We start from the raw sequence: 57176 nt of genomic DNA, 5'->3' as shown, positions 1-57176 counted from the left end.
GGAGCTGGTCGAGCAGGGCGGCGAGGTCGAGCTTGGCCATGGGCGCCCAGTAGTGGTTGCCGGAGTCGATGGCCCGCCGGTACGCCACCTCCGCGCCCGCTGTCTCCCCCAGGCCGCTGAGCAGGTCGCCGAGGAGGTCGGCGGCGCGGGGCGCGTGGTCGGGATGCTCCTCGGCCATCACCTCTTCGAGCAGCAGCCGCGAGCGCGGGGCCTGCTCGGCGTCCTGCTGCGCGAGCAGGACGGCCAGCTCGATCTTGGCCATCGGCGACCAGTAGGCGTTGCCCGCGTCGACGGCCGCCTGGTAGGCGTCCCGCGCGCCGGCGAAGTCCCCTTGCAGGGCGAGCAGGTTGCCGAGCAGGCTGCTCGCGCGCGGGGCGAAGTCGGGGTGGCCCTCGGCCACGATCGCGTCCAGCAGCTCCCGCGTGGTCTCGGCGTCGCCCTCCCGGTAGGCGAGGTCGGCGAGGTCCAGCCGGGCGGCGGGGGCCGCGCCAGGATGGCCGGAGGCGGCCGCCTGCCCGAGCAGCTCCCTGGCGGTGTCGAAGTCCTGCTCCACCAGGGCCAGCCCGCCCATGGCCGCGTGCAGCAGCGGCAGCACGCGCGGGTCCTGCGACTCGGCGACCGACTCCAGCAGCCGGCGCGCGTCGGTCATCTCGCCCCTGCCGACGAGCAGGCCGCTGAGCAGCGTGCGCGCCAGCAGCGGGGCCAGCGACTCCCCCGCGCCGCGCAGCGCCTGGAACATCTCCTGCCGCTCCCCGGAGAGCAGTCCGGGCCCGTCGGGACGGCCCGCGCCGGCGTGTTCGTCGCGCAGCCGCTGGAATCTGCGCTCGCGCTCGTTGCCGGGGCCGTGCTGACGCCCGGGCTCGACGGCCGACTTGCGCACGCCGGTCTCGGCCGGTCGCGGATCGTCCGCCGCGGCGGCCTCCGTCAGCAGCTCGATCGCCTCGTCCTGCCGGCCCTGCCTGATGCGCACCATGGCGAGCTGGACCTCGGCCAGCAGCCCCGGCGGCGCGTCCGGGTCGTCGAAGAGCGGTTCGAGCACCTCGGCCGCGCGGGTCATGTCGCCGATGTTGAGCAGCAGCGGCCCCAGCTCGTACGCGGCCAGCGTCACGACCTCGGCGATCCCCGAGACCTGCGCCTCCTCCAGCAGCTCACGCGCCCGCGCGAAGTCGCCCTCCAGCCCCTCGACCGAGCCGAGCAGCACGGTGGCCCACGCCCTGATCTCCGGCTCGCCCGCCAGCTCCCGCGCCCTGGCGGCCGCCTGCCTGACCACGCCGGACTGCCCCTGGACGAACGCCGTGTACGTGAGCGTCAGCAGGTCCTCGGCCGGCGCGTCCGCCACGGCCCGCTCCCAGGCGGCCTGGGCGATCGGCCGCGCGGCGACCACGTCGCGGTCGCCCGAGGCCAGCGCGACGAGGTAGTTGTGCGGCCGGTACGCGGCCCCGCCGCCGGGCGCCCATACCCGCAGCATGGGGTGGACGTTGCCGTCGAGCTGTTCGAGCGCCCACGCGAGCCCGGCGGCGAAGGCGGCGTCAGGGTCGGCGTTGGGCAGTTCCTCGGCGAGGCGGGCGGCCGACAGCTCGCGCAGCGCCGGCTCGCCGATCGGCGTGCGCACGCCGGTCCTGCTCCAGTCGATCGCGGCCTGGAGCACGGCCAGGCCCTCCCTGGAGTCGGGGTAGCGGTAGTGGACTTCGAGCTGCCGGGCCCCGACCAGCACCTCGCCCACTCCCCGTTCGGTGAAGTCGTCGTCGGGGTAGAGCTCGGCGGCGCGCGGCCGGTCCTCCTCGGCCAGCGCGGCCGGGACCTCCACCTGCGCGGCCCTGGTCAGCACCGCCTCCGTCGTCTTGGCGACGTGGGTGCTCTGGGCGACGAGGGTGCGGTAGACGGTGCCGCGCATGGTCGCGACGACCGTGATCGGCGGGTCGTGCGCGGCGAGCCGGTCGAGGCTGGCGGTGTTGAGGCTCTGGGCGCTGAGGAACTCGTCCAGGTTCTCCAGCCACATGACCGCGCCCTGGGGCGGCAGCGGCAGCGTCAGCTTGGACAGCTCGTCGACCGTGCCGGTCCTGGCCCACGGGACGATGATCGCCGCGTCCGGCCGCTCCCGCCGCAGCAGCTCGACGAGTGAGCGGGACTTGCCGGCCGCCGAGGGGCCCATGGCCACCACGAACGGGTGCGCCAGCGCCGCGGCCAGCTCCTCGTCCACCCGCCTGCGCGGCACGTACACGGGTGGGTCCCCGCGGGCGCCGCGCGCCACGGTGACGCCGAGGTCGTGCACGTCGGCGTCGCGCACCCGGGGCAGCTCGCCGCCGACGCTCAGCGGGAGCGTGGTCAGCGCCTCGACCCGGGCCCGGTCCTGCCTGGTGAACGGCCTGCGCAGCCCACCGGGCAGCCCTGGCAGGCGGGCCGCCAGGTCGTCGGCGGCGATGGCGAAGCCGGTACGCGGATCTCCCGACCTGCGTACCTCCACCCGCCTGACGACCATGCCGATGACGCCGTCGAGCGCGTGGTCGTACACCGGCGCCCCCGAGAAGCCCGCCTCCAGGTTGATGCCCTCGCGGGAGACCAGCGCCAGCCAGCCCTGGCCGGTGACCGCCTGGACGAAGCCGGTGGACGGCACGGCGTCGTGGTCGAACCCCCTCGGATAGCCGTGGACGGTGACGTCGTGCCCGCGCGTCCCCCTGGCCGTGCAGAGCGGGGCGGGGACGGCGTCCGCCGGCGGCTCCTCCAGCAGCTCCAGCACGGCGATGTCAGGCCCGGGGAACCAGCCGCCCGGCGCCACCACGGCCTGGATCGGCACGTTGCCGCAGAACTGGAAGCTGACGTCCAGCGGCACCGCCGGCGGCTCGGCGGGCAGCGGCTCGTCCTCCGGCTGACCGGGCACGCAGACGTGGGCGCAGGTCAGGACATGTCGTCCCGCGGCGAGCAGGCCGGCCCCGATCTCGCCCGCCGGGTCCTCGGGGGCGGCGCGGACGCGTACCAGCCAGGGCGGCCGGTCGGGATCGGGCGGGCGTGTCATGGGGCCTGGCTGTTCCAGATGAGCTTGACCGTGAAGTGGCCCTCGATGGCGGTCTTGGCCACCATCACGCCGGCCTGGGCGTTGAGCTTCAGCCCGAACTCGATCTCGTGGGCGTCCGGCGCGAGCCTGCGCACGGCCTCGACCACGGGCTTCACCGTGGTCAGCGTCTTGTCGAGGACCTCCTCCAGGTGCTTGCCCGCGTCGATGATGCCGTCGCCGCGGGAGATCCTGGCGGTGCCGTACGCGTCGTCCTCGACCTCCACCAGCAGCTCGGCCCCCTCGTCGGTGCTGAACCGCACAACTCTGCTCACGCGAACCGTCCCCCTTTTTCGCGGATGCGCCCGGTGGCCTCCGATTTACTATCGCTGGGTGACGGTTGTTCGTAACCCCGATCCGGCGGTGGGGCTCGCCGTGGGCACGGCGTGGACGGCGGCGGCCGTTGACGGCGTGCCGGGTGCGCCGGTGCCGTCGCCCGAGGTGATCGACGGCCGGTTCCTGGCGCAGCTGCTGGGCGGGCTGGGCTCGGCGGGGGCGCTCGTGTGCGCCGTACCTGATCACTGGCTGCACGGCGGGGCGCGGGGCGCGCTGGAGCGGGAGCGGCTGGACGGGCTGCTCGCCGGCTGCGGGCTGCCGCCGCCGGTCTTCCTGGGGCACGGGGAGGCGGTCGTCGCCGGGTGCGAGGGGGTTTTCGCGGTCTGCGACGCCGGCACGGACGCCGTCTGCGTGACGTTGTGCCTGGCCGAGGGCGGTGAGATGGCCGTGGCCGACTCCGAGCGGGCCGGCGTGGAGTGCTATGAGCGGCGGCTGGCGGACGGGCGGCCGGTTGCGGAGTTCGCGCATGCGCTGCGCAGGGAGGTGCTGGAGCGGCCCGAGCGGGCCGGGCTGGTGCTGCCTCGGGCGCGTGAGCTGGACCGGTACCGCGCCACGCTCGTCTACGAGCCGCTGCTGGCCAGGGGGCGGGCCCGGGTGACGGCGGGGCAGGTGCTCGACGGTTTCGAGCCGGTGGCGGCCGCCCTGCGCGACGCCGTGGCCGCGCTGCTGTCCCGTCATCCGGGGCTGGAGCCTGAGGTGGTGGTCGCGGGCGGCGCCGGGGTGCCGTCGCTGGTCCGGGCCGCCGTGGTGGAGGGGGTGTCCGCGGCCGGGCGCCTTCCGCGTGGGGTGCGCGAGGTGGGCGCCGACGCCGTCGCCCGGGGGGCGGCGCTGATCGCGGCGGGGACGGTGCGGGCGCGCGAGCCCGGGCACTCTTCCGTACGGCTGGCCGGGCGGCGGGTCGCCGGGGGGCTGCTGCGGTCGTGGGAGATTCCGGTGGCGGCTAGCGGGCGGGGCGTCAGGGCCGTGGTCGAGGTGCTGTCCGAGGGGCGGGCGCTGGAGGTGGAGAGCACGCCGGAGCCATCGCCGACCGCCCCGGGACCGACGAGGGCCTTCCCGGGGTCCACTGTTCCGGCGGGGCGGTTGGCCGTTGCGGGGCCGGCGGTGCCTGAGGGGCCGGTGGAGGTCACGTACTGGCCGGATCGGCGTGGTGGCGGGGTCGTCGTCGTACGGGGTGACGGGGGCGGTCCGGCGCTGGCGTACGTACTGGAGGAGCGGCACGGCGATGGATGAACTGAGGCGGCGGATCACGGCGGCCGTGGAGGCGGGCGGCAGGGAGGCCGCTCTCGACGCGCTGCGCTGGGCCGCGGCGTGGGCGGTGGCCGAGCTCGAACGCGCGGAGCCCGGCGGCGGCCCGGTGGCGGCGCTGGACGGCGTCATCCGGCTCGACGACGCGGTCACCGAGCTCGCGCGCCTGTCCAGCGCGGTGTCGGGGCTGCTCGCCGAGGCGGACGCCGGGCCCGAAGTGGAGGAGTACCTGCGTACCAGGCAGGAGGACCTGGCGGCGCTCGGGGAGTCGCTGTCCGCGTTGCGGGCCCGGCGCGCGGCGCTGGGTGAGCGCGAGGAACGGGTGCGCGCGGCGGTGGACGAGCACGCCGAGCTGTCCGAGCAGGTCACCCGGCTGCGCAGGGCCGAGCGGCTGGCCGGGGCGCTCGGGGAGCTGGCGGCGCAGCGCGCCCTGATCGAGCGGCGGCTGGTCGAGATCGGTCCGCCGGTCGCGGCTGCCGAGGAGGGCGTGTTCGCGGGCTCGGAGGAGCTGCTTCTGCTGAGCGAGGAACGGCGGGCGGCGCTGACGCCACGGGTGCGCGAGTCCCTGGAACGGGCCGCGACGGCGCAGTCCTCACTCCGCGCGGCCGAAGAGGCGATGGCACGGGCCGAGGCCGACGCGGAGGCCGCCACCGCCCGCTTCGCCGAGCTGGCCGACCTGCGGGAGCAGCGGCTTGAGTCGGCCAAGGCGTACGCGCGCGCCGACAGGGAGATCGCCGACGCCCTCGCCGGGCTCGGTGCCGGGCTCTCCGGTGCGGAGCGGGCGCGGGTGTTGCTGGACGGGATCGACGAGCGCCTGGGCGAGGTGGACGCGGCCCTGGCGGGCGCGCTCGCCGACCACGAGACCCACGCGCGCCGGCCCCGGGTGCCGTGGGGCGACGACACCACCAGGGCCCGCGCCTGACCCCCACCGATCACGGGCCGGGGTCAGGAGATCAGGAGTTCCGCCTCCTCCGCCAGGCGTTCCAACTCCCTGGCGACCAGCTGGTTGAGCTGCCGGGCGATGTCGCCGTCGTCGTCGGCGGCGAACTGGCGGCCCAGGCTGGTGGCGAGGGCCGCCTCGTTGCCCGCCGCCTTCTCGCGCAGCTTCGCCACGAGCTTGTCCTCGCTGCGCAGCTCCCTGACCATGGCGGGCAGGTTGACGTCGCCGATCCGTTCCTTCGCCGCCTCCATACCGACGAACAGCGCCCAGAGGCCGGCCACGAAGGCGATGATCACGCCGAGCGGGCCGGTGGTGGCGATGATGGCCACCCCGCCGCCGAACAACGTCATCGCCAGCACCCCCGCGACCGCTACCCCCACGGTCGCCGCGATGCCGGTCAGCATGCCGGTGGCCGGGCCGACGTCCACGCTGATCCGCCAGTCCTTCGAGCCGCTCAGCCGGATCGGGCTCAGCGCCATCGACGCGGGCGGGACGTGCCAGCGCTCGCACACGGGCCTGGTCAGCTCGTTGATGTCGGGCAGCAGGTCGTTCTGCCAGGCCACGACCACCTTGGTGATCGTCGGGTTGTCGGGGTCGGTCAGCTCGCCGTGCACCCCGGCGGCGACCTCCTTGGCGACGTCGTTCAGCGTCCTGATCGATCCGCTGCGCCAGCGGCGCATCGCGCCGACGATGTGCCGGTCGGTGATGCCGTCGGCCGCCGCCCGCCCGAGCTCGTCCGTCAGCGCGGGCAGCCGGTCGGCGATGAGCGACTCGATCCGGTCGCCCTCGAGCAGCTTCCTGACGTCCTTGCGGAAGCCCTCCGCCCGCACGCTGGTGCGCCCGGCCAGGGCGAGCCCCCGCGCGATGGCCACCTCCGGCTCCGCGCCCAGCAGCACGCGGTCGTCGCCGAAGACCTCGCTGGTGATCTCCTGCACGAACCGCATCCGCGAGGCCCCTCCGGTCAGCAGCACCACGTCGGGGTCCGCCGGCATCTCGTCGGCGGCCTGGATCAGGTCGTCCCGGTACGCCTGCCGCCACGACCGCTGCTCCAGCGCCGGCTGCGGCGTGTCGAGGACCTCCGCCATGTCCGCGCCCGACAGTTCGATCACCACGAGCACCCTGCCGGTCGCGTCGAACACCGGGTGGGTGACCACGACCATCTCCCTGGCGTCGCGGACGAAGCGCTCGGGGTCGGTGCGGAAGAACTGCTCCTTGGCCTGCCGGCAGCGCAGCTCCAGCTTGAGGCGTTCGGTGGTGTCGTCGAGCGCCTCTTCGAGCCGGGCCCGTTCCGGGTGCCGTTCCACGACCCTGGCCAGGATGGTCTTGTCGATCAGGTGCGCGCCCAGCCTGGTGCCGTAGTCGAACGGCCGGGCGCTGCGGCCGATCACGGCGGTGAAGTCGGTGGTGGAGGAGCCGAGGTCGGTGACGAGGACCGAGCCGAGCAGCCGGTCCACGTCCACGCGCACCTCGCCGGCGTCCCTGGCGTACAGGAGGGCGGCGCGCGATTCGGGCACCACGGTCACCGGCCCGCGCACGGCGTCGGCGAGCACCTGGGCGTAGGCGTCCATGGTGTCGCGGTCCCAGCCGGAGGGCGCGCCGAAGACCCATTCGACCCGTTTGGCGGCGGGTACGGTGCGCATGTCGTCGATGTCCTGCCTGATCTTGCCGACGAACAGGTGCACCGGGCGGCGGACCTCCTCCCGGTCGACGTACGGCGACTTGAACGCCAGGTAGAGCCGGTCGACGTCCCTCGCCCACACGGCGTCCTCACCGACCAGCACCGTGCCGGTTCGCCCGGCGTCCGGCGGCTGGGTTTCGGGTGGCAGGGTGGCGACGGCGGTGACGTGCTGGCGGCCGCCGCGGCCCTTTAAGTCGATCACGTTGGGCACGCTGTTCTTGCCCGTGTGCGCCCACGCCACAGCGGTCTCCCCGTGGCCGAGGTCGAAGCCGACGACGACGGCGTCAGACGTCTTGCTCATTTCTCTCCCCCTCCTGGCCGGACTCCGGCCGCACCTCCTGATCGGGCTCCGGGAGCACCGCGAACGCCTCGCCGCGGCGCAGCAGCTCTCCTCGCGTGGTGAGCGCCGGTCGTCTCGTCCGGCCCGAGTCCGCTGGACGTACGCAGTCGTGGATCTCGAACAGCTCGCCGTTGTGCCCGTCGTACGTCACCACGTCGATGCCGTGCCGCTGGCGCAGCGTGGTGCGCAGGTCTCCGACGTAGGCCAGCGCCAGCTCGCCGTCCCCGGTGTGCTCCGCGCCGAGCAGCAGGTGCAGGTGGCCGATCAGCTCGGCGTCGGCGGCCCACGGCTGGATCACCTTCTGCGGTGGTGGCGGCTGGGCGAAGGCCAGGAGCCTGCGGGCCGCCGCGAACGCGCTCTTGGCGGCCTCGCTCAGCGTGGAGACGTGTACGCGCGGCGGCTCCTGAGCGCGTTCCTGGGCCGGAGGCGGCTCCGAGAAGATCGGCAGCCGGATCCTGGGCAGCGGCAGGCCGGGACCCCGTTCCTGCGGACGCCGTTCCTGCGGGCGCCCTCGGCGGGGCTGCGGCGTGCGCAGGGCGGCGAGTGAGGCCAGCAGCGCGGTCCTGAGCAGGGCGATAGTGGCCGCCTGCCGCTCGGTGTCCTGCCCGCCCGGCGGGGTGCCCTCGTGGACGTAGCGCTCGAAGTCGTCGAAGGCCTGACGCAGCGCCTTCTTCGCCTCCTCCACCGTGACCTCCTCGGCCTCCGGCAGGGTGCCGAGCGGGTCGGCCTCCTCCAGCAGCGTCAGGAACTGCTCCTCGTTCACGCCTGTCCACTCCTGCCTGATGATCGGGTGAAGTCGCGGGCCCAGAGCCGGACCAGCCCGTCGGCGCCCGCGCTGAGCAGCCGGTCCGCATGCGAGGCGACCGCCTTGACGGCGGCGGGCGCGTGCGTGCCCACCGCGAATCCGGCGCCCGCCACGGATCCCGAACCCACGGATCCCGAACCCACGGATCCAGCGCCTACCGCGGATGCCGTGCCCACCGCGGGTCCCGTGCCCGCCCACGGGTGGCAGCGGATCAGTCCGGTGTCGTCGCCGGTGACGATCACGCCGTCGTCGCGCAGCGCCACCGTGCGGATCGGCCGGCCGGTCGTGGGGGACGCCACGGGAAGTGCCGTGACGTGGCCGGCGGTCAGGTCGCAGCGGGCGACGGTGCCGTCGACCTGGCCGATCGCCAGCGTCCTGCCGTCCGGGGCGAAGGCGAGGGCGGTAATCCGGCCGGCGGCCTTGATCGCGCGGATGCGGTCGCCGGTGTGGCCGTCCCAGAGGCGGATCGTGCCGTCGGTGCCGCCCGTGGCGACGATCGTGCCGTCGCCGGTCACGGCCAGGGCGCTGGCGGCGGCGATCGTGACGTCCACGTGGAAGGCGTCCCCGCCGGAGTCGGTGGGCGTGCGCCAGAGCGCGCCGGTGCCGTCCAGGCTGAACACGGCGGTGTCTCCGGCATGCACGGCGATGACCCGGTCGAGGTGGGCCACCAGCGGGCGGGGCTCAGTGTCGTCCCCACGCAGGCGCCGGCACAGGACCACGCCCCTGCCGTCGCCGCTGACCACGAGGTCGTCGTTCAGGTCCACGGCGGTCACGCGGGCGGTGTGGCGGGAGTCGAGGGACAGCCGGACGGCGCCGGGCAGGGCCCACGCGGTCACCGACCCGTCCGCGCCACCTGCCGCGACGAAGGCCCGCCCGTCCCTCAGCACGCCGGCCGCACCCGCCGTGATCCCGCCCCGTACCCGCACCATCTCTGAGAGATTGGGCGGCGGCTCCCGGGTGGTAGGAGGGCGGGCGAGCAGGAGGCGGGATCCGGGATGGTGGTGCCGCATGGTCTCGGCGACGGCGTCCGCGAGTGGCCAGCCGGGTAGGCGGTTGACGACGGTCACCTGATCGTCCCGCGTGGCGAGCCCGCTCAGGGTCGGTGCGAACGTCTCCGTCAAGTAGGTGACGGGCCGGACCCCGATCCCGCCCGCGAGCGTGAAGGCCCGTTCCACCGGATCGCCGGATAAATCCGGCACCAGCGACCGCCACTCCACCACACGCAGCTCGGCCGACTCCACAGGCCCGGCTTCGCTGGTCAGGGCGAAGCGGGCAGCGGTGATCCGTTCCTCGGCGATCTCCACGACGACGACCTCGCCGGCCGCCCCGGCCTGTTCGGCTGCCTGGTGTGGGTCGGCGTCGGTGAGGTCCAGCGCCGCCAGCTCCCGAGACACGTCCTGCTCGGCAGTACGCCGCTCCTCCATCTGGACAGGCCCCGCCCGCACCAGCGCCTCCAACCCCGAGCCCAAGTGGGCGGCGCGGGTGGCGGCCAGCAGGTCGTGGGCGCGTTGGCCGGTTGTCAGTCGTTCGGTGAACTCGCGTTCGTCGGCCGCCGTGAGACGGCCCAGCACGGGTGGGCCGTACAAGGTCCAGCCGCACGTCCGGCAGTCGGGAGGCTCGCCGGCGGCGGTGGTGAGGCACACGGGGCAGCGCGGGGGCGCGTCAGCGGGGGGCATGGGGCACGTCCTCGTGGGTGATCGTGGACAGGTCGTGCGCACCGTTCGCGGTGCGCCTGGCCAGCCCGGTCTCCAGCCGTTCCAGCAGCTTGCGCACCGTCCTGGCGTTGCCGAAGGCCGCACCGCCGGCCTCGCGTTCTGCGGCCAGCCAGTCCGCGGCCTTCTCGACGGCGGCGGCGGTGAGCGTGTAGCCCTGGGCGGCGGCGGCGATCCGCAGGATCTCGGTCAGCTCGCCGGTCGTGTAGCCGGGGAACTCGATCCGTTCGGCGAAGCGGGAGCGCAGCCCGGGGTTGGCGGCGAGGAAGTCGTCCATCTCGCGCGGGTAGCCGGCCGCGATCACCACCAGTTCGCCCCGGTGGTCCTCCATCTCCTTGACCAGGGCGGTGATCGCCTCCTGCCCGTACGGGTCGTGGCCCCCGCCCTCCGACAGGCCGTACGCCTCGTCCACGAACAGCACCCCGCCCAGCGCCGACCGTACGGCCTCGCGGACCTTGACCGCGGTGTGGCCGAGGTACTCCCCGACGAGGTCCGCCCTGGACACCTCGCGGACCGCGCCGGTGCGGAGCAGGCCGAGCGCGGCGAAGACGCGTCCCACGACCCTGGCCACGGTGGTCTTGCCGGTGCCCGGCGGTCCGACGAACAGCAGGTGGGGCGCGATCAGGTCCTGCCCCGTCCGCCTGCGCCCGCGCAGGGCCAGTACCTGGTACAGGTCCCTGACCAGGTCCTTGACGCCGGACAGCCCCACCATCGCGTCGAGTTCGCTCAGCAGTTCGGCGGGATCGGGCGGGCCTGCGGAGGCCGCGTCCGGCAGCAGCCCGGCCAGGTGGGACGGCTCCAGCGGCCGGTCGGGGTCGCCGTCCTCGGCCCACCGGTCGTACAGCTCGCCGGCCAGGTTGCGCATGACCCTGGCGTTGCCGAATTCGGCGCCGGCCTCGTCCCTGACCTTGGTCACCACGGCTCTTAAAGCGGGCTCGGTCTCGGGGGTCCAGGTCAGGCCGCGGTCGGCGAGCATGCCGAGCAGGATCGCGAGCAGCTCGCCCGGCTCGTAGTCGGGGAACTCGATCACGTTCGTACGGGGGAAGCGGCTGCGCAGGCCGGGGTTGGCGTCCAGCAGGCGTTCCATGGGCTCGGGATAGCCGGCCAGGACGGCGACGAAGTCCTCGCGGCCGCTCTCCAGCAGGGAGACGAGCGTGTCGATGGCCTCCTGGCCGTAGCCGGGCCCCTGCTGGACCAGCCGGTACGCCTCGTCGATGAACAGCACCCCGCCCCGCGCCTCCTCGACCCTGGCGGTGACCTCGTGCGCGGTGTTGCCGACGAAACGAGAGACGATCGTGGCCAGCTCCGCCTGCACGACGTGGCCGCTGGGCAGCAGGCCGAGGTCGCGGTACATCTCCCCGACCAGCTCGGCCACGGTGGTCTTGCCGGTGCCGGGGTTGCCGGCGAACACCAGGTGGGGCGAGCCGCGCCCGGGCCCGCCGCGGCCCCGTTCGCGCAGCGCGCGCTCGGCGGCCAGCCAGGCGTTGAGCCGGCGTAAGTGCTGCTTGACCGGGGCCAGGCCGGGCATGCGCTCCAGCCGTTCCCACGGGTTGTCGTCGCCGTGGCCAGGCCGCTCCACCCAGCCGCGCTCGCGCAGCAGGCCGCGCCCGAGCGGCGTCCCCTCGGTGGCCAGGCGGGTGAGCCTGCTCTCCCAGACGCGCAGCGGCAGGCGGGCCGAGGCCAGGTCGCGGGCCAGCCTGGACACCTCGCGCGGGTCGGCCGGCGCCAGGCCCGAGCGCAGCCGCAGCAGGTGGACCAGCCGTTCGAGCTCGGCCGCGTCCGGCGGGCCGACGGCGAAGGCGCCGTGCCGCCCCGGCTCGCGCAGCCGCGTCAGATGGCTCTCCAGCCGGGGGAAGCCGTGCGTCGCGGCCACGGCGTCCTGCACGGCGAGCAGGGTCTGGTGCTTGAACAGCATGACGACGAGGTGGCCGCCGCTCCCGCCGAGCCAGCCGGACAGCGCGGCGGCGGCGTTGCGGACGGCGTTGGAGTGCCTGAGCCACTCGTCCGCCTCCAGGAACACGAGCGCCGTACGCGGCCCGCCCTCGCGCATGAACGAGTCCATGAGCCGCACCGCGGCCTCGTCCCCCAGCCCCTGGACCGGGACCGGCGCGGGAGCCGTGCCGAGGTCGGCGATGATCCCGTTCCCCATGGGCCCGGTGAGGCCGGACCGCATCCGCCGAGCCCGGGCCTGGGCGGCCGGCCGGGGGCGGGACGACGCCCTGGAGCGCTCGTCGAGGAAGTAGACGTTCCACTTGACGCCGCTGAAGACGATCCGCTCGAAGCCCTCGGCGAGCAGCACGTCGCACAGCGCCTCGTCGATCCTGACGGCCCGGTAGTCGGCGCCGACGAACACGTCGTCCACGGCCTCGCCGTACAGGACGACGAGGGGCTCTCCCGCGCTGTCCAGCGCGGCCAGCCGGGCCGGCCGCGTCACCGCCCGGCCTCGTCATGGAACGTGCCAGGCCGGCTCGCGCGCTCCTGCCCGGCGGGCTCGCGCAACATCCGCATCTCGCGCAGGACGGGATCGGGCGCGCCGGGCTCGGTCTCGGGGTCGCTCACGTGGACGCCGTTGGCGCGCAGGTGGGCGGTGATCTCGCGGCTGCGGGCCAGCCGCTGGTCCAGCGAGCCGCTCTCCTCGTCGTACGAGATGACGCGCAGCGTGTTCTGGCTGTCGTCCGACTCGGCGGTGACGACCTCGATGACGATCTCGTCGCCGCCCGGGTGGCGCAACTTGGCGTAGAACGCCTCGCGCTGATCCTGGCCGGCGTACCCGGTCTCGTTCTCCAGCAGCAGGAACCCGGCGAACTGGTCGAGCCTGGTGACCACGAAGTCGGCCAGGTTCACCCGGATCTGGGAGGCGAGCAGCCGCCGCTCGGCGCGCTCGGCGATCTCCGACCAGCGTTCGCGGTAGCGGGGGGCGGTGCTCTCGACGATCTCGCGCAACTCCTCGACGCCGAGCGGGCCGGCCTCGTCGTGGACACGGTCGTAGGCGGCGGCCACCTCCGCGCGCAACTGCTCCAGCTCGCCCATCGACCAGTGGCCGAGGTCGAACCGCACGCCCTGCTCGGCCCCCTCCATGCCGGCGACGGACACGTCCATGTCCCGCTCGATCATGGCGCGTACGGTGTCGAGCTCCTGGGCGGCGTCGGAGCGGGCCCCGCTCCACTCGCGGTGACGCAGCTCCAGGGTGACGCGCAGGTCGCTCAGCTCGTGGTAGACGGTCTGCGCCAGGCCCAGCGCGGCCTCGGGCGTGCCCTGGGCCAGGTTGCGCTCCACGGTGGCGAAGCGCTGCTCCAGGGCGGTCAGCCTGCCGGGCTCGTACCGTTCGTGGGGATAGGTCGCGGCGATGAGGTCGCGCAGGGCGCCCGCCTCGGCCAGCGTGGCGGCGGCGGCCTGCGCCGCCGTGCGCCGGCCGCCTTCGAGGTCGTCCAGGCGGCCCTCGAGCTTGTGCCGCTCGCCGCGTTCGGCGGCGATCTCGGCCCGGAGCGCGCGTTCGCGTTCGGCCAGCCTTCCGCTCAGCTCACGGCGCAGTTCGCGGTCGGCGGAGAGCATCCGCCTGGTCAGCTCCTCGCCGTGCTCGCGCAGCCGCCGGTTCGTCTCCTGCTCCAGCAGCCTGGTCTGCGTGCTGAAGCCGGCCACCACCTGCTCGACCCGCTCCTGCCGGTCGCGCATCTCCCCCAGGCTGTCCTGCGCGCCCTCCATGGCGCGCCGCCTGACCTCCTCCATGACGGAGTCGTCGATCGCCCAGCGGGCCAGCGGCGCGGCCACCCTCGTACGGAACCACTCCGACATGTCGACGTGGTACTGCTTCTTCCCGCTCATCGCATCCTGCCTCCGCCCGGCGTGACGTGCCCGGCCGCGCCGCCGGGCTCTGGTCCGGTGTCGAGCGCGCCGAGCAGGCCAGGGGACGGGACGCCGACGAGAAGGACCTCCTCGTCGCGCACCCTGAGCTCGGCCTTGCGCGCGCCACCGGTGAAGTCGTGGCCGGCCAGGCGGCCGGTCAGGTGGTGCACCCGCTGGTTGGCGCTGCCGCGCAGGCCCCTGCCGTCGTCGCGGGCGGCCACGTAACGGCCGTCGATGAGGACGTCCAGCGCGGCGAGCAGATCGGGCACGCCGGTGGCGGGCGGGCGGGTGCGCAGGCGTTCGAGGCGGTGGCCGGTGAAGCAGATGACCGTGACGTCACGGACCAGCCGGGCCAGCCTGACCACCTCGGTCAGCCCCCGCGCCTGCTCCATGGGCTCGCCGCCGCTGAGGGTCAGACCGTCCACCTGGGGGTCGCTCAGCAGTTCGGCGACGAGCGCGGCGGGTTCGACGAGGCGGGCGGGCCGGTCGGGGATCCAGTCGGGCGCCATGCAGCCCCGGCAGCGGAACGGGCACCCCTGCACCCACACCACCGAGCGGCGTCCCGGGCCCAGCACGGATGTGCCGACGCACGTCGCCGCGACGTTGAGAAGCGACCCCCCGTGTGACCGCCCGCAGGGCGGTAACGGTCGCTGGAAAGTGTTGGGCATGACACCCTCGCCAGGTCCAGCGATTCTCCCTGGTGGCAAATGTACACGCCCAGGGCGGGAAAACCGGAGTGCTTTGTGGAGCTGGAACGATCCCCGCGATACCGTCCGTCCCATGACGAACTCCCTGCACGAGCGCGCGATCGTGGCAGACACCCACAATGACCTCCTGATGGCCGTCTCGGCCAGACCGCCAGGTCAGTGGGCCTCGTTCTTCCGCGAGCGCTGGCTGCCCCAGCTGCGTGACGGCGGCGTGAACCTCCAGGTGCTGCCCGTCTTCATCGACGACCAGTACCGGCCCGAGGGCGCGCTGCGGCAGACGCTGCGCATGATCGAGTGTGCTCACGTGCTGGCCGAGGGGAACGCCGAGCACGTACGGCTCTGCCTCGACGCCGCCGACATCGACGGGGCGCTGGCCGACGGCAGGATCGCCCTGGTGCTGGCGATGGAGAGCATGCCGGGCCTCGACGCGAGCGTGGAGCTGATCTCGACCGTGCACCGGCTGGGCGTACGGGTGGCCTCGATCGCCCACTTCGGCCGCACGCCGCTGGCCGACGGCAGCGGCGAGGACGCGACCGGCAGCGGCCTGACCACGGACGGCGTCGCCGCGCTGGCCGAGATGGAACGGCTCGGCATCGTCTTCGACGTCTCCCACCTGGGCGCCACCGGCGTCGAGCACGTGCTGGAGCTGGCCACCAAGCCGCTCATGGCCACCCACTCCTCCGCCCGCGCCCTGCGCGACCACCACCGCAACCTCACCGACGACCAGCTCCGCGCCGTGGCCGCCACCGGGGGCGTGATCTGCGTCAACTTCTTCGCCCCCTTCCTCGCCGAGAACGAGCGCGACATGACGCTCGACCGGCTGCTCGACCACATCGAGCACATCGCGTCCGTCGCCGGCATCGACCACGTGGGGCTCGGCCCCGACTTCATCCGCGAGGTGATGACCGACCTGACGCCCCCGTGCTGCGAGGACGTGCACATCAGGGGCCTGGACCCGAAGCGGGCCGTCCCCGGCCTGGAGGGCCCGTCCGGGCTGCCCATGGTGACCGAGGGCCTGCTGGCGCGCGGGCTCCCGGAGAAGGACGTCATGCAAATCATCGGCGGGAACGTGCACCGCTTCCTCGGGGAGCGGCTGGCATGAACGACCCCGCAGGCATGATCGAGGACCTCGAAGAGCTGGTCCTGTGCGAATCGTTCTCCAGCGACCTGGAGGCCGTCGCCCGCAGCGCGAAGGTCGTGGCCGCGATGGGCACTCGCCACCTGGGCACAGGGCCCGAGGTGCTGGTGATCGACGGCGTCACGCATCTGCGCTGGTCGTTCGGCACCCCCAGGGTGCTGCTGCTCGGCCACCACGACACCGTCTGGCCGATCGGCACCCTCGTCACCCACCCCTGGTCCCTGGTGGACGGCGTGGCCAGGGGGCCGGGGGTGTTCGACATGAAGGCGGGGCTGGTGCAGACGTTCCACGCCCTGGCGGGGCTCGACTCGCTCGACGGCGTCACGCTGCTGGTCACCGGCGACGAGGAGGTCGGCTCGATCACCTCGGCCCCGCTGATCCAGGAGACCGCGCGCGGGCTGGCCGCCGCCTTCGTCATGGAGGCCGGCGCCGACGGCGGCGCGCTGAAGACGGCCCGCAAGGGCACCTCGCTCTACCACGTCAAGGTGCACGGCAAGGCCGCGCACTCCGGCCTCGAACCGGAGAAGGGGGCGAACGCGGGGATCGAGCTGGCCCACCAGATCCTGGCCATCGCGGCCATGGGGGCTGGCGCGACCACCGTCACCCCGACGGCACTGTCGGGCGGCACCACGCACAACACGGTCCCGGCGGCGGCCCAGGTCGGGGTGGACGTGCGGGCGGCGGAGGTGGCCGAGCAGACCCGGGTGGACGCGGCCATGCACGCGCTGCGGCCGGTGGTGCCGGGCACCCGGCTGGAGATCCTCGGCGGGCCCAACCGGCCGCCGCTGGAGCCCTCGATGTCGGCCGGCCTGTTCGCGAAGGCGCAGGAGCTGGCGGCCGGGCTGGGGCTGGCGCCGCTGACGTCGGCCTCGGTGGGCGGCGCCTCCGACGGCAACTTCACCGCCGGCGTCGGCTGCCCGACGCTCGACGGGCTGGGCGGGGTGGGCGGCGGGGCGCACGCCGACCACGAGCACGTCGTCGTGGCCGAGATGCCAGGCCGCACCGCGCTGCTGCGGGCGCTGATCGAGGCGGTCCGCTAACGCGTGTCGGGGGCCGGCCGAGCCGGCCCCCTTGGTCAGACGAGCGGGCCGAGCCTGCGGTCCATCTCGCAACGGTTGGTGAACGTCTCATGGAACGACGTCGGCCGGCCGTACCAGTGACCCTTCACCTCGACCTTGACCGGGTCGAAGATCAGCGGACATGGGCCCGGGTCGACGTTCAGATCGTCGACGTGCCCGTCCACGCCGCGCAGGGCGTGGCAGGCGGCCTGCGGATGGGGATGGACGCCGCCGTCCGGGTCACAGGTCAGGCGGGTCGCGTAGGCGCCGCCGGAGCGGGGCGTGACCGTGATGAAGAGATCGGCTCCCGCGGCGGCCTGGGCGGGAAGCGCCGTGAACGGCACGGCGAACGTGGCGGCCACGCACAGTCCGAGCGCGGCCATCCTGCGGGCGGCGGTCAGCACGAGCGTCATGAGAACCTCCCTGGTCAGCGGCGTCCCGGGGTGGGACGGCGCACCCGTCATGACTACCGTGTGTAATCATCGCGCCACCATCGATCACGAGGGCATCTGATCGTGGTCGATCGGACACACAATGATGTCCTCGCCGGTCATAGGCAGGATCGCAGCTGATGGCGGGCATGAACGGGGGTGGGTTTCCCGGATCAGGGGGAATATGCGAGGGAAGATTAACTAGCTATTCCACTCACCATTTGGGTCTCTGTAATGTGACGTGCAGGTAAGCCCGAACAAGGAGATCCGCATGGCGGAGTTCACCCCCACCGTTCCTGCGCGAGTCCTGCCCGCCGTCGCCGTCCGCGACCTTCCCGAACCACCCCGATCGACCTGGCGAATCATCGGCCCCGGCCTGGTCGGCGCCGGTGTGGGCCTGGCCTCGGGAGAATTCATCCTCTGGCCCTACATCGCCTCACAGGTCGGCCTCGTCTTCATCTGGGGTGCCGCGATCGGCATCATCACCCAGTGGTTTCTCAACATGGAGATCGAGCGTTACACCCTGGCCACCGGCGAAACCGCGCTGACCGGTTTCAGCCGGATGTGGAAACACTGGGGTCTGGTGTTCGTCCTGATGGCCCTGGCCTCGAATCTCTGGCCGGGGTGGGTCACCACGTCGGCGACCATGGTGACGTACCTGACCGGGTCGGGACAGGGCTCGGTGCGGTGGATCGCGATCGGCATGCTGATCGTGATCGCACTCGGCCTGACGCTGGCACCGGTGATCTACACCGCGCTGGAAAAGGTGATCTTCGTGAAGATCGCCCTGGTGGCCATCCTCGCCGGGGTCGCGATCGTCGTCGCGATCAACGCCGAGAGCTGGCTGCAGCTGGGCCGGGGCCTGAGCGTCGGCGCCCAGTTCCCGGTGCCGCCGCTGGACTTCGCGGTACTGATGGGCGCCATCGCGTACGCCGGAGCGGGCGGCGGCCAGAACCTGTGCCAGAGCAACTGGATCCGCGACAAGGGCTTCGGCATGGGCCTGTACGTCCCGCGCCTGGTCAGCCCGGTCACCGGCCACGAGGAGGCGGCGGCCTCGACCGGCTTCCAGTTCGCCCCGACGAAGGAGAACCTGGAGCGCTGGAAGCAGTGGTGGCGCTTCGCGAACGTGGAGCAGGCGTGGACGTTCGCCATGGTGTCGTTCGTGACGATCGCGCTCATGTCGATGCTGGCCTACTCCACCGTCTTCGGCCGCGAAGGGCTGGAGAACAGCATCGCCTTCCTCGAGGTGGAGGGCCAGGTGCTGCAGGACGTCGTCGGGCCCTGGTTCGGCATCCTGTTCTGGGTGATCGGGGCGCTGGCCCTGTTCGCCTCCGCGATGGGCATCGTCGACTACACCTCGCGGCTGGCCTCCGACACGATCAAGACGGTCTACCTGCGCGACAAGCCCGTCTCGGTGAATCGGGTCTACTTCCTCGTGGTCTGGGCGATGGCGCTGATCGGCACCGGGATCCTGCTGGCGGGCCTGGACCAGCCGCTCATCCTGCTGGTGTTCTCGGCGTGCTTCGCGGCCGTGATGATGTTCGTGTACTCCATCCTGCTGATCATCCTCAACCGGCGGGCGCTGCCCGAGGCCATCAAGGTGCGGTCGTACCGGCTGGGGGCGCTGGTCTGGTCGGTCGCGTTCTTCGGCACGCTGACCGTGATCGTGGTGTTCCAGCAGGCGCAGCGGTTGTTCGGCTGATCGTCTGATCGCACGGCGGGGCGCGGGCGGGATGCCTGTCCGCGCCCCGCCGGTTGACCTCAAGCGGACTTGAGGTTGCAGACTCGGCCGCATGAACGTGGTCGAGGTGAAGAAGTTCGGTGGTCCCGAGGTGCTGGTGGCCGAGCGGGCGCCGGATCCCGTCGCCGGGGCGGGGCAGCTGGTGATCGGCGTGTCGGTGTCGGACGTCATGTCCATCGATGCGCAGTTGCGCTCCGGGTGGGGGCGGGAGTGGTTCCCCGTCGAGCCGCCGTACGTGCCGGGCACGGGGGTGGCCGGGCGGGTCCTGTCGGTGCGTGACGGGGTGGACGCCTCTTGGATCGGGCGGCGGGTCGCCGCGCTGGTGCCCGGCGGCGGGTACGCCGAGCGGGTCGCGGCGAGCGTGGAGACGGTCGTGGCGGTGCCGGACAAGGTGCCCCTCTGGCGGGCGGCGGCACTGATCCAGGTGGGTCCGGCGGCGCTGAGCCTGGTACGGGCTGCCGGCCTGGAGCCGGGGACGCGGGTGCTGGTCACCGGGGCCGGCGGGGCGCTGGGTCTGGCCCTCGTCGGGCTGGCGGCCACGGCCGGGGCCCGGGTCACGGCGGCGGCCCACGGCCCGGCCAAACAGCGGGCGGCCCTGGAGGCGGGCGCGGCGACGACCGTCGACTACCCAGGGCTCGACGCCCCGGGTGAGCGGTTCGACGTCGTGTTCGACGGGGTGGGCGGGGAGGTCGGTGGGAGCGCGTTCCGGCTGCTGGGGCGGGGCGGGCGCTTCTTCGCGTACGGAGTGCCGAGCGGCGCCACCGCCGCGATCGACCCGGCGGAGGCCGACCGGCGCGGGGTGCGGGTTACCGGCATGGAGCAGGTCCAGTTCGCGCCCGCCGAGTTCGGGCGGCTCGCGGCGGAGACCATGCGGGAGATCGCGGCGGGCCGGCTGACGACCGTCGTGGGCCTGGCGGTCCCCCTGGAACGGGCGCGGGAGGCGCACGCGGCGCTGGAGGCCCGCGAGCTGGTCGGCAAGGCCGTCCTGCTCGTCACCGCCCGGGCCGTCCGCTACCGCGAGCACGGCGGGCCGGAGGTGCTGGAGCTGGAGGAGATCCCGATGCCCCGGCCGGGGCCCGGCCAGGTGCGGGTGGCGGTCAGGGCGGCGGGGGTGAACCCCATCGACAGGAAGATCCGCGCCGGTCTCCTCGGCACCGAGATGGACGGCCCGGAGGGGACGGGGATCGAGCTGGCCGGCACGATCGACGCGCTTGGTCCCGGGGTGACCGGGTGGCGGCTGGGCGACGCGGTGTTCGGCCAGGTGGCGTCGGGGGCGCTGGCCACGCACACGATCGCCGAGGCGGACCGGCTGGTGCGCAAGCCGGACGAGCTCACGTACCAGGAGGCGGCCGCACTGCCCGTCGCCGTCGGGACGGCCGTCAGGACGCTGCGCGAGCTCGGCGTCGGCCCGGGCCTGACACTGCTGATCCACGCGGTGGCGGGCGGCGTCGGCCTGGCCGCCGCGCAGCTCGCCCGCGCGCTCGGCGCCCGGGTGATCGGCACCGCCAGTGAGCGCCATCATGGGGTCCTGCGCGGCCTCGGCGTCCATCCCGTCACGTACGGGGACGGCCTGGAGGAGCGCCTGCCCGACCGCGTGGACCGGGTGCTGGACGCCTCCGGCAGGGGCGTGCTGAAGCTGTCGGTCAAGCTGACCGGCGACCCCGCCAAGGTGATCACGATCGCGGATCTGGCCGACGCGGCCGAGTTCGGTGTGCGCTTCTCGTCGGGCCGGGGCACGAACCCGGAAGACGACGTACGGGCCCTGCACGACCCGCTCGCGGCGGCACGAGGCGATCAGGCGCGCGAGGACTCTCCACGGGTGGTGGTGCGGGTGCCGGTCGCCGAGGTGTTCTCGCTGGAGCGGGCCGTCGAGGCTCATCGGCGCAGCGAGGACGGCCACTTCCTGGGCAAGCTGATCATCAACGCGGAAGACTCCTTTCCGCGTTAGCGGGCACACTGGTGCGCATGCTCGACACCTCGGCCCGTCTGCTCAAGCTGCTGTCCCTCTTCCAGACGCGGCGCGACTGGCCGGGCCCCGAGCTGGCCGCCCGGCTCGGCGTCTCGACCAGGACGATCCGCAACGACGTCGAACGCCTGCGCGCGCTCGGCTATCCGGTGCACGCCACCCCCGGCGTGGCGGGCGGCTACCGGCTGGGGGCGGGGGCGGCGCTGCCCCCGCTGCTGCTCGACGACGAGGAGGCCGTCGCGGTCGCGGTCGGGCTCGGCCGGGCCGCCGGAGGCGGGGTCGAGGGCATCGAGGAGTCCTCCGTACGGGCCCTGGCGAAACTGGAGCAGGTGCTGCCGTCCCGGCTGCGGCGGCGGGTCGGCGCGCTGAACAACTACACCGTGCAGATCACGGGCAACTCCCCTGCCGTCGCGCCGGACGTGCTGACCACGATCGCGAACACGGCCCGCGACCACGAGGTGCTGCGTTTCGACTACACGGGCCACGACGGCGCGGCGAGCCTGCGGACCGCGGAGCCGTACCGGCTGGCACACCGGCACGGGCGCTGGTACCTGGTGGGCTACGACCTCGACCGGCGGGACTGGCGCACGTACCGGGTGGACCGGCTGCGCCCGCGCACGCCGGCGGGCCCCCGCTTCACGCCGCGCGAGCTGCCGCAGGGCGGGGACGTGGCGGCGTACGTGGAGCGGGGCGTCAGCACGGCGATGTGGCGCCACCACGCCACGGTGCTGCTGCACGCCCCGGCGGGGCGGATGCGGGCGGTGTCGCCGGGGCTGGACGTCGAGCCGGTGGACGAGTCCACCTGCCTGCTCCGGCTGGGCGGCGACGACGTGAACGGGATGGCGGTGTGGATCGGCTTCCTCGGCGTCGACTTCGAGGTGCTCGACCCGCCGGAACTGGCCGAGCACGTCCTGCGCCTCTCCGAGCGCTACCGGCGCGCGGCGGGCGGCCGATCCGGCTCCGACCGGCGCACGCCAGGCGACCGGGGCGGCTCCGACCGGGACAGCTCCGGCCGGCAGGCCGATGGCGACCGGTAGCGGGCGACCCAGCAGGGTGCCGACCGGCGGGCCGTCAGTGGCCGGTAAGGGGGTGGTCAGCGGGTCCCGGCAGGGTCGAAGGCATGAAGAACCTGACACACGTCGCGGGCGGCAAGAACGACTTCCAGCTGGTCCGCCACCTGACCCTGGCCGGCGGCCAGGTCGAGATCGGCAGGGCGCTGGCCGAGGAGGCCAGGCGGCTCGGCTGGGCGCCCGCACCGATCGACCCGGTCGTGGGCAGGGCGCGCAGGACCTGGTTCGAGCGCCACTGGCCGCAGCACCAGGCGCGCATGGACGGCGCGGCGGCGGCGCTCGGCCTCGATCCCGACCAGGACGACCTGGCCCTCGACGCCCTCTCCTTCGTCCCCGCGGGCTCCGGCTGCTCGGCGATGTGGATCCCGCCGTCGGCCGCCGCCGACGGGCACGGCCGCGCAGGCCGCAACTACGACTTCTTCCCGACGACGACCAGCGAGATCATGGGCGGCACACCGGGCCCGGACGAGCTGCCGATGGCGTCGCGCCCGTACGTGATCACGACGCTGCCCGACGACGGGCTCGCCTCGGTCGTGCTCACCATGAACGAGCTCGACGGCTGCATGGACGGCGTCAACGCGGCCGGCCTGGCGGTGATGCTCCTGGTCGCCGACTTCGAGCAGGCGGAACCGCCGCAGGGCCCGGCCACACCGCAGGTGGGCCTGGCGAGTGTGCAGCTGCCCAGGTTCCTGGTCGACACCTGCGAGAACGCCGACCAGGCCAAGCAGGCGCTGCTGGGCGCCAAGCACTACGACTTCGGCGTGGCGCTGCACTACCTGGTGGCCGACGCGTACGGGCAGGCGTTCGTGTGGGAACGGGGCAGGGACGGCAGCGAGCACATCGTCGACCTCGGCGACGCCCCGCTCTGCGTCACCAACCACCTGCTGCACCGCCATCCTGACCCGGCGAACCTGCCCGAGGACGGCCCGCACAGCTTCGGCACGTTCGAGCGGCTGCGCACGCTGTACGAGCACGGCCAGAAGTCCGGCTCGATGACCGCGGGCGACGTGCGGGACGGCATGGACGCGGTCCGCCAGCCGGAGACCGGCGACCTGCCGTTCCGCACGCTGTGGTCGACGGTGTTCGACACCGCCGACCGTACCCTGTCGGCCCGCTTCTATCTGGGCGACGGCGGCCGTTACAGCGAGGAGCTGGTGTTCTCAGCGTCGGCCGGGTAGTCCGCCGGATAGTGGGCCAGGTAGTCGGCACGGACCTTCGAGCGCGACAGCTTGCCGGTCGGCGTGCGCGGCAGCCGCTCGCGGTACTCGATCAGCTTCGGCTGCTTGAACCTGGCGATCCGCGGCCCGCAGTGCTCCAGCAGCTCGGCGGTCAGCTCGGGACCCGGGGTGTGCCCGGCGGCGGGCTGCACGAGCGCGACCACGTTGTGGCCCCACTCCTCGTCGGGCACCCCGATGACGGCCACGTCGGCCACGGCGGGATGTTCGAGCAGGGCGGCCTCGATCTCGGCGGGGTAGATGTTCACCCCGCCGGAGACGATGAGGTCGGTGCGCCGGTCGCACAGGAACAGGTATCCGTCGGGGTCGAGGTAGCCGATGTCGCCGGGCGCGTACCACTCGCCTCGCATGCTGGCGGCGGTCTTGCCGGGGTCCTTGCGGTACTCGAACGTGCCCATGCCGGATTTGACGTAGATCAGGCCGGGCTCGCCCGGCGGCAGCTCCTCGCCGGCCTCGTCCAGGATCTTCGCCTCGAACGTGGGCGCGGGCCGGCCCACGGTGCCGGGCCTGACCAGCCATTCGTGCGGTTTGACGGCGAAGGCGATGGTGGACTCGGTGGAGCCGTAGTACTCGTAAAGGACCGGCCCCCACCAGTCCATGATCTGCTGCTTGACCGCGACCGGGCAGGCGGCGGCGGTGTGGATGACCTGGCGCAGGCTCGACACGTCGAACTTGCCCCTGACGTCCTCGGGCAGCTGCAACATCCGGTGGAACATGGTCGGCACCATCATCGCGTTGGACACCCGGTGCCGTTCGACCAGCTCCAGGATGTTCACCGGGTCGAACCTGGGCGTGATCACCACGGTGTGGCCGAGGTGCAGCGCGAACTGGGCGTGCGCGCAAGGCGCGGAGTGGTACATCGGCGAGGTCACCAGGTGCACCTCGTCGCCCGCCTTGAGGTCCACGACCTGCCCGAAGAACCACGTGTAGAGCGGCACGAGCTGCTCCGGCTCGGCGCCGGCCAGCGGGCGCTGCACGCCCTTGGGGAAGCCGGTGGTGCCGGAGGTGTACCACATGACGGCGCCGGCGGTGCGGTCGGCGGGCGCGTCCGCGGGCTGCCCCTCGGCCAGGCCGTCCGTCCCGATCTCCCCTCCGGGCACGGCGTGCTCGGCGCTGGTGACGACCACCTTGGCGTCGCAGTCGCCCAGGATGTACGCCACCTCGGCGGCCGTCAGATGCCAGTTGATCGGCACGTAGTAGAGCCCGATCTGCCCGGTGGCCATGACCAGGACGAGGGCGTCGACCCCGTTGGGCAGCACGCCCGCGACGACGTCACCGGTGCCGAGCCCGCGTGCCCGCAGGCCGTGCGAGACCTGGTTGACCCGGGCGAGCAGGTCGCCGTAGGAGGTCTCCGAGCCGTCGGCGTCGATCACGGCCGGGCGGCCGGGGTCGGCGGCGGCGATGGCGTAGAAGCCGGGGAGGTCGCTGACGTCCATCACAACTCCAGTAGTTGCGCGAGTCTGGCTCGGTGGATCCTCGGGGGGCCCAGCAGCACCTCGTCCGCCTTGGCCCTTTTGTAGAACAGGTGCGCGTCGTGCTCCCAGGTATAGCCGATCCCGCCGTGGAGCAGAAGGTGGTCGCGGGCCACCTCGAAGCAGGCGCGGCCGACGTACGCCTGCGCGAGCGCGGCGGCCTCGGGCAGCTCGCCGGGCGACTCGTCGGCGGCCCAGGCGGCGTAGCGGACGATCGACTCGGCCTGTTCGAGCTTGCCGTGCATGTCGGCGAGCTTGTGCTTGACCCCCTGGTAGGAGCCGATGTAGCGGCCGAAGGCCACGCGGACCTTGGCGTAGGCCACGATCGACTCCAGTGCCGCCCGCATCACGCCGAGCTGCTCGGCGGCCAGCGCCACGCACAGCCGGTCGCCGACGCCGGCCTGCGGGGCGGGCCCGAGCACCCGCGCGGGCGCGCTCTCCAGCACCACCTCGGCCAGGCCGCGGGTGAGGTCGAGCGGCTCCAGCGCGGTCCTGCGCACGCCGGGGCCGGCCAGTTCGACGGCCAACAGGACCTTCCCGCCGTCGCCGCTGGGGGCGGGCGCCACGAGCACGTCGGCCTCCATGCCGGTGAGCACCCTGGGCAGGGTGCCGCTCGCGGCGGAGCCGTCGAAGGAGAGCTCGCCCTGGTCGAGGGTGGCGGCGACGCGGCCCTCGGCGATGCCGGTCAGCAGCTCTTTGTCGGGGGTCGCGGTCAGCGCGAGCGCGGTGAAGGCGGTGGCCAGGAAGGGACCGGGCAGCAGGGCGGCGCCGGTCTCCTCCAGCACGACGGCCAGCTCGGACAGACCGGCTCCCGCGCCGCCGTACTCCTCGGGGACGATCAGTCCCGACAGGCCCAGCTCGCCGTTGAGGCGCGCGTACACCTTCGGGTCGTAGCCGTCCCGGGCCTTGGGCAGGGGGGAGGCGGTGCGCAGGAAGCCACGTACGGTCTCGCGCAGTTCGCGCTGTTCCTCGCTGAGTACGAGCTTCACGCCTGCGTCCCCACCTTCAGATCCTTGAACGGCACGGTCTTGTCCACCCGGGGCTCGGGCGGCAGGCCGAGCACGCGGTCGCCGACGATGTTGCGCATGATCTCGTTGGTGCCGCCGCCCAGCGCCATGCCGGGGGCCGTCGAGATCGCGCGGGCGAGGGGATGGTCGGCCAGCATCGCCTCGGGGCCGGCGAGCCGGGTGGCGAGGTCGGCCTGGAACATGGTCAGCTCGGCCAGCAGCAGCTTGGCGGCGCTGCCCCGGGCGCCGGGGAAGATCCCGGCCCTGGTCTCCTGGGCCAGCCGCTGGTTGAACAGCGCCAGCGCGCGGGTGCGGATGTGCAGCTCGACGAGCTCGTCGCGGACCAGCGGGTCATCGGTGTCGACGACCTGGCGCAGCGCTTCGACGGAGGCGGGGTTGTCCTTCTGCCCGCCCATGCCGACGCCGGCCGAGATCGACAGCCGCTCGTGCAGGAGGGTCGTGACGGCCACGCTCCAGCCGTCGTTGACCTCGCCGACGCGGTGCTCGTCGGGAACGGTGACGTTGTCGAAGAAGATCTCGTTGAAGTTGGCCCTGCCGGACATGTCCTTCAGCGGCCTGACCGTCACGCCGGGGTGGTGCATGTCCACCACGAACATGGTCAGACCCTTGTGCTTGGGCACGTCCACGTCGGTGCGGGCGAGCAGCAGACCCCAGTCGGCGTGGTGGGCGACGGAGGTCCACACCTTCTGGCCGTTGACGATCCAGTGGTCGCCGTCGCGCTCGGCCCTGGTCTGCAGGCTGGCCACGTCGCTGCCGGCGCCGGGCTCGGAGAAGAGCTGGCACCAGATCTCCTCGCCGCGCAGCAGCGGCCGGATGAACCGCTCGCGCTGGGCGTCGGTGCCCCGGTCGACGAGCGTGGGCCCGGTCATGCCCAGGCCGATCATGAAGACGTAGGTGGGCAGGGTGTGGTCACGGGCCGCCTCGGCGAACGCGCGCTCCTCGGCCTGGGTCAGCCCCTGGCCGCCCCACTGCTTCGGCCAGGTGATGCCGGAGTAGCCGGCGTCGTAGAGCTTGGCCATGAAGTCCTTGGCGCGGGCGATCCCGTCGGCCTCAGGAGGGTCCTCGGACGGAGCATTGTCCCGCAGCCAGGCTCCGGCCGCACGCCGATAATCAGCAAGGTTCACATCGACTCCTCGGCATCAGTGCTCACTTACTCTAGTCAGCTCGTCCCGGCACGCATAGAGCATTGCTCTGGAGGTCTTTCCCGCGCGGATCGCCCGGCCACACTCCCAGGGACGCCCGTTTCGTCACAAGCGTGGCGAAATAGGGGACTGAGGCGCTTTTGTGACCTCTTACCGAAAGGCGTTCGGCCTTTCCCGATTACCATGATCAACATGACAGTCGGTAAGCCAGGCCGCCGTACCGTACCGGGACATCTCAGATCAGCAGCACTGACGCCCGGTTTGTCCTATAAATACTAATGATCAGAAGTTAGAGTTACTCGCTGTGACAACAGGTTTCAGCCGATTACGGCGCGAGGATCTACTGAAGACGGCCTGCGAGGTGATCGCGGAGCGGGGATTCGGGCACGCCAGGACCCTGGACATCGCCAGGGCGGCCGGCGTCAGCCAGGCGCTGCTCTTCTACCACTTCGAGACCAAGGAACGGCTGCTCGCCCAGGCCTTCGCGTACGCGGCCCGCCTGCATCTCGAAGCCCTGGCCGACGTGGAGCGTTCGACGGGCACACCCCTCGACCGCCTGCGCTCGCTGCTGCGGCTCTGCTCTCCCGCGATCCCCACCGAGGGCTGGCGGTTGTGGATCGACGCCTGGTCCGAGGCCATGCGCAGCACGGAGCTCGAAGAGATCTCGCGGCGCATCGACGCCAGGGGGCGCACGCTCATGCGCTCGATCATCGAGGCCGGCGTGGCGGGCGGCGAGTTCACCTGCCCGGACCCCGACGGGACGACGTGGCGGCTCTTCGCGCTGATCGACGGGCTGGCGGTGCAGACGCACACCCATCCCAAGGTGTTGTCACGGCGGCGGGTCAACGTGCTGATCCGGACGGCGGCGGCGATCGAGCTGGGGGTGCCCCAGGACAAGTTGTGACCGGAAAAGCTGTGGTCCTCCCTTTCCCGCCTTATTGGATTCTCCGTACAATTAGCGGGCGAGGAGAGGAGTGCACGCGATGACGGACGCACCGAGCTCTACCACCGCCAGGGAACGTGACGAGCAGGTCGCGAGCGGGAGCGCGTACCGAGCGGTCATCGAACGCCTCTCGAAGGCGTCGGTCGACAAGCACTGGGAGCCGTACCGCGACATCCCCTGGGACGACCCGGAGTTCCTCGTGGATCCGGAGGATCCGCGCTGGGAGCTGCCCGAGGTCGACCGGCTGGGCGGCCACCCGTGGTACCGCGGCCGTTCCCCCGAGGAGCGCGCCAGGATCGGGCTGTGGCGGGTGGCCACGGCCATGAAGATCGGGCTGCAGTTCGAGAACCTGCTCAAGCGCGGGCTGCTCAACTACGCCTACCGGTTGCCGAACGGATCCCCCGAGTTCCGCTACGTCTACCACGAGACCATCGAAGAGGGACATCACGGGATGATGTTCCAGGAGTTCGTGAACCGCACCGGGATGCCGATCCGCGGCATGCCCGGCCCGCTGTCGGTGATCGCCCAGGTGGCGCCCTGGATCCCGCTGATCTCGACCGAGCTGTTCTTCATCTTCGTGCTGGGCGGCGAGGACCCCATCGACCACGTCCAGCGCAAGGTGCTCAAGGACGGCCGGGCGCACCACCCGCTGGAAGAGACGATCATGCGCATCCACATCGCGGAGGAGGCCAGGCACATCTCCTTCGCCCGGCACTACCTGCGCAACCGCGTGCCCAGGATGCCCGCACACCGGCGGCTGCTGCTCGGCCTCGTCTCGCCGGTCGTCCTCGGCGTCATGGCGCGTATCATGCTGGCCCCGCCCGGAGCGATGATCCGCCGCTTCGGGATCCCGGCGAGCGTCGTGGCCGAGGTCTATCTCCGCGACCCCGGCGCCCGGCAGAACATCCGCGACTCCGTCGCCAGGACGCGCGAGCTGTGCGCCGAGATCGGGCTGATCAACGCGGTGACCCGGCGCGTCTGGCGGATCATGGGGATCTGGGAGGCGCCGCGGGCCGCCGGGCGACCAGCACCTCGGTGACCGTCACCAGCTTCCACCTGCCCGACGGGTTCGACGCGAGCAGCGCCCGCCTGGCCATCTCGGTGAAGGCGTCCAGCCGGTCTCCGAGGCGGGCCGGAGCGGTGTAGGAGTAGGACAGCTGCAGGCCGATCACGGCCTCCAGGTCGTAGCCGATCCGCACCTCGTAGTGGGCCCGGTCGAGGTCGCGGAACGGCGAGCCGGCCAGCACGTCGTCATGGTGCTCGCCGGTGGCCTGGTAGGAGTTGCTCGCGGTGAAGGTGTTGACGCCGAACGCGTCGCGCACCCGCCGCATGGCCGGCTCCCACGGCTGCTCCTCGCCCGCGCGGGTGGGGCCGACCAACGCCACCACGCCGCCCGGCGGCAGCAGCCGGTCCAGGTCCGCCAGCACCTCGCGCCGGTCCATCCAGTGGAACGACCGCCCCATCACGACGTGGTCGAACGGGGGCAGCCGGTCGAGCGTCGTCGAGTCGCCGCGCAGCCAGCGGATGTTCTCCGCCCGCGCGGCCAAGCGCCTGCCCTCGGCGAGCATCTCGGCGTCCGGGTCGACGGCCAGCACCTCGCGTACGCGCCGGGCCAGCGGGATCGCCACCGTGCCAGGGCCGCAGCCCAGGTCCAGCACCGTCGCCCCGGCGCCGAACGTCATGGCCAGGTGCTCGATCGCCGGGTCGCCGTGGCCGGAGCGGTATTTCGCGTAGTAGGGAGCCGCGCCGCCGAACAGGTCCTCCATGGATGGGACCATATACGGGTTCGCGAATTGTCCGATGGAAGGTTCTGACTTGTGAGGCGGCTACTCACGGTCCTGCTGCTCGCTCTCGCCGCCGTGGGCGTGGCCGGCGCACCGGCCCAGGCGCACAACGTGCTCATCTCCAGCGACCCGCGCGACGGGTCCACGCTGGCGGCCTCGCCCGAACGGGTGACCCTGGTGTTCGACCAGGCGGTCCGGCAGGGATACGCGCAGGTGGGCGTGACCGGGGCCGACGGGTCCTCGTGGGCCGACGGGAGCCCCGAGGTGGCGGCCGAGCGGGTCTCGGTGAAGGTGCGGCCGCTGCCGGGCGGGGGGTCGTACACGGTGGGCTACCGGATCCTGTCGGCCGACGGGCACCCCGTCACCGGGAAGATCAGCTTCACCCTGGCCGCCGGCGCCTCCGCCGTCACCACCGGCCAGGCCGCCCCCGCCGCCCCCACCGGCCAGGCCGCTCCCGCCGGCCAGACCGGTGCCGCCGGCAGTGCTGAGGCCGCCGAGGCGGCGGCCAACGGCGGGGCGGGGATGGCCGTGGTGTGGATCGTGGGGGCACTGCTCGTGCTCGCCGCCGGCACGGCCGTCGCCCTCCGCCGCTCGGGCGCCCCGCGCCCCGCGCCGGCACCGGCGGTGGCGAGCGCCGAAGGAACCGGTGCCGAGTCGGCGGGGCCCGCGGCGACTGGCGCCGTCGGGACTGGCGCCGAGGAAGCGGGTCCCGAGGAGACGGGCGCTGAGGAGACGGGCGCTGAGGAGACGGGCGCTGAGGAGACGGCTGCCGGGACGGTGGCCGCTACGGCGACCGGTGTTCAGGAAGCTTCGGCCGACAGGACGCGTTCGTGACGGCCGTCGCCGCTCCCCCGGTGCCCGGGCAGCGGGTCGGCGGGCGGCTGGTGGCGGGCGCGTTCGGGGTGTGCGCGGTGGTCGCGGCCGTGGCGGCCAGCTCGTTCACCGCTCAGCAGGCCGTCCCCGGCATCCCCATGCCGGGCCCCGTCGTCTCGGTCGGGCTGCCGGTCGTGCGCGTGCTGCTCGACGTGGCCGCCGTGGCGCTGGTCGGGCTCAGCCTGCTGCCCAAGCTGCTCGGCTTCAGGAACCCGGAGCGCTCGGAGCCGGTCCTGCTCAGGGTGCGCCCGCTGGCCGTGATGGCCGCGTGGGCGTGGGCGATCTGCGCGCTGCTCACCATCGTCTTCCAGACCGCCGAGCTCAACCCCGGCGCCGTGCCCACGTTCGGGATGATCGCCGACTACGTGGGCAGCGTCGGCACCGGCCAGGGGCTGCTGTTCAGCGCGGCGTGCGCGCTGGCGGCGGCCGGCATCGGGCTGATGGCGGTGCGGTTCGGCGAGAAGGTGCCGGCCGAGCTGCGGGTGATCGTGGCGCTGTTCGGGCTGCTGCCGATCCCCGTCACCGGGCACGCGGTGAACTCGGTCTGGCACGACCCCATCATGATCTCGATGGAGATCCACGTCATGGGGGCGGCGGCGTGGACCGGCGGGCTGGCGGCCACGGCCGTCTTCCTGGCCCCGCATCGCGACCTGCTGGCCCTCGTGCTGCCGAAGTTCTCCAGGATGGCGACCGTCTGCCTGGCCCTGGTGGCGCTGTCCGGGCTGATCACTGGGCTGGGCACGATGGCGCTCACCCCCGGCGTGCGGTTGCCCGAGGCCATCGTGACCAGCCACTACGGGCAGTTGGTCGTGGTCAAGGCCGCGCTCGTGGCGCTGCTGGTGCCGCTGGCCGCCCACATCCGCTTCCGGCTCATGCCCGCCATCCGCCAGGGCCGGGCCACCGCCCTGGTCGGGTGGGCGGCGGCCGAGGTGGGCGTGATGGGACTGGCGTACGGGGTGGCGGTGGCGATCACCAGAGCCTCGATCGCCTAGAGCCCGATCGCCCCAACCGGACTGCCGTTCAGGGGGTCGCGGGCGCGGTCACCGTGGTCGCCGGCGGGGGCGCCGGGACCTGCGCGGTCCTGCTGTGCCCGCGGGCGAACCACTCGATGGCCAGCCAGGCGACCAGCAGCCCGAGCCCGGCCCACCCGGCCGACGCCGTGACCAGCGGCGGCGAGCCCATCAGCCTCTCCTGGCCCTTGAGCGCGCCGTACACCGGACCCATGACCGCGTTCTGGGCGATCAGCGCGCCGTACGCGCCCGCCGTGACGACGGCCGTGCCGAGCACCGCCCGTACGGCGGGGATCCGGACCAGGAACGCGAGGTCCACCAGCAGCCCGCCCGCGACCAGGAAGAACGGCAGCGCCGACGGCGGGAAGCCGGTGTAGGTGAGCAGCGGCCAGACCAGCGTCCTGAACCCCACGTAGGCCCCCGCGACGAGGGTGGCTGAGCCGAACCTGCCGATCAGCAGCCTGGCCGCGACCAGTACCGACAGCCCGGCGACCACGGCGTAGACCGGGTAGAGGTAGTCGGGCACGGGCAGCGTGAACCCGGTGACCATCGTCCGGTCCACCGGCCGCCCCATCTGGTCGGCGGCGAACTGGAGCAGGATCTTCTCGGCGTAGACGACGTTGTTGTCCCAGGCGCCGAGCGACAGGATGCCGTACTCCTGGTGCTGCTCGGGGAAGTGCACGTTCTCCAGGAAGAACGCGAAGAACGCGCCGAGCACGACCACCCGCTCACGTCCCGGAGGCGCGCCCACGAACCAGCCCCGGATCACGCCGGCGATCATGAAGAACGTCCCGGCGTAGAGCATGATGTGGGACGGGCTCCACGAGGTGATGTCGAGCCCGTTGACGCGGTGGTTGATCAGGTCGAGCGGCACCGCGACGAGGAAGATCCCGGTGCCCCACTGGATCAGCCTGAGCGCGGCCTTGTCGACGCCGTAGCCGGTGTAGCCGTGGATGATGACGAGGGCGACGACCAGGGCCGTGCCGGCGGAGTTGAGCAGGTGGGGCGGGGCGAGGTCGTCACGCAGCCACTTGAAGTGCCACGAGACGTCCCAGGCCGAGCCGAGCACCTTGAGCGTGAACGCCACCAGCCACCCGTAGTAGAGCACCCTGAACAGGTCGTGCGGCGTCTCGCGACCGGCCTCGCCGCGAGTCCAGTAGGGCAGGGCCCATGCGGCGGCCCTCTTGAACGATGCTGGAGACTTCACGGGACTGAATCTTACGGTCATCGGTCGCACTGGCCCACGATGAGTCGTTCGACCTGTTTCGCGATCTTCCCCGGAGGGTCATGGCTTGGGGTACGACGCCCGCATGGAGAACGTGAGCGGCGTCCTGGGCTCCCCCGCCGGGCGCCGGTAGCCGTTCCCGTCTTCGACCAGCGTGCCGAAGCGGCGGAACAGGGTGTGATCGTGCTCGTGCAGGAACTCCACCCGCAGCCCGGCCGCCGCGACCGCGCTGACGATCTCACCGAGACCGTGCCGGAACTGCACGGTGGTCTGGTGCTCCAGGATCTCGGGGCCGGTGTAGGTGTGGGGATATTCCCAGACATGGGGGCCGCGGTCGAAGTAGTCCTCGGTGACCTTGGTGCCGCTCTCGTCGTCCAGGACGTCCATGAACGGGTGGAACTCGGCGACGTACAGGAACCCGCCCGGCTTGAGCAGGGCCTTGACCGTCCGCGCCCAGCGGGTGAGGTCGGGCAGCCAGACCAGGGCGCCGATGCCGGTGTAGACGATGTCGTACGTCTCGCCCAGCGCCCGCTCGGCGTCGTAGACGTCGGCGGTGACGAACCTGGCCGTAAGGCCGCACTCCGCGGCGATCCTCCTGGCCTGCTCGATGGCGGCCTCGGAGAAGTCGAGGCCGGTCACCTCGGCCCCCGCCCTGGCCCAGGAGAGGGTGTCGAGGCCGAAGTGGCACTGCAGGTGGACCAGGCTGCGGCCGGCGACCTCGCCCACCTCGTCGAGTTCGAACGGCCGCAGCGCGTTCCTGCCCGCCTTGAAGCCCTCGACGTCGTAGAAGGCGCTGCCGACGTGGACGGGGACGCGCGCGTTCCAGTTGGCCCTATTGACCTGGAGATAGTCGTCCATGATCGTGATGCTAGCGGTCGCGGCGGCGCAGGCGTACCGGCAGGTGCTTGAGCCCGTTCTGGAAGTTCGAGGTGAGCCGGTGGGGCGGGCCGGCCGACTCGACGTCCCAGGCGAGCAGTTCGCGCAGCACCGACCGGAACTGGGCGCGGGCCAGGTGCGCGCCGAGGCAGAAGTGCGGGCCGAAGCCGAAGCTGACGTGGTCGTTCGGCGTGCGGGCGACGTCGAACCGGTCGGGATCGGGAAAGACGGACGGGTCGCGGTTGGCGGAGGCGTGGTAGACGACCACCTTGTCGCCCGCCCGGATCGACTGGCCGGCGAGGGTGAGGTCTCGGGTCGCGGTCCGCCTGAAGTGCATGACCGGCGGCCAGAAGCGCAGCATCTCCTCCACGGCGGAGTCGAGCAGGGAGGGGTCGGCGCGCAGGCGAGCCAGCTCGGCGGGGTGCTGGAGCAGCGTGAGCAGGCCGCCGGGGATGCCGTTGCGCAGGGTCTCGTTCCCGGCGACGGCGAAGAGGAAGAACATGTTCTCGAACTCGGCCTCGGTCAGGCCGCCCTTCGGCCCGCCCTTCAGCATCGCGGACATGACCGACTCGCCGTCCACGGGGCTCTCGGCCAGGGCGTGCGCGTATGCGAACATGTCGGTCAGCGCCGCCCTGGAACGCGGGTTGACCCCGGGACGCGGCTCCGGCCTGGCCGCGACGGCGAGCCGGCCCATCGGGGTGAGGGCCTCGGCGTCGGCCGTGGACAGGCCCGCGTAGTCGTCGTCCTGGTAGCCGATCACGCGCGAGGCCCAGTCGTACAGCAGCCGCCTGTCCCGCGCCGGAACCCCCATGACGTGGGCCAGCGTCCACACCGGCAGGTCGGCGGCCACCTCCACGAAGTCGCACTCCCCCGCCTCGAACAGCGCCGCCGCCCGCGCCGCGATCGCCTGCTCCAGGGCCCGCACGGCCCTCGGGGTGAACGCCGCCGCCACGATCCGGCGCAGCCTGGAGTGGTCGGGCGGGTCCATGTTCAGCATCTGCGCCTGGACGAAGCGCAGGTCGGCCGGGGTGTCGGGGTCGCGGATCTGGGTGGCGCCGAGGTGGGAGGAGAAGTCCTCGGGGTGGCGCAGCACGTGTTTGACGTCGGCGTGCCGGAACACCGCCCAGTAACCGGGCCCCTCGCGCCAGGGGCCCAGGGCGGGCTCGGGGATCCAGCAGACGGGAGATTCCTCCCTGAGGGCGGCGAACAGGTCGTACGGGACCGCCGTCTCGTACGTTGACGGCTGGAACACCTCGACCACCGACCGCCGCACCGACCCCATCCCTCCACAATGCGCCCCGCCCCGGCGCCCCGGCAACTCGCCGCACGCGTAACGTCCGCGCGCCCGGTGGGGATGACGGTCACGTGACTCCGGAAAACGCAGAGGCGATTCTGACTCAGTACTTCGCCCCCTGGATCCAGCGGCTCGGACTGCGCGTGGAGGAGGTGGGCGAGCGGCACGCCGTCGTACGGCTGCCCTGGTCCGACGACCTGGCCAGGGAGGGCGGTGGGCTGAGCGGGCAGGCGATGATGGCCGCGGCCGACACCGCGACCGTCGTCGCCATCTCCTCGGCGCGGGGCGGGTTCGTGCCGATGACCACGGTCCAGCAGTCCACGACGTTCCAGCGGCCGGTAGTGGGCAAGGACGTGCTGCTCGACGTCCGGATCACCAAGCTGGGCCGCACGCTGGCCTTCACCGAGATCACCCTCACGGCCGAGGGCGGCGGCGAGGTCGTGGCGCAGGCGAGCACCATCTACGCGCTCCTGGGCTGAAGACCGGGTAGGCCGCGCCCTTACGTACGAGGTAATCGCGGTGCCGCGGGAACGAGAGGAGAGTGTGTGACGGCACCACTGAAACCGGACTTGAGGGACAGATCATGACGACTCGCGACACCGTTCAGGAACTGCTGCGCCGGATCGGCGAAGGGGACGCCGAGCGCACCGCCGGGCTGTTCGCCGAGCGCTGCGACTGGAAGTACAGCTGGCCGGAGGAAGGACACCCGGCGGTGCCGTGGATCAAGCCGCGGTCGAGCCGCGACGATGCAGAAGATCTCTTCCGCGCGCTGGCCGCGTACCACGTGCCCGAGCTGAACGGCACGTCGGTGGCGCGCATCCTGGTGGACGGGGACGACGCCGTCGTGCTCGGGGACATCGTCCAGACGGTCGAGGCCACCGGTGAGGCGTACACGTCCCCGTTCGCCCTGCACCTCACGGTCGAGGACGGGCGCATCACCCGCTACCACATCTACGAGGACAGCCTGACCGTGGCCACGGCGCACTCCGCCCGGCGCCGCGCTTCATGATCGTCGTCTCAGGGATCTCTCAGGTGCGGAAAGTAGGCTCTCCGCATGAAGCGTGTGGCCGCTTTGACAGCGGCGCTCGCCCTCATCGGGGTGACGACGTGGCTCGTGTGGCCGTCGGCTCCCGAGGTGCGGGGCCAGGACCAGAGAATCACCGTCGTCGACGGGCCGGCCGGCGACGAGCGGGTCGAGCTCGACACGACCTTCTTCGCGCCGCCCGGCGGCGGGAAGGCGCCGGCCGTGCTGCTCGCGCACGGGTTCGGCGGCAGCAAGCAGAGCATGCGGGACCAGGCGGTACGGCTCGCCGAGCAGGGCTACGCCGTCATGACGTGGTCGGCGCGCGGATTCGGCCGTTCGGGCGGCCAGATCGCACTCAACTCGCCCGACTACGAGGTCAAGGACGTCAAGCAGCTGATCGACTGGCTGGCCCGGCGTCCCGAGGTCCGGCTCGACGCCTCGGGTGACCCGCGCGTCGGCATCGCGGGCGGCTCGTACGGCGGCGCCATCGCGCTGATGACCGCCGCCTACGACCAGCGGGTGGACGCGATCGTTCCCCAGATCACCTGGTCCGACCTGGCCGACGCGCTCTTCCCCAACGCCGCTCGGCCGGCCACGCCGTCCACCGCCGCCCGGTCCACCGCGGGTCCCGCAGAGCAGTCGGACCCGGTGGGCGGGGTCTTCAAGCGCATGTGGGCCGGCATCTTCTTCGGCCAGGGCGTCTCGCTGGACCCCACGTCCCTGCTGGGCCGGCGTGAGGCCGCCCCGCCGCTGACGCCCGAGCAGGCCAGGTGCGGCCGGTTCCTGCCCGCGATCTGCGCGGTCTACCAGCAGGTCGCCGAGACCGGCCGGGCCACGCCCGAGGCTGTCGAGCTGCTGCGCAAGTCGAGCCCGATCACCGTGGCCGGGCAGATCAAGGCCCCGACGCTGCTCATCCAGGGCCAGCGCGACTCGCTGTTCCCGCTCGGTCACGCCGACGCCAACGCCAGGGCCATCGCCGCCGCGGGCACCCCGGTGAGCCTGGCCTGGTTCGACGGCGGGCACGACGGGGGCAACGGCGAGGCCGACTGGCTGTTCGACCAGTCTGCGGCCTGGTTCGCCCGTTATCTGAAGGGCGACGACTCGGCGCCGCGGGTGAGCGCGTTCACGGTGACGCGTGACGGCGGCCGCGACCCCGGCACCCGCCAGCGCATCAGGCTGCACCCGGAGGCGGGCGCCTACCCGGGCCTCGCGGGCACCGGCACCACCGACGTCGCGTTGAGCGGCCCCGCGCAGAACATCGTCAACCCACCTGGCGGCGCCCCGGCGGCGATCTCCACCGTGCCGGGCATCGGCGGCCTGCTGGCCGGCCAGAACACCGGCGGCGTCTCGCTCGACATGCCGGGACAGTCCGCCGCGTTCGAGTCGGCGCCGCTCACCGCCCCGCTCCAGCTCACCGGCAGCCCCACCGTCAAGATCAAGGTGTCGGGCAAGGGCGAGGCCACGCTGTTCGTGAAGCTGTACGACGTGGCCGACAGCATCCAGCCGCCCGCCCTGCCGGCCGGCCTGGTCGCGCCGGTCCGGGTGAGCATCCCCGAGGGCGCCGGCAGCGCGGAGGCCACCGTCACCCTGCCCGCCGTGGACCACAACTTCGCGGCCGGACACCGGCTGCGCCTGGTCGTGGCCACGACCGACATGGGGTTCGCGACCCCGGCACAGCCGGCCGCGTACCAGGTGGCGCTGGCCTCCCCCGCGCTCGCGGTCCCGACGGTCGGCACGCTGGCCGCCGCGCCGACCGGGATCGTGTGGTGGGTGTGGGCGATGCCGCTGGCCGCCGTCGTGGTCGCCGGCGTCCTGCTGGCCACGGGACGCACCCCGTCCCGCCGCCGTAAAGCCGCAGCCACTGGGACGCCGGACGCCCGCGAGGCCGTCGCCGCCTCCAGCGAGGCCCCGCTCGGCGACGCGGACGTGCCGCTGGAGATCAGCGGGCTGACGAAGGCGTACCGCAACGGCGAGCTGGCCGTGGACGGCCTGTCGTTCCGGGTCGAACGGGGCCAGGTGCTCGGGCTGCTCGGCCCGAACGGCGCCGGCAAGACGACGACGATGCGGATGATGATGGGCCTCATCCACCCGGACGCCGGCGAGATCCGCATCTTCGGCGAGCCGGTGGCCCCCGGCGCCCCCGTGCTGTCGCGGCTCGGGTCGTTCGTGGAGGGGCCCGGTTTCCTGCCGCACTTGTCGGGACGCGACAACATCGCCCTCTACTGGGCCGCCACCGGCCGGCCCGCCGCCGACGCGCACTTCGAGGAGGCGCTGGAGATCGCGGACCTGGGCAAGGCGCTCGACCGGGCCGTACGCACCTACTCCCAGGGCATGCGCCAGCGGCTGGCCATCGCCCAGGCCATGCTCGGCCTGCCCGACCTGCTCGTGCTGGACGAGCCCACGAACGGCCTCGACCCGCCCCAGATCCGTGAGATGCGCGAGGTGCTCAAGCGCTACGCCCGCGACGGCCGTACCGTGATCGTCTCCAGCCACATGCTGGCCGAGGTGGAGCAGACCTGCAGCCACGTCGTGGTCATGCGGCGCGGACAGCTCGTCTCGACCGGCCCGGTGTCACAGCTGCTGGGAACGGCCACCACGGTCAACGGGCACGGGCCGCGCCTGGAAGACGTGTTCCTCGACCTCATCGGAGACAACGCATGACCGCCGCGACCGGCTACGCGCCGAACCGCACGCTGCCGCTGCGGGTGGAGATCGTCAGGCAGTTCAAGCGCAGGCGGACGATCGTCGCGTTCGGGCTGCTGCTGGCGCTGCCGTGGATCCTCGTGATCGCGTTCCAGTTCGGGCCGCAGTCGAACGCGCAGGGCCAGTCGGCGCTGCGCATCTCCGACCTGGCCACCGAGAGCGGCCTGAACTTCGCCGCCTTCGCCCTGTCGGTGTCGGCCAGCTTCCTGCTGGTGGTGGCGGTCGCGCTGTTCTGCGGCGACACGGTCTCCAGCGAGGCCAACTGGTCGTCGCTGCGTTACCTGCTGGCGGCGCCGGTCCCGCGCGACCGGCTGCTGCGGGTGAAGCTGATCGTGGCGCTCGGCTACTCGGCCGCGGCGGTGATCTGCCTGCCGCTGATGGCGCTGCTCGCGGGGACGCTGGCGTTCGGCTGGGACGACATCCAGGTGCCGGGGACGGGCGAGACCATCCCGGCCTTCGACGTGCTGCCGCGCTTCGGCATCGTGATCGGGTACGCGCTGGTCAGCCAGCTCGTGGTGGCCGCCGTGGCCTTCCTCGTCTCGACCATGACCGACTCCCCGCTGGGCGCCGTGGGCGGGGCGGTCGGCCTGTGGATCGTGTGCACCATCCTCCAGGCCGTGGAGGCGCTGGGGGTGCTGCGCGAGTTCCTGCCCACGTTCTGGAACAACGCCTGGCTGGACGCCCTGGCGCCCGAGCTGGACTGGAGCGGCATGGCGAAGGGGGCCTCGATCTCGATCACGTACGCGGCGATCCTGATCGCGGTGGCGTTCCGGCGCTTCCGCCGCAAGGACGTGGTCAGCTAGAGCGCGTGGGCGGTCACCCGGCCCAGTCGAGGGCCCGGGTGACCGCCTTCTTCCAGCCCGCGTAGCCCTCCTCGCGCTGGTCCTCGCTCCACCTGGGCTCCCAGCGGCGGTCCTCGGCCCAGTGGGCGCGCAGCTCACCGGTGTCGGCCCAGTAGCCGAAGGCCAGGCCGGCGGCGTACGCGGCCCCGAGCGCGGTGGTCTCCGACACGGTCGGCCGGCTGACGGGCACGCCCAGGATGTCGGACTGGAGCTGCATGCACAGGTCGTTGGCCGTCACCCCGCCGTCCACCTTGAGCACGTCGAGCACCACCCCCGAGTCGCGCTGCATCGCCTCGACGACGTCGCGGCTCTGGTAGCAGATGGCCTCCAGCGCGGCCCTGGCGAGGTGGGCGTCGGTGTGGTAGCGCGACAGGCCGACGATGGCGCCGCGGGCGTCGGCGCGCCAGTACGGGGCGAACAGGCCGGAGAAGGCCGGCACGAAGTACATTCCGCCGCTGTCGTCCACCTGCCGCGCCAGCGTCTCGCTCTGGGCCGCCGAGGTGATGATGTGCAGCTGGTCGCGCAGCCATTGGACGGCCGAGCCCGTCACCGCGATCGAGCCCTCCAGCGCGAAGATCGTGGGATTCGCGCCGAACTTGTAGGCCGGGGTGGTGAGCAGGCCGCTCTGCGAGCGCACCGGGGCGGGGCCGGTGTTGAGCAGCAGGAAGTTGCCGGTGCCGTAGGTGTTCTTGGCCTCGCCCGGCGCGAAGCAGACCTGACCGACGGTGGCGGCCTGCTGGTCGCCCAGGATGGCGGTGATCGGCACCTCGCCGGCCATGGGCCCCTGCCTGACCGTGGCGCCGTAGCCGGTCGGGTCGGCGGACGGGCGGATCTCGGGCAGCATCGCGCGCGGGATGCCGAAGAACGACAGCAGTTCGTCGTCCCAGTCGAGGGTGGTCAGGTCCATCAGCATGGTGCGGCTGGCGTTGGTCACGTCGGTGATGTGCACGCCGCCGTTGACGCCGCCGGTGAGGTTCCACAGGGTCCAGGTGTCGGTGGTGCCGAAGATCGCCTCACCGCGCTCGGCGTCCGCGCGGACGCCCTCGACGTTCTCCAGGATCCACTGGATCTTGCCGCCGGAGAAGTACGCCTCGGGCCGCAGTCCCGTGCGGTCGCGGATGACCTGGCCGCGGCCGTCGCGTTCGAGCTCGGCGGCGATCCGGTCGGTGCGGGTGTCCTGCCAGACGATCGCGTTGTAGTACGGGCGTCCGGTGCGGGCGTTCCACACGACCGTGGTCTCGCGCTGGTTGGTGAGCCCGATGGTCACGAGGTCGCCGTCGTGCAGCCCGGCCCGCTGCATCGTGCTCTGGATCACGGCGGCGGTCCTGGTCCAGATCTCGATCGGGTTGTGCTCGACCCAGCCGGACCTGGGCAGGATCTGCTCGTGTTCGAGCTGGTACTTGGCCACCTCGGCCCCATCGTGATCGAAGATCATGAAGCGGGTGCTGGTGGTCCCCTGGTCGACGGCGCCCACGAACTCGGGCATGCGGTTCTCCCCCGGTCTGTCCTCAGTCGGACGGCTTCACGGTGTCGCGGTCCTCGCCCTGGGGGAGAAAGCGGGCGATGCACGCCTGATACAGGCCGGCCCCGATGACGCCGCCGATCAGCGGGCCGACGATCGGGACCCAGAAGTAGAGGTCGCCGTACTGGTCGCGCCACGCGCCGCCGTATCCGGTGAGGAAACTGGCCAGGCGCGGCCCGAAGTCGCGGGCCGGGTTGATGGCGTAGCCGGCGTCGGCGCCGAAGGACATGCCGATCCCGACGATGAGCAGCCCGATCACGAACGGCCCCATGTTCGCGCTCGGCGCCATGTTGGCCGTGTCGGACAGGGCGAAGATGACGAAGAGCAGGATCGCGGTGCCGATGATCTGGTCGCGCAGCCCGCCCCACAGGCCGACGGGCAGGGTGCCGTTGCCGGGCAGGGTGGAGAAGACGATCTGGGTCTTGATCGTGTGCCCGGGGTCGAACATGGTCAGTATTTCGGTGTAGTTCCAGCGCACGATGAGGGCGGCGAGGAAGGCCCCCGCCGTCTGCGCGACCACGTACGGGAGCACCTTGGGCCACGGGAAGCCGCGGAACAGCGCGAACCCGAGCGTCACGGCGGGGTTGAGGTGCGCGCCCGTCGTGCGTCCGGCCACGTAGACGCCCAGCATGACACCGATGCCCCAGGCCCACGCGATGCTGTCGTGGTCGCCGAGCCCGCCCGCGACCACCTGCGCGACCACGCCCGCGCCGAACAGGATGAGCACCGCGGTCCCCGCGAACTCCGCGATGAGCTCGCCCCTGTGCCCCATCCGGATGAGCCGTCCGGCCACCGGTCACCTCCCTCGCACCGCTGTGTGCCATTCCCGATTTCAGCGGATGCATACGGAAAGTACGTAACGCGTTGCGGAAAGTAACGACCAAGCGTCCCGGCGAGCCGCCTCGGCGTGAGCCGCCTCAGATCGTGCGGGAGAAGGTGATCGCGTCCTTGTCGGGCCCGTTGTAGCCGGGCACCGGGCCGGCGACGTCGAAGCCCATGCGGCGGTGGAAGGCGATCGAGGCCGTGTTGACCGGCGAGGTGATCGCCTTGACCACGTGGCGGCCGTGCTCGCGGGCCAGGCCGAAGAAGTGTTCGTACATGACGCGGGCCAGCCCGCTCTTGCGCGCGCCCGGCGCGACGCCGACGAAGTGGATGTAGGCCTCGTCGGGCAGGGACGGGGACGGGAAGCCGACGAGGAAGCCCGCAAGCGCGCCGGCCTCCTCGGCGATCAGGGAGGTGCGGTGGAAGTGATCGAGGAACACCCTGGGCAGGGATGGCAGGATCGGCCGGCCCCACCAGCCGTCGACCACGGCGGCGATAGCGTCGTAGTCGCCGGGCACGGCCGGCCGCAGCGCGGGGATCATGCCGGGTCAGCCCCAGTGGGGCGGCCGGTTGTCCAGGTAGAAGGCGTCGGAGTCGGGCTCGCGCCAGTCGCCCCACGCGAGGTCGGTGTCGTCGGCCGTCTGCTCAGGTAGGAAATCTTCCACGCCGAACATACTACTCGGGTGTACAAACCCATACCGAGCGTGTCCGCAGGTCCAAGGACATGCGGCGATCGCGGCGGTACGATGCCAGTGCAGGTGTCGCCGATCCCCCCGTGAGGCTGCGCATGGCCACCCCGACAGGCTGGCGGCGAGAAGGCAATCTGCCGGCGGAGCTGACCAGCTTCGTGGGCCGGACCCGCCTCCTCACCAACCTCAAACGGCACCTCGGCGAATCCCGCCTGGTGACCGTCACCGGCATCGGTGGTGTGGGCAAGTCCCGGACGGTGCTGCGGCTGGCCCATCAGGTGCGCCCTCATTACCCCGACGGCGTCTGGTTCGCCGACCTGGCCCGGCTGCAGGACGCGGGCATGGTCAGGCACACCATCGCCTCCGCCCTCGGCATCGCCGACCAGTCCTCGCGTGAGGCGTCGGAGTCGCTGTCGGAGTGGGTGGGCGAGCGCGACATGCTGCTCATCATCGACACCTGCGAGCACCTGGTGCAGGGCTGCGCCGAGCTGATCCACGAGCTGCTGGAGGCCGCGCCCAACCTGAAGGTGCTGGCCACCAGCCGCCAGTCGCTGCACCTGCCCTACGAGCACGTCGTCCCGGTGCCGCCGCTGCAGGTGCCCGGCGACGATCCGGCCGAGAGCCTGTTCACCAACGAGTCCGTGCAGCTCTTCGCGGCCAGGGCCGGGGCGAGCGTGCCCGACTTCGTGCTCGACGAGGACAACATCGCCCCGGTGGCCGAGCTCTGCCGCCGCCTCGACGGCATCCCGCTGGCGATCGAGCTGGCCGCGGTGCGGCTGCGGGCGCTGTCGGTCGAGCAGATCCTCGGGCTGCTGGCCGACCGGTTCAGCCTGCTGGCCGGCGCCAGCCGGACGGCGCTGCCCCGGCACCAGACGCTGCGCGCGGCCATCGGCTGGAGCCACGAGTTGTGCGAGCCGGCCGAACGGCTGCTGTGGGCGCGGCTGTCGGTGTTCGCCGGCGACTTCGAGCTCGACGCTGCCCGCTTCGTCTGCTCCGACGGGCGGCTGCCGTCCGAAGACATCACCGACCTGGTGACCGGGCTGGTGGAGAAGTCGATCCTGCTGATCAGGAGCAACCACGCGGGCGTGCGCTACAAGCTGATCGACACCCTGGCCGAATACGGCGAGGAGTGGCTGGAGAAGCTGGGCCAGAAGGAGCGGATGCGCCAGCGGCATCTGGAGTACTACCTGAGCCTGGCCCAGCGCAGCGAGGACGCCTGGTCGGGGCCGCGTCAGATCTACTGGTTCGTCCGCATGCGCCAGGAGCACGACAACGTCCGCATCGCGCTCGAACACGCGCTGCGCTCGTCGGGCAAGTCCCAGCTCGCGCTGACGCTGCTGTCGTCGCTGTGGTTCATGTGGGTGTGCTGCGGGTTCGCCCGCGAGGGCCGTCTCTACCTGGAGCGGGCCCTGGAGGCCAACCCCACCGTGAGCAAGGAACGGTGCAAGGCCCTCTGGGTCCTGTCCTACGTCAAGAGCGCCCAGGGCGACAGCGCGGGAGCGCTGCAGGCGGCCGAGAAGTGCAGCACCGAGGCCGTGCGCGTGGGCGACTCCCGCGCGGTGATCCTGGCCTCCAAGATGCAGGGCACGGCGGCGCTGCTGCAGGGCGACCTGCAGAAGGCCAGCGCGCTGCTGGGCGTGGCGATCGAGTTCAACACCGACAACAAGGAGCTCAACCCGGGCCTGCTGCCCGCGATCGTCGAGCTGTCGATCGTGCTGACCACGCAGGGCGAGCTCTATGAGGCCGAGTCGCTGCTGCAGGACTGCCTTCAGGTGTGCAAGGAGCGCGGCGAGCTGTGGGTCAGCTCCCACGCGCAGTGGGCGCTGGCCAGCACCAGGCTCGCCACCGGCCGCACCGGCGAGGCGCTGCAGAACGTCAGGGAGGCGCTGCGGATCAAGCGCCACTTCCACGACACGCTCGGCACCCTGATGGCCCTGGAGACGGCGGCGCGCATCTTCGCCGCGGCCGCGCAGCCGCCGGTGGCCGCCAAGCTGCTCGGGGCGCTGCAGCAAAACTGGCGGACGGCCGGTCTGCCGCAGCTCGGCGCGCCGTGGATGACCGACGACCACGACCGGTGCGTACGCGAGTGCAAGCAGGCCATGGGCGAGCTGGCCTACAAGAACGCGTTCGAGGAGGGCGCCAGGCTCGATCTCGATGAGGCGTCCGGGCTCGCGCTGGAGGATCCGGACGCCCCCGAAGAGAACTCTGACGGGACCTAGACGGCCTGCGGCCAGCGGGTGCCGTCAGGCCAGGCGTGCACGTATCGGGCACTGCCGAGCGAGAACTCGATGTGGCCGCGCACCCAGTGTTCGAGGCCGCGGACGTACTTGCGGACCGGCAGCGGAGCCCACTGCTCCAGCGCGGCGCGCCGGTGGACGAACGCCGCGATGGCGTCGTTGTGCATCTGCGCGACCTCGCGCAGCGCGTCCTGCAAGGTGAGGGACTTGTGCGTGGCCAGCACGGTCACGAGGTTGTGCCTGGCCTTGTCGTTGCCGCGTTCCTTGGCGTACGACAGGAGGTCGTTGTCCCAGCCGATGAGGTCGCACGCCAGGTCGGAGAGCGTGCGCACGTCGGGGTGGTGCCATTCCTCGGCTTCCAGCCGGTAACCGCCACCGGCGTCGATGAGGGCGAAGCAGGTGTAGGTGGCCCCCGTGATGCGGCGCATCAGGACGTAGTCCTCGGGGGTGGGGATGAGGTCGACCTCGCGGTTGGCCGCCTCCCAGATCTGGGCGAACAGATACTCCTTCACTGTGATCCGCCACCGGTCCACCTGTGCGGGGGTGGCGGCTTCGGTGATGCGGCGGAGGAGCTCGTTGAGTGCGAGGCCGAAGGGGTCGCCGGCGTCCGGCTCGCGCCGCCGGTCGAGGATTTCGAGCAGCGGCGGAAGGGCCCGCGCCAGCGCGGAGGCGCGGTGCCCCATCAACTCGCCTTCGCAGAAGGCGTCGTCGAAGGCGAAGAGCCAGTTGTACCAGTCGTTGATCAGCCTGAGGCTTTCGCGCGGCACGGTGGGGTTGGTACGTGCCGCGAGCAGACCGATCTGTGAGCGCCTGAAGTGATCGATGGTGTCGGCGCCGTTCAGCATTCGTGAGGCGGCCAGCCATGCGTGGCTCTCCGCGTCGACCTCCGAGGCATGCACGTTGATCTCGTTCGGGAACGGACATGGCAGCGGAGGGATGTGGAGCGGTCGCCTACTGAAGGAGTGCGCAGAAGTAGCCACGTCTCCCAGCATGACTAGGGAGTGTTCGAAAGGCCACACTCAGCAACTTCGGGCCCTTTAGTGCTTATTTCATACTATGAATCGCTTTGCGAGAACCATTGGATAAACTGGGCATTCGCGAACATTAGTGCCGTCTCTCGCGCGGACGGCCGCCCGGCGTCGGGATCGGCTCCCCCGTCCAGCAACGCCCTGACCACAGCCGATTCCTTCTTGAACACGGCACCGGCGAGCGGCGTCTGCCCACGGTCGTTGACCCGGTCCACGTCGGCGCCGCTTGTGACAAGCATGCGTACGGTCTCGGCGTGACCGTAATAAGCCGCCAGCATCAGCAAAGTGTCACCTTTGTCGTTGGCCAGGTTGACCGGCAGCCCGGCCGCCACATACGCGCGCAGCGCCTCGGTGTCGCCCGCCCTGGCCAGGCCGAACATCCTGGTGGCGAACTCCACCAGCTCCGGGTCCTCGTCCATGCATCCCTTTTTCCCTCGATAGGGTGCCGTGCACGGAATCGTTCCGGCGCGCCGTAGGTTCTGGTGAAGAGTACCTAGGGAAAGGCTGTCCAACCGTGTTCGACCCGAAGGATCTCTACAAGCTCGCAGACGATGCGCCCGAGCTGACCGATCCGGTGTTGCTGTACCACTTCGACGGCTTCGTCGACGCGGGCGGTGCCGGACGCCTCGCGCTCGGCCACCTGCTGGCCGAGCTGGAGCACCGGGTCGTGGCGACGTTCGACGTGGACCGGCTGCTCGACTACCGGTCGCGGCGGCCCATCATGACGTTCGACACCGACCGGTGGGTGGAGTGTGAGAACCCCGAATTGGCCGTCCATGTGGCCGAGGACTCGACGGGGACCCCGTTCCTGGTGATGAGCGGGCCCGAGCCCGACCGGGAGTGGGAACTGTTCACCAAGGCCGTGCGGGCGCTGGTCCAGCAGCTCAAGGTGAGCAAGATGGTGACCTTGCACGGCATCCCGATGGCGGTCCCGCACACCCGGCCGCTCGGCCTCACCATGCACGCCAGCCGGCCCGAGCTGATCAACGCGCAGACCAGCGCGTTCGGCCGGGTGCAGGTGCCCGGCAGCGTCGCCGCGCTGCTGGAGCTGCGCCTCGGCGCGCAGGGCCACGACGCGGTGGGCTACGCGGTGCACGTGCCGCACTACCTGTCGCAGGCCGAATACCCGACCGCCGCCGTGACGGCCCTGGAGGCCGTGACGCGGGGCACGGGGCTGGTCTTCCCGATGGACGCCCTGCGTGACGCCGCCCGGCGCACCACGACGGAGATCGAGGAGCAGATCCGCGCCTCGGCCGAGCTGTCCACCGCCATCTCGGGGCTGGAGCAGCAGTACGACGCGTTCGCCGGCGGGGCGGAACGCGAGAACCTGATGGCCGAGACGACGCCCATGCCCACGGGCGACGAACTGGCCGCCCAGTTCGAACGTTTCCTGGCCGAGCGCGACGACGAGTGACCGGAGGGCCTCCCCTCGGCCGAGCCCTTCGGCCGAGTCGCCGGAGGCCCCTCGACCGAGTGGCCAGAAACCCCTCCGCTCGGGCCGGGATAGCCTGGCTCGATGAGCGAGATCCGCGTCGGGCTGGTCGGCTACGGCACCGCCGGGGCGTACTTCCACGCCCCTCTCATCCACGCCACCCCCGGCCTGTCCCTGGCGGCCGTGGTGACCGGAAAACCCGATCGCCAGGCCGAGGTGACCGGCCGCTACGGCGCGACCGCCGTCGCCGACGTACGGGACCTGTGGGAGCGGTGCGACCTCGTCGTGGTCGCCTCGCCCAACAGGACCCACGTGAGCACGGCCGCCGCGGCGCTCGGCCACGGCCTGCCCGTCGTCGTGGACAAGCCGCTGGCCGGTACCGCCGAGGAGGGCCGTGACCTGGTGCGGCTGGCCGAGGGGCGCGGGCTCATGCTGACCGTGTTCCACAACCGGCGCTGGGACGGCGACTTCCGCACCGTGCTGCGCCTGGCCGGCGAGGGCCGGCTGGGCGAGGTGCGCCGGTTCGAGTCGAGGTTCGAGCGCTGGCGCCCGGCGCCCAAGGGCGGCTGGCGCGAGACCGGCGCGCCCGAGGAGATCGGCGGCCTGCTCTACGACCTCGGCAGCCACCTCGTCGACCAGGCCGTACAGCTGCTCGGGCCGGTGCGCGAGGTCTACTGCGAGAGCGACGTCAGGCGGGAGGGGGTCACCTTCGACGACGACACGTTCATCGCGCTGACCCACGCCGGCGGGGCCCGCTCGCACCTGTGGGCCAGCTCGGTGGCGGCGCGGCTCGGGCCGAGGTTCCGGGTGCTCGGGTCGCGGGCCGGTTTCGTGAAGTACGGGATGGACGTGCAGGAGGAACGGCTGCGGGCCGGGATCTCGCCCGGTTCGCCCGGCTTCGGGGACGACGAGGAGGAGCGCTGGGGCGTGCTCGGCACCGAGGAGGCCCCAGAGGAGGCCCCAGAGGAGGCCCAGGAGGAGGCGCAGCAGGTCGTGCGCACCGAGGCGGGGGCGTACCTGGACTTCTACCGGGGCGTGGCGGCGGCGCTGCGGGAGGGCGCGGCGCCGCCGGTGGATCCGCGCGAGGCGGTCGAGGTGCTGACCGTCATCGAGGCGGCCCGCCTGTCGGCCACGCGAAGGACCGTCGTCCACCTGGAGTGACCTCAGCGTCACGGGACCCGTCGTGACGGCCGGCACCGTCACGGGCACCGGTGTCCACCTGGACCGGCCGCTGTCAGTCGCGCAGGCGGGCGCGCATGGTCTCCGTGTCGGCGTCCGTCCAGCCGTGCCGGCTCAGCCACCCCAGCACCCCGCCGAACCGGTCGTCGAGCACGCCGAAGAACTGCTCGATGTTGCCGGCCTTGGGCAGATGGTAGTCGGCGGGCCTGGCGTCCAGGTCGTCCCGGTACGTCGCGCTGCCACGCAGCCGCTTGAGCACCCGTTCCAGCCGCTCCCCCGTGACCAGGTAGTCCTCGACGATCGCCGCCCTGGTCGCCCCGGCGATCTCCAGCGCCATCGCCGACAGCACGCCCGTACGGTCCTTGCCGGCCGCGCAGTGCACCACGGAGGCCCCGTCGTTCAGCGCCATCGCCCGCAGCGCCGCCACCACGGCGTCGGGCCGGTCGCGCAGGTAGCCGTAGTAGAAGCCGGTGACGCGCAGCTCCTCGTCCAGCACCCGCTCGGCCCAGGGCAGCACCCGGTCGGCGTCGATGACGTCGGCGTCCACGTCGGTGTGCCGCCCGCCCTCGGCGAACAGCGTCAGGTGGTGGTGGCTGACCTCGGGCACCCGGGTCAGCGGTCCCGGCCCCTCCAGGCGTACCTCGGGGGTCGAGCGGAGGTCCACCACGTGCCGCAGGTTCAGCTCGCCCACCAGCAGGGACACGTCTCCCGGGGTGAGCCCTTGCAGATTGTCGGAGCGGAAGATCCGCCCGTGACGGGTGCGGCCACCGTCACGAGTGGGCAATCCGCCCAGGTCACGCGCGTTGACCGCGCCTTCCAGGTCGATCCACCTCGTCATCTCGCTCATTATTGCGACCCTATATGTCCGCCAAATATGAGCGGATTCGAGGTTCATAACGCAGCATGAACGTATGGATCCACGAGCTCTGCCTCCACGGCTGGTGATCGATCCATCGCTGCACCCGGAGATCTCGGTCGAGCTGCGCTCGAGTCCCCACCTTCTCCGCATGGCTCGGTCGGGCGCGCGAATGGACACCACGCACAACCCCGCCATGCTCTTCGTCCTGCCCGCCTTCCTGCTCCTCATCTTCATGGTGACCGGCAGCGAGGGCCTGTTCGTCGCGGGCCTGGGAGTCGGCATGATCGTACTGATCAGGTGGATGGCGATGGACAGCACCTATCGGTCCACCCGGCGAAGACTCCGTCTCGCGCAGGCGCACGCCGAGCGGTACATCCTGCCGGAGGATCTCGACTATCCCTGTCAGATGTTGTTGCGCCGGGCGCAGAACGCCGTCGAGGCGATCATGAACTCCAACGTGCACAAGGCCGGGCTGATCGACACCATCGAGAACCGGGTGTCGCTGCCCGAGGAGGTCTGGCAGATCGGCGAGCGGCTGCGGCGGCTGTCGTCCATGCACGCCGAGCACGGCAAGCTCATCCCGCGCGAGCTGCCGCCGGGGATGGAGGACGCCTTCAAGCCGTACACGAGCGCGCTCGACGCCGCCTGGACGTCGCTGTCCCAGCGGGTACGGCACCTGGAGAAGTACGCCAAGCAGGTGCTCAAGGCCGACAAGGTCTACCACGCGCACCAGCGGCTGGAGCGGCTGGCCGCCAAGACGCCCGAGTACCAGCAGCTGCTCGCCGAGACCGTGCGCGACGAGATGGCGCATGAGCGGATCAGGGAGCTGTCCGACCAGGCGGCCCACGTGCGCAAGCTGTTCGAGGAGAGCATCCTTCAAGCAAGGCAGGCGGCGGGTGAGCTGCTGCGGTCCCCGCTGACGTGAAAGCGGTCCTGTCAGGGTTCCCGTTCGTCCGAGGGGGCGGCGCGGCGGAGCAGTTCCAGGGTCCTGCGCATGCCGGCCTCGTTCCCGAGGCTGCGGTAGATGTCCCTGGCCTGCGCCAGCGGCTCCACCGCTGCCCCGTGGCCGCCCCCGTTCAGGTGCGCCTCGCCGAGGTAGCGCAGGCTCTCGGCCATCCACCACCGGTCCTCCAGCTCTTCGAACTCCCGCACCGCCCGCCGCAGCTCCCGCTCCGACTCCTCCAGGCGGCCCAGCCTGGCCAGCGCCCGCCCGGCCGACACGGCGTTGCGGGCCACCCCCCACGAGTCGCCGAGCGCGGCCAGGATGTCATCGGCCCGGCGGACGTAGTCCAGCTCGCGCAGCCCGTTGTCGGGGTCGCCGACCTCGCCGGCCGCACGCAGGCAGCGGGCCTCCTCCCACAGCTCCCCGCGCTGCCTGAACATCTCCGAAGCCCGGTCGAGGCTGTATCCGGCCCTGGTGAACAGCTCGGCCGCGCGCCGGTGGTCGCCGGCCCGGAGCTCGCCGCGCGCCTGCGCCGCCAGCACCTCGCCGTAGACGCGCAGGGTCTGGGCCTCGGAGTAGCGGTTGCCGTCCCGCTTGAAGATCTCCAGAGCGTCTTCGAGCAGCTCCCTGGCCTCCTCCGGCCGCCGCTCTGCCATCCGCATCTCGGCCAGGTTGCGCTGGGTGCGGGCCATCCACCACAGGTCCTCCTCGCCCTTGAACGCGGTGATGGCCTCGATGAGGAAGTCCTGGGCCCGGTCGAGATGGCCGTCGCTGAACAGCGTCATGCCGATCGTGCGCATGGCCCTGGCCGCCCACCAGGACTCGCCCAGGTCGGTGAAGATCGCCAGAGCCCCCTCGGCCTCCTCCAGCCCCCGGTCACGCAGCCCCATGCCGCCGTGCACGGAGGCGGCGTCCAGCAGCGCGATGGCCAGCGAGCGCCGGTCTCCGGTCGCGGCCGCCGCCCGCGTGCCCAGCTCCGCGACGACCGCCCAGTCGGCCCAGTACGCACGCAGCGAGTGGCACAACGAGCAGAACGCCCTGGCCAGTCCCCAGGTCAGCTCCCAGAGCCGGAGCTGATGGGCCTGCTGGATCATGGCGATGAGCGAGAGCCGCTCGGCGTTGAGCCAGTCGCCGGCCCGGCCCTGACCGCCCGCGCTCGACTGCCTGCCGCCCCTGCTCCAGTCCTGCGGCCAGCGGTTCTGCGCGGCCTCCTCGGCGCGGCGGCGGTAGGCGTGCAGGACACGCTCGATCGCCGCGGTGACGCGGTCCTCCTCGTCCTCTCCCGCGAGCTCGGCGGCGAAGACCCGGACCAGGTCGTGCAGCCGGTAACGCATCGAGCCGGTCTGGTCGGTGCCCGAGCACTCGGCGAGCTGCGCGTCCATCAGCGCCTCCAGCTGGTCGGCGCCGTCCAGCCCTGAGACGTCGAGCAGCTCGCCGGCCACCCAGCCCGGCACGTCGGGCGAGTGCAGCGCGCTGAGCAGGCGCAGCAGCCGGCGCTGCACGCCGGTGCAGTCGTCGTAGCTGAGCTGTACGGAGGCGCGCACGCTCTTGTCCACCGTGGGCGCCACTTCGAGCTGGTCGAGCCGGCGGCGGCGGTCGGCCAGCCGGTTGGCCATCTCACGCATGGTCCACTGCTCGCGCGTGGCCAGCCGGCCGCCGCAGATGTTGATCGCCAGCGGCAGGTAGTCGCAGAGCCGCACGACCTCCTTGGCCGCCTCCAGGTCGTCCACGATCCTGGCGCCGCCCGCCAGCCTGGCCAGCAGCTCCACGCCCTGCGGCTCGCTGAACTCACCGAGCCGGGTGTCGTACGTGCCGTTCAGGAACAGCGGCGCGCGGGAGGTGACCAGCACCGCGCAGCCGGGCTCGGCCGGGATCAGCGGTTCGACCTGGGCGGCGTCGTGGGCGTTGTCCAGCCCGATGAGGATCCTGCGGCCCCTGGTCCAGGTCAGCCAGAGCCTGCGCAGTTCCTCCAGCCCGCCAGGGTCGGTGGTCAGCCGGACGTCCAGCGCGCGCAGGAACCCGATCAGCACCTCCTCGGGCCGCACGGGGGCGTCCACGCCGCCGCGCAGGTCGGCGTAGAGGCGGCCGTCGGGGTAGCGGTCGGCGACCTCCTGCCCGAACCTGGCCATGAGCGCCGACTTGCCGACGCCGCCGCGGCCGTACACGGAGACGACCAGCGGCGGGGCGAGGTCGGACGAGCGCCTGCGGGCGGCGAACACCTCGCGCAGCTCGGCCAGCGCCTCGGCGCGGCCGGTGAAGTGCTCGGGCACGGGCGGCCACTGCTCGGGCGCGAACACTCCCGGCTCCAGCGGCGCCCGGCGCCTGGTGTCGCGGGCCTCGGTGGTGGCCCAGGTGGTCAGGCCGACGAGCACGGCCGCCCCGAGCGTCACACCGATCTTGGCGGCGGGCGGGATCTCCCACTCCACGGACGCGGCGAGCACGCTCGCGGCCGCGGCGGCCAGTCCCGCGGAGACGGGCGCGACCCACGGCTTTCTCCGCCGGCGAGGCTTGTCCGGCAATAAGTCCCCGGTCAACGAACACCCCCTTGGGGGTGATTCAAACCGATGGGGTACGCCTCGCGCCAGGCGTACCCCATCGTTCACTCAAATACCGATCACGTGACAGGTGGCCGTCATCGTCTTGGACGGGTCGCTCTCCGAGGTGGCGGTGAGCTTGACCCTGGCCAGCCGGTCGCCGCCGGAGCCACGGACGGCGTTGACGCTCACGAGCGCCTGCTTGCCGAACGCGACGGAGGCCAGGGCGTTGGGCACCTGGGCGGTCCAGCCCTTGCCCTGCACCTCGGCCTTGAGCCGGTAGAGGTCGTGGTTGAGGTAGGCGCTGACGTTCTCCGGGTGCTGTCCCTGCGCGGGAGCGGCCTTGCCGGTGTTGAACAGCGGGAACTTACAGGTGGACAGGTTCTTGCCGGTGGGGATGCCGGCGGCGGGCAGCAGCTTGAGCCCGCGGCGCTGCGGGCCCGAGCCGTCGAGCGAGCGGACGGCGACGGTGTAGGACAGCTCGCCGGCCCGGTCACGCTTGAGGTCGGTGACGTAGAAGTGCAGGCGGTTGGACTCGTCGACGTACTCGTACTCGCTGCCGGAGTCGGTGCCGGCGTGGAAGAGGGCGTCGGAGAGCTGGCGATAGTCGCCGATCGTGATCGGCACCTGGGTCCCGTCGGGCAGGACGTAGTCGGTCATGCCGATGTCGGCCGGGTTGGCGTCGATCACCCATTCGAACGGGGCCCTGTCCTCGTTCTTGGTCTTGGCCAGCAGCACGCCGGAGTCGGGGGTGAAGGAGTCGCTGCCCATGCGGTCCACGACCTCGATCGTGTAGTTCTCGTAGCCGCCTCGGTCGCAGAGCGGGTCGGAGGCCTGGCAGGAGCTCTTGTCACCGGTGTCGAAGGAGATGTTGACGCCCGACAGCTCGTTCTCGCCCGGCTGCGCCACGCGGGCCAGGACCGTAGCCGTGACCAGGCCGGACTCGTCGAGCGCCTCGCGGGAGAGCCGCAGGACGTTCTGCTCGTCCACCATGTTGAGCTTGATCTTGTTGCGCAGCATGTGCTGGGCGCCCATGGACGCGCCGCCGGTGGGCGGGATCAGCCAGCGCGAGTGCGGGCCGCCCGGCCCGTTGAAGCTGCCGCGGCTGAGCATCTCCCAGATGCCCGTGTACGCCCTGCGCGGCGGTTCTGAGTACGGGTTGTTGTAGTTGTCGGCGATGCCCATGATGTGGCTCAGCTCGTGGGCGTAGACCGCCATGCCGGAGCTCTCGGCCTGCACGGAGTCGACGCCGAAGCGGGCGTTGGGCCAGAAGGTGGAGCCGGCCTGCCAGGACGTCCACTCGACGTAGCGGGTGTCGACCCAGTTGGGCAGCGCGGGGTCGGGCGGGCCCCACTCGTCGGGCACGTCCTCCTTCGTCGGGAACTTCATCATCCCGAACTCCTGCCAGGTGGACGACTCGTCCTGGCCGGCGCTCAGGTAGAAGACGAAGTCGAACTGCGCGGCCGTCTCCTGGCCGACGTCGGCGAGCCAGGCGGCGTTGCCCTCGGTGCGCAGGTTCTTCGTGCACGTGTCGCCGGCCGGGCAGCCGTTGCCCGCCTGGAACTCCATGGCGTACTCGTGGTCCTTGCCGGTCATCTGGTACGGCCCGAACCCGGTCAGCTCCACGCCCAGCCGGCCGCCGGAGTCCTCCATCCAGTACTCGTGGATGGTGTGCCCCTTGTTGAGGGCGTTCGGGGTGTTGAGGAAGTCCTGGTAGAACCGGGCGACCTGGTCGCGCGGCACGTCGTGGGCCTCGGCGCTCGGGTTGGCGAAGATCGTCGAGCCCTGCGGCTGGGTCGCCACGAACGGCTGGTTGGGATAGTCGAGCAGCACCAGCGCGCCCTTGAAGGTGCGCTGCGAGCCCTTCACGGCGGGGTCGTTCCACTTGGTGCCGGGCGGCTTCTTGTAGTCCGCCCACGTCATGTGGTCGGGGTTCTCCCAGTTCTGCGGGTCGATGGGCTTGATGCCCCCAGGGGGGCGGGTGCGCAGGGCCTGCTCACCGGCCGGGGAGCCGGCGGGTGCGTCCAGTTGCCAGGGCTGCGTCTGCGGCCAGTGGTTCTGCCGCCACGGGTGCTCGGGTTCTGTGGGGGGTGCTGCGGAAGCGGGGGTCGCGATCAGGCTCACCGGGATCAGCACGATGGCCGCCAGCAGACCCTTCAGCAGCTTCTTCGGGGCGTTCACGGATTGACGGTATAGACGTTGTTGACGGAGATCACCGAGCAGTTGTAGGGAAGACCTGTAGTCCCGTTTCCGTCAATTGTCGAAATATCCACGTAAAGGTGGCGCTGTGGCGGATCTCCAGCGGGTCGTGGACGAGCTCGCCGCCCGTCTCGACCGCCCCCTGCTCCTTGAGGACCGCGTCCAGAAGGTCGTGGTCTACAGCGAGCAGAGCGGCGCCATGGACGACGTACGCCGCGACTCGATCCTGCGCCGCCGCACCACGTCCGAGGTACGCGGATGGCTGCGCGACGCGGGCATCCACGAGGCCGTCCGGCCCCTGCGCATCCCCGGGGCGCCGCACCTGGGGCTGCTGCCGCGCGTCTGCGTCCCGGTCAGGCACGGCGACAGCCTGCTCGGCTTCCTGTGGTTCATCGACGCCCAGCCGCCCATGCAGAAGGCCCGCGTCGCCGAGGCCGAGGCGGCCGCCCCCGCCCTGGCGCTGGCCCTGTTCCACGAAAGCCTGGCCAGCGGCCTGGCCACGCACCGGGAGCTGGAGGCCGTCACGGGGCTGCTGCTCGGCGAGCCGGACGCCGCCAGGCAGCTCATCGAGGCGGGCGCGTTCCCGCAGGCGCGGCCGGTGACGGTGCAGGTGGCCAGGCCGGTCGCGGCCGCGCCCGACGACGCGCTCAGGCTGGCGCTGGAACGGGGGCTGCTGGCGCTGCGGCGGCGGCTGGGCGGGCATCATCCGCTGCACCTGGTGCGCTACGACCACGCGGTGCTGCTCACGGCGGGGCCGCCGGTCCCCGGTGACGAGCTGCACGCGGCCATGCCGGTGCCGGTGGTGGTCGGGGTCGGGCGGCCCAGGGACACGCTGGCGCGGGCGGCGGAGTCGTACCGGGAGGCCCTGCACGCCGCCGAGGTGACCGCGCGGGTGCCGGGGCTGGGGCGGACGGCCGAGTGGGCCCGGCTGGGCGTCTACCGCATGCTCACCCAGTTACCCGACCAGGAGCTGCATCCGGGGCTGGAAGGGCTGCTCGGGGACGCCCAGCACCTGACGCTGCTGGAGACGCTGGAGACGTATCTGGACCTGGCGGGCAGCGCCGTGGCCACCTCGCGGGCGCTGCGGCTGCACCGTACGTCGCTGTACTACCGGCTGCAGCGGGTGGAGGAGCTGGCGCGTACGGACCTGAAGGACGGCGGGGAGCGGCTGGCTCTGCATCTCAGCCTCAAGCTCGCCCGGCTGTCCGGGCGCTACTCCCCCAGGGACTCCCCCGCCGCGTCGTCCTGATCGCCTGGCACCGGGCTCCGCACCCGCTTACGGCGATCGGCCGAACCGGCTCGCCAAGCGACCAGCCGAACCGGCTCTCAGGACGGTCAGCCGAACTGGCTCTCCACCAGCGCCAGTAACTCGGCGAGCTGCTCGCGCTGCTCCTCCGACAGCACCGCGAACAGCTCCTGCCCCGCCTCCCTGCGCGCCTCGCGGGCCTTGTCGGCCATGGCCCGGCCCTCGGCGGTGATCACGACGAGGGTCGAGCGGCGGTTGGCCGGATCGACCTCCCTGCGCACCAGCCCCGCCTCCTCCAGCGCGTCCACGACCGGCGTCAGCGAGCGCGGCACGATGCGCAGCCGGTCGGCCAGCCAGACCATGCGCGGCGGCCGCTCGGCCTCGGCGATGACCCGCAGCGCCCGCGCCTGACCGGGATTGAGCCCGAGCGGCTCCAGCCGGCGGGCGTAGCCGTGACGCAGTCGCCTGCCGGCCAGGAACAAGAGCTCCGAGAGCTCCTTCTCTACCATGGAGGTAAGTTTAGCCGGAACAAATATGAGTTAACCTCTGTTTGAGTCCACATCAGGAAGTCCACATGAGACAGGGGGCTCCACTTGGAGGAGGAACCACGCGCGCCGCTGGGGCGCATCATCAAACTCTTCGGCGCCTACCGCGGCCGGCTGGCCGTCGTGGGCGCGCTCATCGTCCTGTCCTCGCTGGTGTCGCTGGCCTCGCCGTTCCTGCTGCGCGAGGTGCTGGACGTGGCCATCCCGGCCAGGGACGCCGGCCTGCTCACGCTGCTGGCCCTCGGCATGATCCTCGTGGCCGTCGTCACGACCGTGTTCGACACGCTGCAGACCCTCGTCTCCACCACCGTCGGCCAGCGGGTCATGCACGACCTGCGCATCGCCGTCTACGGCCACCTGCAGCGCATGTCGCTGGCCTTCTTCACCAGGACGCGGACCGGCGAGGTGCAGTCGCGCATCGCCAACGACAT

At 72.1% G+C, this 57176-nt stretch carries 47 protein-coding genes (2 of these 47 only partly in view); 22 read left to right on the top strand and 25 right to left on the bottom strand.

Going from position 1 to position 57176, the window contains the following annotated elements:
* On the bottom strand, positions 1-3013 hold the 5' portion of the coding sequence (locus tag AB0C27_RS16140; RefSeq protein ID WP_357843974.1) for a tetratricopeptide repeat protein. The gene continues 1463 nt to the left of window position 1, outside the view; 3013 of the gene's 4476 nt are visible here — the first part of the coding sequence; the start codon lies at positions 3011-3013; its stop codon lies beyond the left edge, outside the window.
* Positions 3010-3324: a CU044_2847 family protein gene (locus tag AB0C27_RS16135; protein ID WP_346101283.1), complete on the bottom strand. Its 315-nt coding sequence runs from the start codon at positions 3322-3324 to the stop codon at positions 3010-3012. The genes AB0C27_RS16140 and AB0C27_RS16135 overlap by 4 nt, the downstream gene beginning before the upstream one ends.
* Before the next feature lie 58 nt (positions 3325-3382).
* Here AB0C27_RS16135 and AB0C27_RS16130 point away from each other — a divergent pair, with 58 nt between their 5' ends.
* Both AB0C27_RS16130 and AB0C27_RS16125 read left to right on the top strand, forming a co-directional pair.
* Positions 3383-4615: a hypothetical protein gene (locus AB0C27_RS16130; protein WP_357843970.1), complete on the top strand. Its 1233-nt coding sequence runs from the start codon at positions 3383-3385 to the stop codon at positions 4613-4615.
* Positions 4608-5552 carry a hypothetical protein gene (locus AB0C27_RS16125; protein ID WP_357843967.1) on the top strand — a complete coding sequence of 315 codons (945 nt, stop codon included), beginning with the start codon at positions 4608-4610 and terminating at the stop codon, positions 5550-5552. The genes AB0C27_RS16130 and AB0C27_RS16125 overlap by 8 nt, the downstream gene beginning before the upstream one ends.
* Before the next feature lie 23 nt (positions 5553-5575).
* On the opposite strand, the gene AB0C27_RS16120 is transcribed toward AB0C27_RS16125, so the two are convergent.
* From AB0C27_RS16120 to AB0C27_RS16095, 6 genes are read right to left on the bottom strand one after another with little or no spacing between them, the layout of a single operon-like run.
* Positions 5576-7549, bottom strand: a complete 1974-nt coding sequence (locus AB0C27_RS16120) for a hypothetical protein (protein ID WP_357843964.1) — start codon at positions 7547-7549, stop codon at positions 5576-5578.
* Positions 7533-8351: a hypothetical protein gene (locus tag AB0C27_RS16115; RefSeq protein ID WP_357843961.1), complete on the bottom strand. Its 819-nt coding sequence runs from the start codon at positions 8349-8351 to the stop codon at positions 7533-7535. The genes AB0C27_RS16120 and AB0C27_RS16115 overlap by 17 nt, the downstream gene beginning before the upstream one ends.
* Positions 8348-10069: a WD40 repeat domain-containing protein gene (locus AB0C27_RS16110; RefSeq protein ID WP_357843959.1), complete on the bottom strand. Its 1722-nt coding sequence runs from the start codon at positions 10067-10069 to the stop codon at positions 8348-8350. Before AB0C27_RS16110 ends, AB0C27_RS16115 begins: the two co-directional genes overlap by 4 nt.
* Complete coding sequence (locus AB0C27_RS16105) at positions 10056-12539, bottom strand: AAA family ATPase (RefSeq protein WP_357843956.1); 2484 nt, start codon at positions 12537-12539, stop codon at positions 10056-10058. The genes AB0C27_RS16110 and AB0C27_RS16105 overlap by 14 nt, the downstream gene beginning before the upstream one ends.
* On the bottom strand, positions 12536-13927 hold the full coding sequence (locus AB0C27_RS16100) for a hypothetical protein (protein ID WP_357843953.1): 1392 nt from the start codon (positions 13925-13927) through the stop codon (positions 12536-12538). Before AB0C27_RS16100 ends, AB0C27_RS16105 begins: the two co-directional genes overlap by 4 nt.
* Positions 13924-14616 (bottom strand): 4Fe-4S single cluster domain-containing protein, encoded by a 693-nt coding sequence (locus AB0C27_RS16095; protein WP_357843950.1) that lies wholly within the window; start codon positions 14614-14616, stop codon positions 13924-13926. The genes AB0C27_RS16100 and AB0C27_RS16095 overlap by 4 nt, the downstream gene beginning before the upstream one ends.
* 112 nt (positions 14617-14728) lie before the next feature.
* Between AB0C27_RS16095 and AB0C27_RS16090 the strand changes: the two genes are divergently transcribed.
* Both AB0C27_RS16090 and AB0C27_RS16085 read left to right on the top strand, forming a co-directional pair.
* Positions 14729-15757, top strand: a complete 1029-nt coding sequence (locus AB0C27_RS16090; RefSeq protein WP_357843947.1) for a membrane dipeptidase — start codon at positions 14729-14731, stop codon at positions 15755-15757.
* On the top strand, positions 15754-16833 hold the full coding sequence (locus tag AB0C27_RS16085; protein WP_357843945.1) for a M20 family metallopeptidase: 1080 nt from the start codon (positions 15754-15756) through the stop codon (positions 16831-16833). The genes AB0C27_RS16090 and AB0C27_RS16085 overlap by 4 nt, the downstream gene beginning before the upstream one ends.
* Before the next feature lie 35 nt (positions 16834-16868).
* Here the strand turns inward: AB0C27_RS16085 and AB0C27_RS16080 are convergent, their stop codons facing one another.
* On the bottom strand, positions 16869-17264 hold the full coding sequence (locus AB0C27_RS16080) for an SSI family serine proteinase inhibitor (RefSeq protein WP_357843942.1): 396 nt from the start codon (positions 17262-17264) through the stop codon (positions 16869-16871).
* Positions 17265-17553: 289 nt separating this feature from the next.
* On the opposite strand from AB0C27_RS16080, the gene AB0C27_RS16075 reads away from it, so the two are divergent.
* The 4 genes from AB0C27_RS16075 (at position 17554) to AB0C27_RS16060 (ending at position 23237) form a co-directional block, all read left to right on the top strand.
* A complete protein-coding gene (locus tag AB0C27_RS16075) occupies positions 17554-18984 on the top strand; it encodes an Nramp family divalent metal transporter (protein ID WP_357843939.1) in 1431 nt (476 codons plus the stop codon).
* 91 nt (positions 18985-19075) lie between these two features.
* A complete protein-coding gene (locus AB0C27_RS16070) occupies positions 19076-20971 on the top strand; it encodes a zinc-binding dehydrogenase (RefSeq protein ID WP_357843936.1) in 1896 nt (631 codons plus the stop codon).
* Between the two features lie 17 nt (positions 20972-20988).
* Complete coding sequence (locus AB0C27_RS16065; RefSeq protein ID WP_357843934.1) at positions 20989-22026, top strand: YafY family protein; 1038 nt, start codon at positions 20989-20991, stop codon at positions 22024-22026.
* 83 nt (positions 22027-22109) lie between these two features.
* Positions 22110-23237, top strand: coding sequence for a C45 family peptidase (locus AB0C27_RS16060; RefSeq protein WP_357843931.1), 1128 nt, complete (start codon positions 22110-22112; stop codon positions 23235-23237).
* Here AB0C27_RS16060 and AB0C27_RS16055 read toward each other — a convergent pair.
* Genes AB0C27_RS16055 through AB0C27_RS16045 form a run of 3 tightly spaced genes read right to left on the bottom strand, consistent with a single transcriptional unit; the run spans position 23198 to position 26918 of the window.
* Entirely contained in the window at positions 23198-24730 is a 1533-nt protein-coding gene (locus tag AB0C27_RS16055) for an AMP-binding protein (protein WP_357843928.1), read from the bottom strand. The genes AB0C27_RS16060 and AB0C27_RS16055 overlap by 40 nt on opposite strands.
* Positions 24730-25755 (bottom strand): acyl-CoA dehydrogenase family protein, encoded by a 1026-nt coding sequence (locus AB0C27_RS16050; RefSeq protein ID WP_357843925.1) that lies wholly within the window; start codon positions 25753-25755, stop codon positions 24730-24732. Before AB0C27_RS16050 ends, AB0C27_RS16055 begins: the two co-directional genes overlap by 1 nt.
* Positions 25752-26918, bottom strand: a complete 1167-nt coding sequence (locus AB0C27_RS16045; RefSeq protein ID WP_357843922.1) for an acyl-CoA dehydrogenase family protein — start codon at positions 26916-26918, stop codon at positions 25752-25754. The genes AB0C27_RS16050 and AB0C27_RS16045 overlap by 4 nt, the downstream gene beginning before the upstream one ends.
* Positions 26919-27240: 322 nt before the next feature.
* Between AB0C27_RS16045 and AB0C27_RS16040 the strand changes: the two genes are divergently transcribed.
* Together AB0C27_RS16040 and AB0C27_RS16035 are read left to right on the top strand one after the other, a co-directional pair.
* Positions 27241-27840 carry a TetR family transcriptional regulator C-terminal domain-containing protein gene (locus AB0C27_RS16040; protein ID WP_346115343.1) on the top strand — a complete coding sequence of 200 codons (600 nt, stop codon included), beginning with the start codon at positions 27241-27243 and terminating at the stop codon, positions 27838-27840.
* Positions 27841-27919: 79 nt separating this feature from the next.
* The gene (locus AB0C27_RS16035; protein ID WP_357843919.1) at positions 27920-28918 is read left to right on the top strand and encodes a diiron oxygenase; all 999 of its coding nucleotides are present in this window, start codon (positions 27920-27922) and stop codon (positions 28916-28918) included.
* Here the strand turns inward: AB0C27_RS16035 and AB0C27_RS16030 are convergent.
* Positions 28866-29645: a class I SAM-dependent methyltransferase gene (locus tag AB0C27_RS16030; protein ID WP_357843916.1), complete on the bottom strand. Its 780-nt coding sequence runs from the start codon at positions 29643-29645 to the stop codon at positions 28866-28868. The genes AB0C27_RS16035 and AB0C27_RS16030 overlap by 53 nt on opposite strands.
* A gap of 51 nt (positions 29646-29696) precedes the next feature.
* Here AB0C27_RS16030 and AB0C27_RS16025 point away from each other — a divergent pair, with 51 nt between their 5' ends.
* Together AB0C27_RS16025 and AB0C27_RS16020 are read left to right on the top strand one after the other, a co-directional pair.
* Entirely contained in the window at positions 29697-30497 is an 801-nt protein-coding gene (locus tag AB0C27_RS16025) for a copper resistance CopC family protein (protein WP_357843913.1), read from the top strand.
* On the top strand, positions 30494-31528 hold the full coding sequence (locus tag AB0C27_RS16020) for a CopD family protein (protein WP_357843910.1): 1035 nt from the start codon (positions 30494-30496) through the stop codon (positions 31526-31528). The genes AB0C27_RS16025 and AB0C27_RS16020 overlap by 4 nt, the downstream gene beginning before the upstream one ends.
* Positions 31529-31556: 28 nt before the next feature.
* Here AB0C27_RS16020 and AB0C27_RS16015 read toward each other — a convergent pair whose 3' ends face one another.
* From AB0C27_RS16015 to AB0C27_RS16005, 3 genes are all read right to left on the bottom strand, one after another.
* Positions 31557-32753: a hypothetical protein gene (locus AB0C27_RS16015; protein ID WP_357843907.1), complete on the bottom strand. Its 1197-nt coding sequence runs from the start codon at positions 32751-32753 to the stop codon at positions 31557-31559.
* 78 nt (positions 32754-32831) lie between these two features.
* The gene (locus AB0C27_RS16010; RefSeq protein ID WP_357843904.1) at positions 32832-33629 is read right to left on the bottom strand and encodes a class I SAM-dependent methyltransferase; all 798 of its coding nucleotides are present in this window, start codon (positions 33627-33629) and stop codon (positions 32832-32834) included.
* Positions 33630-33639: 10 nt separating this feature from the next.
* Positions 33640-34920, bottom strand: coding sequence for a cytochrome P450 (locus AB0C27_RS16005; protein ID WP_357843901.1), 1281 nt, complete (start codon positions 34918-34920; stop codon positions 33640-33642).
* A 92-nt stretch (positions 34921-35012) separates the two neighbouring features.
* On the opposite strand from AB0C27_RS16005, the gene AB0C27_RS16000 reads away from it, so the two are divergent.
* From AB0C27_RS16000 to AB0C27_RS15985, 4 genes are all read left to right on the top strand, one after another.
* The gene (locus tag AB0C27_RS16000; RefSeq protein ID WP_357843898.1) at positions 35013-35420 is read left to right on the top strand and encodes a PaaI family thioesterase; all 408 of its coding nucleotides are present in this window, start codon (positions 35013-35015) and stop codon (positions 35418-35420) included.
* Between the two features lie 104 nt (positions 35421-35524).
* Positions 35525-35950, top strand: coding sequence for a nuclear transport factor 2 family protein (locus tag AB0C27_RS15995; RefSeq protein ID WP_357843895.1), 426 nt, complete (start codon positions 35525-35527; stop codon positions 35948-35950).
* Positions 35951-35995: 45 nt separating this feature from the next.
* Positions 35996-38626, top strand: coding sequence for an alpha/beta fold hydrolase (locus AB0C27_RS15990; protein ID WP_357843892.1), 2631 nt, complete (start codon positions 35996-35998; stop codon positions 38624-38626).
* Entirely contained in the window at positions 38623-39471 is an 849-nt protein-coding gene (locus tag AB0C27_RS15985) for an ABC transporter permease subunit (RefSeq protein ID WP_357843889.1), read from the top strand. The genes AB0C27_RS15990 and AB0C27_RS15985 overlap by 4 nt, the downstream gene beginning before the upstream one ends.
* 13 nt (positions 39472-39484) lie before the next feature.
* On the opposite strand, the gene glpK is transcribed toward AB0C27_RS15985, so the two are convergent.
* The 3 genes from glpK to AB0C27_RS15970 form a co-directional block, all read right to left on the bottom strand.
* Positions 39485-40996 (bottom strand): glycerol kinase GlpK, encoded by a 1512-nt coding sequence (glpK, locus tag AB0C27_RS15980; protein ID WP_357843886.1) that lies wholly within the window; start codon positions 40994-40996, stop codon positions 39485-39487.
* Between the two features lie 22 nt (positions 40997-41018).
* A complete protein-coding gene (locus AB0C27_RS15975) occupies positions 41019-41825 on the bottom strand; it encodes an MIP/aquaporin family protein (protein WP_357843883.1) in 807 nt (268 codons plus the stop codon).
* A 124-nt stretch (positions 41826-41949) separates the two neighbouring features.
* On the bottom strand, positions 41950-42396 hold the full coding sequence (locus tag AB0C27_RS15970; RefSeq protein ID WP_357843881.1) for a GNAT family N-acetyltransferase: 447 nt from the start codon (positions 42394-42396) through the stop codon (positions 41950-41952).
* Positions 42397-42641: 245 nt separating this feature from the next.
* Here AB0C27_RS15970 and AB0C27_RS15965 point away from each other — a divergent pair, with 245 nt between their 5' ends.
* Positions 42642-44762 carry an AAA family ATPase gene (locus AB0C27_RS15965; protein ID WP_357843878.1) on the top strand — a complete coding sequence of 707 codons (2121 nt, stop codon included), beginning with the start codon at positions 42642-42644 and terminating at the stop codon, positions 44760-44762.
* Here the strand turns inward: AB0C27_RS15965 and AB0C27_RS15960 are convergent.
* Together AB0C27_RS15960 and AB0C27_RS15955 are read right to left on the bottom strand one after the other, a co-directional pair.
* Positions 44759-45679: a hypothetical protein gene (locus AB0C27_RS15960; RefSeq protein WP_346113551.1), complete on the bottom strand. Its 921-nt coding sequence runs from the start codon at positions 45677-45679 to the stop codon at positions 44759-44761. The two genes, AB0C27_RS15965 and AB0C27_RS15960, sit on opposite strands and share 4 nt — an antisense overlap.
* A gap of 155 nt (positions 45680-45834) precedes the next feature.
* Entirely contained in the window at positions 45835-46227 is a 393-nt protein-coding gene (locus tag AB0C27_RS15955; protein WP_357843874.1) for an ankyrin repeat domain-containing protein, read from the bottom strand.
* Positions 46228-46322: 95 nt separating this feature from the next.
* On the opposite strand from AB0C27_RS15955, the gene AB0C27_RS15950 reads away from it, so the two are divergent.
* Complete coding sequence (locus AB0C27_RS15950) at positions 46323-47222, top strand: PAC2 family protein (protein ID WP_346113553.1); 900 nt, start codon at positions 46323-46325, stop codon at positions 47220-47222.
* A 102-nt stretch (positions 47223-47324) separates the two neighbouring features.
* Positions 47325-48401 (top strand): Gfo/Idh/MocA family oxidoreductase, encoded by a 1077-nt coding sequence (locus tag AB0C27_RS15945; RefSeq protein ID WP_357843871.1) that lies wholly within the window; start codon positions 47325-47327, stop codon positions 48399-48401.
* A 73-nt stretch (positions 48402-48474) separates the two neighbouring features.
* On the opposite strand, the gene AB0C27_RS15940 is transcribed toward AB0C27_RS15945, so the two are convergent.
* Positions 48475-49266, bottom strand: coding sequence for a tyrosine-protein phosphatase (locus AB0C27_RS15940; RefSeq protein ID WP_357843868.1), 792 nt, complete (start codon positions 49264-49266; stop codon positions 48475-48477).
* Positions 49267-49330: 64 nt separating this feature from the next.
* Here AB0C27_RS15940 and AB0C27_RS15935 point away from each other — a divergent pair, with 64 nt between their 5' ends.
* Positions 49331-50203, top strand: a complete 873-nt coding sequence (locus AB0C27_RS15935) for a hypothetical protein (protein ID WP_357843865.1) — start codon at positions 49331-49333, stop codon at positions 50201-50203.
* A gap of 11 nt (positions 50204-50214) precedes the next feature.
* Here the strand turns inward: AB0C27_RS15935 and AB0C27_RS15930 are convergent, their stop codons facing one another.
* Positions 50215-52755, bottom strand: coding sequence for a tetratricopeptide repeat protein (locus AB0C27_RS15930; protein ID WP_357843862.1), 2541 nt, complete (start codon positions 52753-52755; stop codon positions 50215-50217).
* A 69-nt stretch (positions 52756-52824) separates the two neighbouring features.
* Positions 52825-54936 (bottom strand): M6 family metalloprotease domain-containing protein, encoded by a 2112-nt coding sequence (locus tag AB0C27_RS15925; RefSeq protein WP_357843859.1) that lies wholly within the window; start codon positions 54934-54936, stop codon positions 52825-52827.
* Positions 54937-55042: 106 nt separating this feature from the next.
* On the opposite strand from AB0C27_RS15925, the gene AB0C27_RS15920 reads away from it, so the two are divergent.
* Complete coding sequence (locus AB0C27_RS15920) at positions 55043-56203, top strand: helix-turn-helix domain-containing protein (protein ID WP_357843856.1); 1161 nt, start codon at positions 55043-55045, stop codon at positions 56201-56203.
* A gap of 86 nt (positions 56204-56289) precedes the next feature.
* Here the strand turns inward: AB0C27_RS15920 and AB0C27_RS15915 are convergent, their stop codons facing one another.
* Positions 56290-56709 (bottom strand): MarR family transcriptional regulator, encoded by a 420-nt coding sequence (locus tag AB0C27_RS15915; protein WP_357843853.1) that lies wholly within the window; start codon positions 56707-56709, stop codon positions 56290-56292.
* A gap of 84 nt (positions 56710-56793) precedes the next feature.
* Here AB0C27_RS15915 and AB0C27_RS15910 point away from each other — a divergent pair, with 84 nt between their 5' ends.
* Positions 56794-57176, top strand: the 5' portion of a protein-coding gene (locus AB0C27_RS15910; RefSeq protein WP_357843850.1) for an ABC transporter ATP-binding protein. It continues 1351 nt past the right edge of the window; 383 of the gene's 1734 nt are visible here — the first part of the coding sequence; the start codon lies at positions 56794-56796; its stop codon lies beyond the right edge, outside the window.

It is taken from the genome of Nonomuraea sp. NPDC048882, from assembly GCF_040649755.1.
GTDB classification, from domain to species: Bacteria; Actinomycetota; Actinomycetes; order Streptosporangiales; family Streptosporangiaceae; genus Nonomuraea; species Nonomuraea maheshkhaliensis.
The sequence above is the reverse complement of the archived record's forward strand: the minus strand, read 5'-3'. Positions and strand labels throughout refer to the sequence as shown.

What these genes read in the sequence shown, in the direction of transcription:
- AB0C27_RS16100 (WP_357843953.1), bottom strand. Translation starts at nt 13,927, where the DNA reads ATGAGCGGGAAGAAGCAGTACCACGTCGACATGTCGGAGTGGTTCCGT.
- AB0C27_RS15955 (WP_357843874.1), bottom strand. Translation starts at nt 46,227, where the DNA reads ATGGACGAGGACCCGGAGCTGGTGGAGTTCGCCACCAGGATGTTCGGC.
- AB0C27_RS16065 (WP_357843934.1), top strand. Translation starts at nt 20,989, where the DNA reads ATGCTCGACACCTCGGCCCGTCTGCTCAAGCTGCTGTCCCTCTTCCAG.
- AB0C27_RS16090 (WP_357843947.1), top strand. Translation starts at nt 14,729, where the DNA reads ATGACGAACTCCCTGCACGAGCGCGCGATCGTGGCAGACACCCACAAT.
- AB0C27_RS16085 (WP_357843945.1), top strand. Translation starts at nt 15,754, where the DNA reads ATGAACGACCCCGCAGGCATGATCGAGGACCTCGAAGAGCTGGTCCTG.
- AB0C27_RS16060 (WP_357843931.1), top strand. Translation starts at nt 22,110, where the DNA reads ATGAAGAACCTGACACACGTCGCGGGCGGCAAGAACGACTTCCAGCTG.
- AB0C27_RS16095 (WP_357843950.1), bottom strand. Translation starts at nt 14,616, where the DNA reads ATGCCCAACACTTTCCAGCGACCGTTACCGCCCTGCGGGCGGTCACAC.
- AB0C27_RS15990 (WP_357843892.1), top strand. Translation starts at nt 35,996, where the DNA reads ATGAAGCGTGTGGCCGCTTTGACAGCGGCGCTCGCCCTCATCGGGGTG.
- AB0C27_RS15915 (WP_357843853.1), bottom strand. Translation starts at nt 56,709, where the DNA reads ATGGTAGAGAAGGAGCTCTCGGAGCTCTTGTTCCTGGCCGGCAGGCGA.
- AB0C27_RS15970 (WP_357843881.1), bottom strand. Translation starts at nt 42,396, where the DNA reads ATGATCCCCGCGCTGCGGCCGGCCGTGCCCGGCGACTACGACGCTATC.
- AB0C27_RS16075 (WP_357843939.1), top strand. Translation starts at nt 17,554, where the DNA reads ATGGCGGAGTTCACCCCCACCGTTCCTGCGCGAGTCCTGCCCGCCGTC.
- AB0C27_RS16080 (WP_357843942.1), bottom strand. Translation starts at nt 17,264, where the DNA reads ATGACGCTCGTGCTGACCGCCGCCCGCAGGATGGCCGCGCTCGGACTG.
- AB0C27_RS16125 (WP_357843967.1), top strand. Translation starts at nt 4,608, where the DNA reads ATGGATGAACTGAGGCGGCGGATCACGGCGGCCGTGGAGGCGGGCGGC.
- AB0C27_RS15985 (WP_357843889.1), top strand. Translation starts at nt 38,623, where the DNA reads ATGACCGCCGCGACCGGCTACGCGCCGAACCGCACGCTGCCGCTGCGG.
- AB0C27_RS15965 (WP_357843878.1), top strand. Translation starts at nt 42,642, where the DNA reads ATGGCCACCCCGACAGGCTGGCGGCGAGAAGGCAATCTGCCGGCGGAG.
- AB0C27_RS15945 (WP_357843871.1), top strand. Translation starts at nt 47,325, where the DNA reads ATGAGCGAGATCCGCGTCGGGCTGGTCGGCTACGGCACCGCCGGGGCG.
- AB0C27_RS15940 (WP_357843868.1), bottom strand. Translation starts at nt 49,266, where the DNA reads ATGAGCGAGATGACGAGGTGGATCGACCTGGAAGGCGCGGTCAACGCG.
- AB0C27_RS15995 (WP_357843895.1), top strand. Translation starts at nt 35,525, where the DNA reads ATGACGACTCGCGACACCGTTCAGGAACTGCTGCGCCGGATCGGCGAA.
- AB0C27_RS16055 (WP_357843928.1), bottom strand. Translation starts at nt 24,730, where the DNA reads ATGGACGTCAGCGACCTCCCCGGCTTCTACGCCATCGCCGCCGCCGAC.
- AB0C27_RS15935 (WP_357843865.1), top strand. Translation starts at nt 49,331, where the DNA reads ATGGATCCACGAGCTCTGCCTCCACGGCTGGTGATCGATCCATCGCTG.
- AB0C27_RS16070 (WP_357843936.1), top strand. Translation starts at nt 19,076, where the DNA reads ATGAACGTGGTCGAGGTGAAGAAGTTCGGTGGTCCCGAGGTGCTGGTG.
- AB0C27_RS16120 (WP_357843964.1), bottom strand. Translation starts at nt 7,549, where the DNA reads ATGAGCAAGACGTCTGACGCCGTCGTCGTCGGCTTCGACCTCGGCCAC.
- AB0C27_RS16035 (WP_357843919.1), top strand. Translation starts at nt 27,920, where the DNA reads ATGACGGACGCACCGAGCTCTACCACCGCCAGGGAACGTGACGAGCAG.
- glpK (WP_357843886.1), bottom strand. Translation starts at nt 40,996, where the DNA reads ATGCCCGAGTTCGTGGGCGCCGTCGACCAGGGGACCACCAGCACCCGC.
- AB0C27_RS16010 (WP_357843904.1), bottom strand. Translation starts at nt 33,629, where the DNA reads ATGGACGACTATCTCCAGGTCAATAGGGCCAACTGGAACGCGCGCGTC.
- AB0C27_RS16110 (WP_357843959.1), bottom strand. Translation starts at nt 10,069, where the DNA reads ATGCCCCCCGCTGACGCGCCCCCGCGCTGCCCCGTGTGCCTCACCACC.
- AB0C27_RS16030 (WP_357843916.1), bottom strand. Translation starts at nt 29,645, where the DNA reads ATGGAGGACCTGTTCGGCGGCGCGGCTCCCTACTACGCGAAATACCGC.